The organism is Christiangramia echinicola DSM 19838, from assembly GCF_000423065.1.
Taxonomy (GTDB): Bacteria; Bacteroidota; Bacteroidia; order Flavobacteriales; family Flavobacteriaceae; genus Christiangramia; species Christiangramia echinicola.
Genome location: NZ_AUHG01000010.1, coordinates 346029 through 403699, shown reverse-complemented (window position 1 = coordinate 403699; position 57671 = coordinate 346029). Strand labels below are relative to the sequence as shown.

General features: G+C 37.8%; 53 protein-coding genes and 2 tRNA genes (2 of these 55 cut by a window edge). 29 read left to right on the top strand and 26 right to left on the bottom strand.

All coding sequences use genetic code 11. The annotated features are described in order from the left end of the window. The 3 genes in view from rnc to G530_RS0102260 are tightly spaced (at most 14 nt apart) and all read right to left on the bottom strand, a layout consistent with a single transcriptional unit that may run on beyond the window. Nucleotides 1–482, bottom strand: partial view of a ribonuclease III gene (gene rnc, locus G530_RS0102270; protein WP_026932983.1) — the 5' portion only. It extends 250 nt beyond the left edge of the window; only the first 482 of its 732 coding nucleotides appear in the window; it begins with the start codon at nucleotides 480–482; its stop codon lies beyond the left edge, outside the window. A gap of 3 nt (nucleotides 483–485) precedes the next feature. Further along, nucleotides 486–1739, bottom strand: coding sequence for a beta-ketoacyl-ACP synthase II (fabF, locus tag G530_RS0102265; RefSeq protein ID WP_026932982.1), 1254 nt, complete (start codon nucleotides 1737–1739; stop codon nucleotides 486–488). Between the two features lie 14 nt (nucleotides 1740–1753). Beyond that, a complete protein-coding gene (locus tag G530_RS0102260) occupies nucleotides 1754–1990 on the bottom strand; it encodes an acyl carrier protein (protein ID WP_013069791.1) in 237 nt (78 codons plus the stop codon). A gap of 147 nt (nucleotides 1991–2137) precedes the next feature. Between G530_RS0102260 and purN the strand changes: the two genes are divergently transcribed. The 4 genes from purN to G530_RS0102240 all read left to right on the top strand — a co-directional run bounded on the left by purN (nucleotide 2138) and on the right by G530_RS0102240 (nucleotide 6163). Further along, nucleotides 2138–2734 carry a phosphoribosylglycinamide formyltransferase gene (gene purN / locus G530_RS0102255; RefSeq protein WP_026932981.1) on the top strand — a complete coding sequence of 199 codons (597 nt, stop codon included), beginning with the start codon at nucleotides 2138–2140 and terminating at the stop codon, nucleotides 2732–2734. Continuing rightward, a complete protein-coding gene (rnhA, locus tag G530_RS0102250; RefSeq protein WP_026932980.1) occupies nucleotides 2734–3198 on the top strand; it encodes a ribonuclease HI in 465 nt (154 codons plus the stop codon). The genes purN and rnhA overlap by 1 nt, the downstream gene beginning before the upstream one ends. A gap of 74 nt (nucleotides 3199–3272) precedes the next feature. Then, the gene (locus G530_RS0102245; protein ID WP_026932979.1) at nucleotides 3273–4196 is read left to right on the top strand and encodes a PfkB family carbohydrate kinase; all 924 of its coding nucleotides are present in this window, start codon (nucleotides 3273–3275) and stop codon (nucleotides 4194–4196) included. Nucleotides 4197–4264: 68 nt separating this feature from the next. After that, on the top strand, nucleotides 4265–6163 hold the full coding sequence (locus G530_RS0102240) for an amidophosphoribosyltransferase (protein WP_026932978.1): 1899 nt from the start codon (nucleotides 4265–4267) through the stop codon (nucleotides 6161–6163). An 825-nt stretch (nucleotides 6164–6988) separates the two neighbouring features. Here the strand turns inward: G530_RS0102240 and G530_RS0102235 are convergent. Then, entirely contained in the window at nucleotides 6989–7597 is a 609-nt protein-coding gene (locus G530_RS0102235; protein WP_026932977.1) for a superoxide dismutase, read from the bottom strand. Nucleotides 7598–7773: 176 nt separating this feature from the next. Between G530_RS0102235 and G530_RS0102230 the strand changes: the two genes are divergently transcribed. The 5 genes from G530_RS0102230 to G530_RS0102210 all read left to right on the top strand — a co-directional run bounded on the left by G530_RS0102230 (nucleotide 7774) and on the right by G530_RS0102210 (nucleotide 17510). Then, a complete protein-coding gene (locus tag G530_RS0102230; protein WP_026932976.1) occupies nucleotides 7774–10881 on the top strand; it encodes a UvrD-helicase domain-containing protein in 3108 nt (1035 codons plus the stop codon). Nucleotides 10882–11002: 121 nt separating this feature from the next. Continuing rightward, nucleotides 11003–12196 carry a glycine C-acetyltransferase gene (kbl, locus tag G530_RS0102225; RefSeq protein WP_026932975.1) on the top strand — a complete coding sequence of 398 codons (1194 nt, stop codon included), beginning with the start codon at nucleotides 11003–11005 and terminating at the stop codon, nucleotides 12194–12196. 186 nt (nucleotides 12197–12382) lie between these two features. After that, entirely contained in the window at nucleotides 12383–13807 is a 1425-nt protein-coding gene (locus G530_RS0102220) for an OmpA family protein (protein ID WP_026932974.1), read from the top strand. A gap of 63 nt (nucleotides 13808–13870) precedes the next feature. Further along, a complete protein-coding gene (locus tag G530_RS0102215) occupies nucleotides 13871–16627 on the top strand; it encodes a PD-(D/E)XK nuclease family protein (protein WP_026932973.1) in 2757 nt (918 codons plus the stop codon). Then, the gene (locus G530_RS0102210) at nucleotides 16614–17510 is read left to right on the top strand and encodes an alpha/beta hydrolase family protein (RefSeq protein WP_026932972.1); all 897 of its coding nucleotides are present in this window, start codon (nucleotides 16614–16616) and stop codon (nucleotides 17508–17510) included. The genes G530_RS0102215 and G530_RS0102210 overlap by 14 nt, the downstream gene beginning before the upstream one ends. A gap of 36 nt (nucleotides 17511–17546) precedes the next feature. Here the strand turns inward: G530_RS0102210 and G530_RS0102205 are convergent. Then, nucleotides 17547–17620 (bottom strand) — tRNA-Ala (locus tag G530_RS0102205). A 61-nt stretch (nucleotides 17621–17681) separates the two neighbouring features. Here G530_RS0102205 and G530_RS0102200 point away from each other — a divergent pair. The 5 genes from G530_RS0102200 to G530_RS0102180 all read left to right on the top strand — a co-directional run bounded on the left by G530_RS0102200 (nucleotide 17682) and on the right by G530_RS0102180 (nucleotide 20728). Then, complete coding sequence (locus G530_RS0102200; protein WP_026932971.1) at nucleotides 17682–18182, top strand: GNAT family N-acetyltransferase; 501 nt, start codon at nucleotides 17682–17684, stop codon at nucleotides 18180–18182. Nucleotides 18183–18221: 39 nt separating this feature from the next. Further along, entirely contained in the window at nucleotides 18222–19550 is a 1329-nt protein-coding gene (locus tag G530_RS0102195; protein WP_026932970.1) for an MATE family efflux transporter, read from the top strand. 63 nt (nucleotides 19551–19613) lie between these two features. Then, the gene (locus G530_RS0102190) at nucleotides 19614–20381 is read left to right on the top strand and encodes an enoyl-CoA hydratase/isomerase family protein (protein ID WP_026932969.1); all 768 of its coding nucleotides are present in this window, start codon (nucleotides 19614–19616) and stop codon (nucleotides 20379–20381) included. A gap of 3 nt (nucleotides 20382–20384) precedes the next feature. Further along, a complete protein-coding gene (locus G530_RS17585) occupies nucleotides 20385–20549 on the top strand; it encodes a hypothetical protein (RefSeq protein WP_156888584.1) in 165 nt (54 codons plus the stop codon). Next, a complete protein-coding gene (locus G530_RS0102180) occupies nucleotides 20546–20728 on the top strand; it encodes a hypothetical protein (protein ID WP_026932968.1) in 183 nt (60 codons plus the stop codon). The genes G530_RS17585 and G530_RS0102180 overlap by 4 nt, the downstream gene beginning before the upstream one ends. A 111-nt stretch (nucleotides 20729–20839) precedes the next feature. Here G530_RS0102180 and G530_RS0102170 read toward each other — a convergent pair whose 3' ends face one another. Next, nucleotides 20840–21493 (bottom strand): 2OG-Fe(II) oxygenase, encoded by a 654-nt coding sequence (locus tag G530_RS0102170; RefSeq protein WP_026932967.1) that lies wholly within the window; start codon nucleotides 21491–21493, stop codon nucleotides 20840–20842. Nucleotides 21494–21593: 100 nt separating this feature from the next. Here G530_RS0102170 and G530_RS0102165 point away from each other — a divergent pair, with 100 nt between their 5' ends. Together G530_RS0102165 and G530_RS0102155 are read left to right on the top strand one after the other, a co-directional pair. Next, the gene (locus tag G530_RS0102165; protein WP_026932966.1) at nucleotides 21594–22046 is read left to right on the top strand and encodes a 6-pyruvoyl trahydropterin synthase family protein; all 453 of its coding nucleotides are present in this window, start codon (nucleotides 21594–21596) and stop codon (nucleotides 22044–22046) included. A 440-nt stretch (nucleotides 22047–22486) separates the two neighbouring features. Beyond that, entirely contained in the window at nucleotides 22487–23245 is a 759-nt protein-coding gene (locus G530_RS0102155) for a UDP-2,3-diacylglucosamine diphosphatase (RefSeq protein ID WP_026932965.1), read from the top strand. Here the strand turns inward: G530_RS0102155 and recJ are convergent. From recJ to G530_RS0102135, 4 genes are read right to left on the bottom strand one after another with little or no spacing between them, the layout of a single operon-like run. Further along, nucleotides 23242–24936 (bottom strand): single-stranded-DNA-specific exonuclease RecJ, encoded by a 1695-nt coding sequence (gene recJ / locus G530_RS0102150; protein ID WP_026932964.1) that lies wholly within the window; start codon nucleotides 24934–24936, stop codon nucleotides 23242–23244. The two genes, G530_RS0102155 and recJ, sit on opposite strands and share 4 nt — an antisense overlap. Before the next feature lie 60 nt (nucleotides 24937–24996). Further along, nucleotides 24997–25563, bottom strand: a complete 567-nt coding sequence (locus tag G530_RS0102145) for a uracil-DNA glycosylase family protein (RefSeq protein ID WP_026932963.1) — start codon at nucleotides 25561–25563, stop codon at nucleotides 24997–24999. A 4-nt stretch (nucleotides 25564–25567) separates the two neighbouring features. Next, nucleotides 25568–26239 carry a 16S rRNA (cytidine(1402)-2'-O)-methyltransferase gene (gene rsmI / locus G530_RS0102140; RefSeq protein ID WP_026932962.1) on the bottom strand — a complete coding sequence of 224 codons (672 nt, stop codon included), beginning with the start codon at nucleotides 26237–26239 and terminating at the stop codon, nucleotides 25568–25570. 13 nt (nucleotides 26240–26252) lie between these two features. Further along, nucleotides 26253–27011, bottom strand: coding sequence for a hypothetical protein (locus tag G530_RS0102135; RefSeq protein WP_026932961.1), 759 nt, complete (start codon nucleotides 27009–27011; stop codon nucleotides 26253–26255). 190 nt (nucleotides 27012–27201) lie between these two features. Between G530_RS0102135 and G530_RS0102130 the strand changes: the two genes are divergently transcribed. The 6 genes from G530_RS0102130 (at nucleotide 27202) to G530_RS0102105 (ending at nucleotide 33930) form a co-directional block, all read left to right on the top strand. Next, nucleotides 27202–27849 carry a thymidine kinase gene (locus G530_RS0102130; protein WP_026932960.1) on the top strand — a complete coding sequence of 216 codons (648 nt, stop codon included), beginning with the start codon at nucleotides 27202–27204 and terminating at the stop codon, nucleotides 27847–27849. After that, a complete protein-coding gene (gene alr / locus G530_RS0102125; protein ID WP_026932959.1) occupies nucleotides 27842–28954 on the top strand; it encodes an alanine racemase in 1113 nt (370 codons plus the stop codon). The genes G530_RS0102130 and alr overlap by 8 nt, the downstream gene beginning before the upstream one ends. Nucleotides 28955–29019: 65 nt before the next feature. After that, on the top strand, nucleotides 29020–29448 hold the full coding sequence (gene mscL, locus G530_RS0102120) for a large conductance mechanosensitive channel protein MscL (protein WP_026932958.1): 429 nt from the start codon (nucleotides 29020–29022) through the stop codon (nucleotides 29446–29448). 188 nt (nucleotides 29449–29636) lie between these two features. Then, nucleotides 29637–30626 (top strand): aspartate-semialdehyde dehydrogenase, encoded by a 990-nt coding sequence (locus G530_RS0102115; protein ID WP_026932957.1) that lies wholly within the window; start codon nucleotides 29637–29639, stop codon nucleotides 30624–30626. A 94-nt stretch (nucleotides 30627–30720) separates the two neighbouring features. Further along, complete coding sequence (locus G530_RS0102110; protein ID WP_026932956.1) at nucleotides 30721–32880, top strand: prolyl oligopeptidase family serine peptidase; 2160 nt, start codon at nucleotides 30721–30723, stop codon at nucleotides 32878–32880. A gap of 81 nt (nucleotides 32881–32961) precedes the next feature. Beyond that, nucleotides 32962–33930, top strand: a complete 969-nt coding sequence (locus G530_RS0102105; RefSeq protein WP_026932955.1) for an ABC transporter ATP-binding protein — start codon at nucleotides 32962–32964, stop codon at nucleotides 33928–33930. Here the strand turns inward: G530_RS0102105 and G530_RS0102100 are convergent. The 9 genes from G530_RS0102100 to pdxA form a co-directional block, all read right to left on the bottom strand. Beyond that, nucleotides 33923–34375 carry a transcription elongation factor gene (locus G530_RS0102100; RefSeq protein ID WP_035715697.1) on the bottom strand — a complete coding sequence of 151 codons (453 nt, stop codon included), beginning with the start codon at nucleotides 34373–34375 and terminating at the stop codon, nucleotides 33923–33925. The genes G530_RS0102105 and G530_RS0102100 overlap by 8 nt on opposite strands. Further along, nucleotides 34375–35046 carry a monofunctional biosynthetic peptidoglycan transglycosylase gene (gene mtgA, locus G530_RS0102095; RefSeq protein ID WP_026932953.1) on the bottom strand — a complete coding sequence of 224 codons (672 nt, stop codon included), beginning with the start codon at nucleotides 35044–35046 and terminating at the stop codon, nucleotides 34375–34377. The genes G530_RS0102100 and mtgA overlap by 1 nt, the downstream gene beginning before the upstream one ends. Beyond that, entirely contained in the window at nucleotides 35043–36164 is a 1122-nt protein-coding gene (locus G530_RS0102090) for an NAD(P)/FAD-dependent oxidoreductase (protein ID WP_026932952.1), read from the bottom strand. The genes mtgA and G530_RS0102090 overlap by 4 nt, the downstream gene beginning before the upstream one ends. 75 nt (nucleotides 36165–36239) lie before the next feature. Continuing rightward, nucleotides 36240–37589: an acetyl-CoA carboxylase biotin carboxylase subunit gene (gene accC, locus G530_RS0102085; RefSeq protein ID WP_026932951.1), complete on the bottom strand. Its 1350-nt coding sequence runs from the start codon at nucleotides 37587–37589 to the stop codon at nucleotides 36240–36242. A 65-nt stretch (nucleotides 37590–37654) separates the two neighbouring features. Then, complete coding sequence (gene accB / locus G530_RS0102080; RefSeq protein ID WP_026932950.1) at nucleotides 37655–38155, bottom strand: acetyl-CoA carboxylase biotin carboxyl carrier protein; 501 nt, start codon at nucleotides 38153–38155, stop codon at nucleotides 37655–37657. Between the two features lie 20 nt (nucleotides 38156–38175). Next, entirely contained in the window at nucleotides 38176–39174 is a 999-nt protein-coding gene (locus G530_RS0102075) for a beta-ketoacyl-ACP synthase III (RefSeq protein WP_026932949.1), read from the bottom strand. 181 nt (nucleotides 39175–39355) lie between these two features. Continuing rightward, nucleotides 39356–39553 (bottom strand): 50S ribosomal protein L32, encoded by a 198-nt coding sequence (gene rpmF / locus G530_RS0102070; protein ID WP_026932948.1) that lies wholly within the window; start codon nucleotides 39551–39553, stop codon nucleotides 39356–39358. Between the two features lie 13 nt (nucleotides 39554–39566). Then, complete coding sequence (locus G530_RS0102065; protein WP_026932947.1) at nucleotides 39567–40100, bottom strand: YceD family protein; 534 nt, start codon at nucleotides 40098–40100, stop codon at nucleotides 39567–39569. 94 nt (nucleotides 40101–40194) lie between these two features. Beyond that, nucleotides 40195–41241 (bottom strand): 4-hydroxythreonine-4-phosphate dehydrogenase PdxA, encoded by a 1047-nt coding sequence (gene pdxA, locus G530_RS0102060; RefSeq protein ID WP_026932946.1) that lies wholly within the window; start codon nucleotides 41239–41241, stop codon nucleotides 40195–40197. 61 nt (nucleotides 41242–41302) lie between these two features. Here pdxA and G530_RS0102055 point away from each other — a divergent pair, with 61 nt between their 5' ends. After that, entirely contained in the window at nucleotides 41303–41890 is a 588-nt protein-coding gene (locus tag G530_RS0102055) for a riboflavin synthase (RefSeq protein ID WP_026932945.1), read from the top strand. Here G530_RS0102055 and G530_RS0102050 read toward each other — a convergent pair. The 3 genes from G530_RS0102050 to mce form a co-directional block, all read right to left on the bottom strand. After that, nucleotides 41887–42183, bottom strand: a complete 297-nt coding sequence (locus tag G530_RS0102050) for a hypothetical protein (protein ID WP_026932944.1) — start codon at nucleotides 42181–42183, stop codon at nucleotides 41887–41889. The two genes, G530_RS0102055 and G530_RS0102050, sit on opposite strands and share 4 nt — an antisense overlap. Nucleotides 42184–42594: 411 nt before the next feature. Then, a tRNA-Ile gene (locus G530_RS0102045) sits at nucleotides 42595–42668 on the bottom strand. Nucleotides 42669–42735: 67 nt separating this feature from the next. After that, complete coding sequence (mce, locus tag G530_RS0102040) at nucleotides 42736–43134, bottom strand: methylmalonyl-CoA epimerase (RefSeq protein ID WP_026932943.1); 399 nt, start codon at nucleotides 43132–43134, stop codon at nucleotides 42736–42738. A gap of 101 nt (nucleotides 43135–43235) precedes the next feature. Between mce and rbfA the strand changes: the two genes are divergently transcribed. Continuing rightward, nucleotides 43236–43631, top strand: a complete 396-nt coding sequence (gene rbfA, locus G530_RS0102035; RefSeq protein WP_026932942.1) for a 30S ribosome-binding factor RbfA — start codon at nucleotides 43236–43238, stop codon at nucleotides 43629–43631. A gap of 1 nt (nucleotide 43632) precedes the next feature. Beyond that, nucleotides 43633–44835 carry an ABC transporter permease gene (locus G530_RS0102030; RefSeq protein ID WP_026932941.1) on the top strand — a complete coding sequence of 401 codons (1203 nt, stop codon included), beginning with the start codon at nucleotides 43633–43635 and terminating at the stop codon, nucleotides 44833–44835. Here G530_RS0102030 and dusB read toward each other — a convergent pair. The 4 genes from dusB to G530_RS0102010 form a co-directional block, all read right to left on the bottom strand. Continuing rightward, nucleotides 44832–45824 carry a tRNA dihydrouridine synthase DusB gene (gene dusB, locus G530_RS0102025; RefSeq protein WP_026932940.1) on the bottom strand — a complete coding sequence of 331 codons (993 nt, stop codon included), beginning with the start codon at nucleotides 45822–45824 and terminating at the stop codon, nucleotides 44832–44834. The two genes, G530_RS0102030 and dusB, sit on opposite strands and share 4 nt — an antisense overlap. 76 nt (nucleotides 45825–45900) lie before the next feature. Continuing rightward, nucleotides 45901–48321, bottom strand: a complete 2421-nt coding sequence (locus G530_RS0102020) for an outer membrane beta-barrel protein (RefSeq protein WP_026932939.1) — start codon at nucleotides 48319–48321, stop codon at nucleotides 45901–45903. Nucleotides 48322–48449: 128 nt separating this feature from the next. Continuing rightward, nucleotides 48450–51398, bottom strand: coding sequence for a serine hydrolase domain-containing protein (locus G530_RS0102015; protein WP_026932938.1), 2949 nt, complete (start codon nucleotides 51396–51398; stop codon nucleotides 48450–48452). A 13-nt stretch (nucleotides 51399–51411) separates the two neighbouring features. Then, nucleotides 51412–52560 carry an acyltransferase family protein gene (locus tag G530_RS0102010; protein ID WP_026932937.1) on the bottom strand — a complete coding sequence of 383 codons (1149 nt, stop codon included), beginning with the start codon at nucleotides 52558–52560 and terminating at the stop codon, nucleotides 51412–51414. Between the two features lie 194 nt (nucleotides 52561–52754). Between G530_RS0102010 and G530_RS0102005 the strand changes: the two genes are divergently transcribed. The 4 genes in view from G530_RS0102005 to G530_RS16460 are tightly spaced (at most 34 nt apart) and all read left to right on the top strand, a layout consistent with a single transcriptional unit that may run on beyond the window. Next, on the top strand, nucleotides 52755–54023 hold the full coding sequence (locus tag G530_RS0102005) for an ROK family transcriptional regulator (protein ID WP_026932936.1): 1269 nt from the start codon (nucleotides 52755–52757) through the stop codon (nucleotides 54021–54023). A gap of 34 nt (nucleotides 54024–54057) precedes the next feature. Beyond that, nucleotides 54058–55977, top strand: coding sequence for a glucosamine-6-phosphate deaminase (gene nagB / locus G530_RS0102000; protein WP_026932935.1), 1920 nt, complete (start codon nucleotides 54058–54060; stop codon nucleotides 55975–55977). A gap of 10 nt (nucleotides 55978–55987) precedes the next feature. Further along, on the top strand, nucleotides 55988–56923 hold the full coding sequence (locus G530_RS0101995) for an N-acetylmuramoyl-L-alanine amidase (protein ID WP_026932934.1): 936 nt from the start codon (nucleotides 55988–55990) through the stop codon (nucleotides 56921–56923). 9 nt (nucleotides 56924–56932) lie between these two features. Then, nucleotides 56933–57671 carry the 5' portion of an exo-beta-N-acetylmuramidase NamZ domain-containing protein gene (locus G530_RS16460; RefSeq protein WP_051199652.1) on the top strand. It continues 1028 nt past the right edge of the window, so 739 of the gene's 1767 nt are visible here — the first part of the coding sequence; the start codon lies at nucleotides 56933–56935; its stop codon lies off the right edge, out of view.

The window sequence follows — 57671 nt, the reverse complement described above, 5'->3', positions numbered from 1 at the left end:
ACGTATGGATCTATTACCCTCTCATAGATGAAGCGCTTGCAATATTTATAACCTCTATCAAGATAAATCGCACCTACCAGGGCTTCGAATAAATTTCCATGAATATTCACCCCAAATTGATCTTTCGGGATATTGGTTTGCACATGTTTGATGAGACCAAGGTCTTTACCAAGCTCATTCAAGTGCTTTCTACTTACCACTTTAGACCTCATCTTAGTTAAATAGCCTTCATTCCCTCCAGGAACAGCTTTAAATAGATGCGAAGCAACTACAGCACTCAGCATAGCATCCCCCAGAAACTCCATACGCTCAAAGTTTATGGCATTCCCCTCTTCATCCTTTCGGTTCAAAGATCTGTGGGTAAAAGCTTTTTTATAGTGAGTAATGGATTTTGGTTTAAATCCGAGTATTTGGGTAAGTATATTAAAAAAATTCCCGCCTTGTGAAGAACGGGAATTTAATATGTTACGAATAACGCTCATTAGTTATTCGTCAAGTTTTTTAAACACCACGCAAGCATTGTGTCCTCCAAAACCGAATGTATTGCTCATCACCACATTAACATCTCTCTTTTGAGCTTTGTTCAATGTTAGATTAAGTTCCGGATCGATGTTTTCATCAATATTCTCATGATTAATCGTTGGTGGCACTAAACCATGCTTCATAGATAAGATAGCAGCAATTGCTTCTATCGCTCCGGCAGCACCAAGTAAGTGACCTGTCATCGATTTTGTCGAGTTAATATTAATATTCTTCGCATGTTCACCAAAAACCTTAGAAATAGCCTTTAACTCTGCAACATCTCCTAGAGGTGTTGAGGTCCCATGAGTATTGATAGCATCAACATCCTCTGGTTTTAGACCTGCATTCCTAAGACAGTTTTTCATAACCGCTACGACCCCGTCCCCTTCAGGATGAGGAGCTGTCATGTGATAAGCATCTGAAGATAACCCACCGCCTAATACTTCGGCATAGATCTTAGCTCCTCTGGCTTTAGCATGCTCATACTCTTCAAGTATAAGCGCTCCACCACCTTCACCAAGCACAAATCCATCTCTGGTTGAGTCAAATGGTCTCGAAGCAGTTTGAGGACTTTCATTTCTGGTTGAAAGGGCATGCATTGCGTTAAAACCACCCATTCCAGCGATAGTCACTGCTGCTTCAGATCCTCCAGAAACAATTACATCACTGTGGCCTAAACGAATATTGTTTAAAGCATCTATCATAGCGTTAGCCGATGATGCACAAGCCGATACAGTGGTATAATTGGCTCCCATAAATCCGTGTTTGATAGAAATATTACCCGGGGCAATATCAGCGATCATTTTCGGAATAAAGAAAGGATTGAATCTTGGAGATCCATCTCCTTCTGCATAATTGATCATTTCGTTCTGGAATGTTTCCAGACCTCCTATCCCTGCACCCCAGATAACACCTACACGGTATTTATCTACAGTATCCAGGTCTATACCTGAATCCTGAATTGCTTCGTCTGCAGATACCATTGCATACTGCGCGAACCTATCAAGTTTTCTGGCTTCCTTACGATCAAAATGCTCGAGAGGATCAAAGTTTTTGAGTTCACAAGCGAATTTAGTTTTGAACTTTTCGGTATCAAAATAAGTGATAGGCGCGCTACCACTTCTACCGTTCTTTAGTCCATCCCAATATTCCTCTAAATTGTTACCAATTGGGGTTAAGGCACCAAGGCCTGTAACTACTACTCGCTTTAACTCCATATGGTGTGTTCGTTTTATTTCTTAGCGTCTTCGATATATGAAATTGCCTGACCTACAGTAGCAATATTCTCAGCTTGATCGTCTGGGATCTGAATGTCAAATTCCTTTTCGAATTCCATGATTAATTCTACTGTGTCTAGTGAATCAGCACCCAAGTCGTTGGTGAAGCTGGCTTCGTTTACAACTTCATTCTCGTCAACTCCCAATTTGTCAACGATAATAGCTTTTACTCTTGATGCAATGTCTGACATAATTTTTTATTTTAATTTTGATTAGGTGGCAAAAATAAAAAACTTTATTTTAAAACCGATTTTTACTCTAAAAATGTGGTGGTAATTTACATAAAATTCGTTTAAAGCCTTTAATTTTACATCCTAATAAATGTTAACAACCTTATTTTGAGTGAGAAAGAGAATGCGAAAAAGAGTAAGATTATAATTTTTGCTTCAGGTTCTGGCACTAATGCCGAAAATATCATAAAATTCTTCCAAAATTCCAAGAATGTAGAGATCTCTGCAGTACTTTCTAACAAAAGGTCGGCGGGTGCTCTTAAAAGAGCGCATGATCTTAACGTAAAAGCCCTATTATTTGATAGAGAAGCCTTTTACAATAGCCGTGATGTTCTTAATATTTTAAAGGATATAGAGCCAGATCTTATTGTGCTAGCTGGATTCCTTTGGCTTTTCCCTTCAAACATCATCAGAGAATTTCCTGATAGAATCATTAATATACACCCTGCTTTATTACCTAAATATGGCGGTAAAGGAATGTATGGCTCTAAAGTCCATGAAACGGTTATTGCTGAAAAGGAAAAGGAAAGTGGCATCACAATTCATTATGTAAATGAAAAATATGATGAAGGACAAACCATTTTTCAGGCTACTACGCCTATTGAGGAAAACGAAACTCCAGATAGCCTCGCCGGTAAAATTCATGAATTAGAATACAAACACTTCCCGGAAGTGATTCAGAAATTATTAGAAAAAAATAATTAGTGCATACACCAAAAGTTCATATTTACACCGATGGTGCGGCAAGAGGAAACCCAGGTCCAGGTGGCTATGGTATTGTGATGGAATGGGTAGGCAAACCATACAAAAAGGAATTCTCTTGTGGCTTTAAGTTTACCACCAACAATAGAATGGAATTACTTGCCGTGATAATAGCTTTAAAACAATTAAAAAGTCCCGGTACACCTGTAAAAGTCTTCACAGACTCTAAATATGTTTCTGATGCCGTCAACAAGAAATGGATATTTGGGTGGGAGAAAAAAAACTTCGTGAACAGGAAGAACAGTGACCTCTGGAAAGAATTTCTTAAGGAGATTAGAAAACATCAGGTTCAATTTCAATGGATAAAAGGCCATAACGACCACCCACAGAATGAGCGATGTGATGCTTTAGCAGTTATGGCGTCTAAAGGAAAAGATCTTCCGGAAGATGTAGGATATAAAGCTTAACATTTAGGAGGCACATTCAGGTTTATACCTTGAAAAACAAACTGTATATTTGCAGCGTCATTTTAAAACCTATTATGAGCAAATTACTTATTGTTGGAACCGTTGCGTTCGATGCTATTGAAACTCCCTTTGGAAAAACTGACAAAATTCTAGGTGGTGCTGCTACCTATATCGGGCTTTCTGCTTCAAATTTTGATGTTGAAAGTGCTGTAGTTTCTGTTGTTGGTGAAGATTTCCCTGAAGAATACCTAGATCTATTAACCAAGAGTAATATAAATATTGAAGGCCTGGAAGTGGTGAAAGGTGGAAAAACATTCTTCTGGAGTGGAAAATACCATAACGACCTTAATTCCAGAGATACATTAGACACTCAACTGAATGTACTTGCAGATTTTAAACCTGTGGTTCCAGAATCTCATAAAGATTCTGAATTTATAATGCTTGGTAATTTACACCCTTTGGTGCAGTTAAGCGTTTTAGACCAGGTGCAAGATCCAAAACTAGTTGTATTAGACACCATGAACTTCTGGATGGATAATACCCTGGAAGATCTAATGAAAGTAATTGCCAGAGTAGATGTGATCACAATTAATGACGAAGAGGCAAGACAACTATCTGGAGAGTATTCACTTGTAAAGGCAGCAAGAAAGATCGAGGAGATGGGACCAAAATATGTGGTTATTAAAAAAGGAGAACATGGAGCTTTATTATTCCATAAAGACCAGGTATTCTTTGCACCGGCACTTCCTTTAGAAGAAGTATTTGACCCAACTGGAGCAGGAGATACATTTGCTGGAGGATTTATCGGATATCTTGCCAGAACGGGAGATGTTTCTTTCGAGAATATGAAGAGTGCCATTATTTATGGTTCTAACCTGGCTTCCTTTTGCGTTGAAAAATTTGGAACTGAAAGGATGCAGACGCTTACAGGTGACCAGGTGAACAAGAGACTTGATGAGTTCAAGAAACTTACACAATTCGAAACACAACTAGATTAATATAACGCCCTGTAATTTCAGGGCTTTTTTTGTGACAAACACAACAAATTCCTAAAGGAAAAAAAGATATGAGTGATGCTTTAAAACACGAATGCGGAATTGCACATATAAGATTATTAAAACCTCTTGATTATTATAAAGAAAAATATGGCACTGCATTTTACGGGGTAAATAAAATGTACCTCATGATGGAAAAACAGCATAATCGTGGCCAGGATGGCGCTGGTTTTGCGAGCATCAAACTCAATACGATTCCGGGAGAAAGATACATCAGCCGGGTTAGATCTAATGCAGCACAGCCAATTCAGGATATTTTTGAACAGATCAACCAAAGGATCAATGATGAGATACAAGCTAACCCCGAATATGCAGATGATACAGATCTTCAAAAAAGATATATCCCATATTTAGGAGAGGTTTTTCTAGGACACGTGAGATATGGAACTTTTGGGAAGAATAGTATTGAAAGCGTACATCCCTTTCTAAGGCAGAATAACTGGATGCACCGTAATCTTATTGTTGCCGGTAACTTTAATATGACCAATGTAAACAAGCTTTTCAACAATCTTGTTGAACTTGGGCAGCATCCAAAAGAAAGAGCCGATACAGTTACGGTAATGGAAAAAATTGGCCATTTCCTGGATTCAGAAGTTAGAAAATTATATAAAAAGCTAAAAAAAGAAGGATATTCTAAAGTTGAGGCCTCACCTGTAATTGCAGAACAACTTAATGTAGCTAAGATTTTAAGAAAATCCTCTAAAAACTGGGATGGTGGTTATGCCATGGCCGGTTTAATTGGTCATGGAGATTCTTTTGTACTTCGTGATCCAGCAGGAATTAGACCTGCATATTATTATAAGGATGACGAGGTAGTTGTTGTAGCATCAGAAAGACCGGTTATTCAAACCGTTTTTAATGTAGATTTTAATGACGTTCATGAACTTCCTCCAGGTAATGCAATTATCACCAAGAAGAATGGCGATGTTTCGATTACCGAAATCATTGAACCACTGGAAAGAAAAGCATGTTCTTTTGAGCGCATTTATTTTTCAAGAGGAAGTGATGCAGAGATCTATGAAGAGCGAAAAATGTTAGGTAGGTTATTAATGCCGGAAGTTTTGAAGTCAATAAATCACGATACTTTAAAAACCGTCTTTTCTTTTATACCCAATACCGCTGAAACTTCATTCTATGGAATGGTAGAAGCGGCTCAGGATGAACTGAACAAGCAAAAGAACGAAGCTATCCTCGAGGAAAAGGAAACTCTTACCGATGCCAGGCTTCAGGAAATATTATCACATAGATTAAGAACCGAGAAGATAGCGATAAAAGATGTGAAACTTAGAACATTCATTACTGAGGATAGCAGTCGTGATGACCTTGTGGCCCATGTATATGATGTTACCTATGGCGTTGTAAAAGCAGATGACAATCTGGTTATTATTGATGACAGTATTGTACGAGGTACCACGCTTAAAAAAAGTATCATAAAAATGATGGACAGGCTGAAACCAAAAAAGATCGTGGTGGTTTCTTCTGCCCCTCAAATTAGGTATCCAGATTGCTACGGTATAGATATGGCACGCCTGGAAGATCTTGTAGCATTCAGAGCTGCACTGGAATTATTAAAAGATCAGGGTAAATACGAAATTGTAGAAGAGGTATATAATAAATGTAAAGAACAGGTAGACCTTGATGATCGTGAAGTTCAAAACTTCGTAAAAGAGATCTACGATCCTTTTACCGATGTACAGATCTCAGACAAGATTTCAGAATTACTTTGTGATGAAGATGTTAATGCAGAGGTAAAGGTAATTTATCAAACGGTAGAAAACCTGCATAAAGCATGTCCGAAAAATCTTGGGGACTGGTATTTTACTGGTGACTATCCAACAGCTGGAGGAAACAGGGTTGTAAATCGTGCTTTTATGAATTTCTTCGAAGGAAAAGCTGGCAGAGCATATTGAAATTTACCATTTAACTATTAAAAATGCACTTAATCTATTATTCTTTGTGCATTATACTATTCTATCTATTTTAGTATAGCCATAACATAAGTAGGTTAAGTTCATGGTAGATTTGGGGCAAAAAAAGGTGGAACTCTTTCCGCCTTTTTTTATGTCCTTATGTTTTCAAAATATGTTGACTTGCAAGTTAATACACTGTTTAACAACACATTAACTGATTTTCTTGCTCTTCGTCTAAATTTTATAGAGCCTTCAATTAATCTTTTTATATTTATTAGACCATAGCATAAGTAGGTTAAGTTCATGGTAGATTTGGGGCAAAAAAAGGTGGAAGTCATTCCGCCTTTTTTTATGGAGTTAACTCAACAGAATGTTTCAAATTAGCCTCAAAAAACTGTTTTTCAGCTTTTTAACTAATATTCAGGTAGTTCGTCTAAAAATAAAATCGGTATGGTTAATTCGTCTTATATTCACTATACCATAGCATAAGTAGGTTAAGTTCATGGTAGATTTGGGGCAAAAAAAGGTGGAATTCATTCCGCCTTTTTTTATGGAGTTAACTCAACAGAATGCTTCAAATTAGCCTCAAAAAACTGTTTTTCAGCTTTTTAACTAATATTCAGGTAGTTCGTCTAAAAATAAAATCGGTATGGTTAATTCGTCTTATATTCACTATACCATAGCATAAGTAGGTTAAGTTCATGGTAGATTTGGGGCAAAAAAAGGTGGAATTCATTCCGCCTTTTTTTATGGAGTTAATTTAGATATCCCATAAAAAAAGACCGCATATAGCGGTCTTCTTAATAATTTAAGCGAAACGTTTTATTACTTCGCTTTTGCATATCTGCTAGAAACTTCTTTCCAGTCTATTACATTAAAAAATGCATCAATATATTCCGGACGCTTATTTTGATAATTCAAATAATAAGCATGCTCCCAAACGTCAATTCCTAAAATTGGAGTTCCTCCACAACCTACTTCTGGCATAATTGGATTATCCTGGTTTGGAGTAGAACAAACTTCTACTTTACCGCCACCATGGACACATAGCCATGCCCATCCAGATCCAAACTGACCTGCTGCCGCTTTTGAGAACTCATCTTTGAAGGCATCAAAAGAACCATAAGCACTATCAATAGCTTCTGCTAATTCACCTTCTGGTTTTCCGCCACCTTCTGGAGACATTATCTCCCAGAAAAGACTATGGTTGTAAAAACCTCCACCATTATTACGAACAGCTTTATTAGACATGTCCAGGTTTTTTAGAATATTCTCGATATTCTTTCCTTCCATATCTGTTCCTTCAATGGCGTCGTTTAATTTTTTGGTGTAACCAGCGTGATGCTTACCATGGTGAATTTCCATAGTTTTTGCGTCAATATGTGGTTCCAGTGCATCAAATGCATATTTTAATTTCGGTAATTCAAAAGACATAATTATCTGATTTTTTAGTGATTAGTACTTAAACTGATTCAAATTTAGCTATTAAGGTATTTAATGGAAATTTTTTCGTGTTATAAAATACTTAAAAGCAATGCTGATCTGAAACTCATTTTTATTTTAACTTTAAAGTTTCTTAATAATCGCTAATCCTAATAATACCGCCTTTTTTGGAAAACTCCTTTAATATTTATAACGCCTCTGCAGGCTCAGGTAAAACCTTCACTCTTGTAAAAGAATACCTTACCCTCCTATTTACCTCAAATAAAAAGGATCGTTATAAAAATATCCTTGCTATCACTTTTACTAATAAAGCCGTTGGAGAAATGAAGAAAAGGATCATAGATAGTCTTTCTGAATTTTCAAATCTTGATCCTGGCACAAAAAATAATGCTTTATTAAATATAATTTCTGAAGAAACCGGACTCTCTTCCACCGAAATTAAAAATCGCTCTTCAGAAATATTAAAAAGTATCATCCACAATTACGCTGCGTTCGAAATTTCGACCATCGATGGTTTTACGCATAGAGTCTTAAGGACGTTTGCCAGAGATCTGGGAATCCCTATGAATTTCGAAGTGGAATTAGGCGCAGAGGAAGTTCTTATGGAGGCTGTTGAAAGTTTAATAAGCAGGGCCGGGACAGATAAAAAGCTTACAAAAGTATTGATAGATTACACCTTATCTAAAACCGATGATGATAAAAGCTGGGATATAAGTCGTGATCTATTTAATATTTCAAGGCTCCTAATAAATGAGAACCACCAAAAGGCTATACAGGCTCTTAGAACCAAAGACCTTGAAGATTTTGAAAAATTTAGCAGGAAACTGCGTTCAGATATAAAGGTTTCAGAAGAAACCCTGAAAGCTTCTTCAGATTACTTCTTTGAACTAATCCAGAACAACGGAATTGAAGAAAAATGGTTTAGCCGTGGCTCTGTTCCAGGATATTTCAAAAAGATAAAGAAGGGAGATCAGAATATTAATTATAATACCAACTGGGCTGAAAATATTGGAGATGCACCATTATATAATAAATCTTTAGATGCTGCATATAAAAGTATCATGGATGGGCTTCAGCTTGAAATTGCAGAACTTTTCCTAACCACAAAACGAGCTTACTTTAACATCGAATTCTTTAATGAGGTAAAGAAAAATCTGGTTCAGCTTTCCTTATTAAATGAGATAAATAGAGAAGTTGAAGCGATAAAAAAGGATAGAAACCTCGTTTTGATTTCCGAATTCAACCCAAAAATAAGTGAACAGGTAAAAGATCAACCAGTACCTTTTATTTATGAGAGACTGGGAGAAAGGTATCAGCATTATTTTATTGATGAATTCCAGGACACTTCTACTATGCAATGGGAAAATTTGATCCCCTTGGTAGGTAACAGGCTGGATTCTGCAGAAGCTGGCGGACTTACTATTGTTGGTGACGCCAAACAAAGTATTTACAGGTGGCGTGGCGGAAGAGCCGAGCAATTGATCGACCTTAGCAATCTGAAAATACGACCTTTCCAGACGGAACAAAAGGTAGTGAATCTTCCAGATAATTTTAGAAGTGGTTCTGAGGTTGTGAATTTCAATAATAGTTTTTTTAAATATGCTGCTGCCTCACTCAATTACCCGGAATATTCCGATTTATTCAATAACTCTGCTCAAAACCCCAAAAAAGGAGATTTTGGATACGTGAATATAGAATTTGTTGAAGCTGATAAGCGCGAGGAAGAATTTGAGATCTATCCTCAAAAGATCCTGGATATAATTAAAAATCTTGATCTGAAAGGTTTCAATAGAAAAGATATATGCATCCTTACCAGAAGACGCAGTGAAGGAGTAGCAGTTGCAGAGTTCTTAAGTGAGCATTCGGTTTCAGTCGTTTCTTCAGAAACTCTCCTGTTATCTCAGTCACCCGAAGTAAGATTTATTGTAGATCTGCTCTATTTCTCTGTAAATCCACAGGATGACCAGTTAAAGCTTAGACTCTTCGATTACCTGGCAACCAGGTTTTTGCCAGAAGATCACGCTCACAGAGTTTTAGTAGAGAATTTAGAGAAAAACGGTAAAGCATTTTTTGATTGGATTCAGGAATATGAACTGGAGTTCGACATGAATGAGATTAAAAGGATGTCCCTATATGAATCTGTAGAATACATAATCAGGTCTTTTAACCTGGTGAAGGACTCTAATGCTTACATTCAGTTCTTCTTGGATTTTGTTTTTGAGACGGCTCAAAAAACCTCTAATGGGCTGAATGATTTTATTGAAAAATGGGAGCAGAAAAAAGATAAATTAAGTATTGTAGTTCCAGAAGCAGATAATGCGGTGCAGATAATGACCATTCATAAATCTAAAGGACTGGAATTCCCGGTGGTGATCTATCCTTTTGCAAATTCAGATCTGCAGGATACCCGTAACGATAATTTATGGCTGGATATTAATGATGAAAATATCCCTATAGCTTATGTAAGTGCTTCCCAAAAAATGTTGAACTGGAATGAAAATGCCGCAGATAAATTCAGAGACCTATTATTTAAAAATGAATTAGACACTTTAAATGTTCTATATGTGGCCTGTACCAGGGCAGCTCAACAGCTTTACATTCTTTCTAATTATAATGAGAAACCTAAAAAGTCAACGAATGTATCAGACTTACTAATAGATTATATTAAAGCAGCTGGGAAATGGGATGATACACTCAGCTTTGAGTTTGGTGATCCGGCTAAAGCTATTGAATCTAAAACTTCAGATAAATCAAGCATTGAACCTAAAAGGTATTATTCTTCTGCTACTCAGAATCAGGCGGTAAATATTGTAACGAGATCTGGATCCTTATGGGATTCACAGCAGCAGGAAGCGATAGAAAAGGGAGAAATAGTACATGAGATTCTAGCCAGGATCGATCATTCGGAAGAGGCAGATAGAGCTATGGACTGGGCGGTAAATAACGGCTTGATAACGGAAAGTTCAAAAGAAGAGATTTCAGCATTGATCAATTCAATAATAAACCATCCTGAATTAAACCAATTCTATTCCTCTAAAGTTAAAAATCTCAATGAAAAAGAACTTATAACTGAATCTGGTAAAAGACTTAGACCGGATAGATTAAATTTTGAGGAAAATAAAGTAAGTATTATAGATTATAAAACTGGGGGATTTGTAGACACCCATAAAATGCAGGTTTCAGAATATGCTAATGCGCTGCAGGATATGGGATATGTTATTGACAAATGTTTATTGATCTACACGAATAACCCAATTATCATTAAGAATGTATAAAAGAAGTTTAAATTTGTTGTTCAGATAAAATTGAAGTTTATAAGCTAAGCTTCGTTTTTAAATAATATAATTCGAAGAATTTAAAGACATATAGTATAAACAGTAGAAAAATAATTCAACTATGTACGGATCGATTAAAGAGCATTTAGAAAAGGAAATTGAAGGAATAAAGGAAGCAGGACTCTACAAAAGAGAAAGGATCATTACAAGTCCGCAGGATGCAGTGATCAAAATTGCCTCAGGCGAAGAAGTAATTAATTTTTGTGCAAACAATTATCTGGGACTTTCTTCCCATCCAGAAGTTATCCAGGCTGCTAAAGACACAATGGATTCACATGGATTTGGAATGTCTAGTGTTCGGTTTATTTGTGGTACACAGGATATTCATAAAGAGCTAGAACAAAAGATCTCTGACTTTTACGGAACTGAAGACACCATATTATATGCTGCCTGTTTTGATGCGAACGGTGGAATTTTTGAGCCGTTATTAACCAAAGAAGATGCGATCATTTCAGATTCACTTAATCATGCTTCTATCATTGATGGGGTTAGACTTTGTAAGGCTGCAAGATATCGCTACCAGAATGGCGATATGGCTGAGCTTGAAAGCAAACTAAAAGAATCAAATGATAACGGTGCACGCTATAAGCTTATCGTAACAGATGGTGTATTTTCAATGGATGGATTAGTTGCTCCATTAGATGAAATATGTGACCTGGCAGATAAGTATGATGCCATGGTGATGATAGATGAATGTCACGCTACAGGTTTTATTGGGGAAAAGGGAATAGGAACTCTAGAAGAAAAAGGCGTAATGGATAGAGTTGATATTATTACCGGTACTCTAGGTAAAGCATTAGGTGGTGCCATGGGTGGATATACAACTGCTAAAAAGGAGGTAATCGAGATTTTAAGACAAAGATCCAGACCATATTTATTCTCAAATTCTCTTGCCCCGGCTATCGTTGGAGCTTCTATCAAGGTTTTTGAAATGCTAAAGACAGATGACAGCCTTAGAAAGAAATTAAAGGAAAATACTGCATATTTCAAAAAGGGAATTAAGGATGCAGGTTTTGAAATAATAGATGGTGAAGCAGCCATTGTTCCTGTAATGCTACACGATGCTAAACTTTCACAGGATATGGCCGATAAATTACTGGAAGAGGGAATTTATGTTATAGGATTCTTTTACCCGGTAGTGCCAAAAGGAAAAGCAAGAATCCGCGTGCAACTCTCTGCGGCTCACGATAAAGAGCATTTAGATAAAGCAATTAATGCGTTTAAAAAGGTGGGAAAAGAACTAAAAGTAATTTAATACATAAATCAGCCTTTAAAAGCCGTTAATTTATTGTCAAAATAATTGATAATCAGATATTAAAATATCTAGAAAACGCTTGGAAACGCTCTGCAATTAAGAAAACTTTATTATTTTTACCTTTGTTAATATACATTAAGAATATACTTTTGTTCACAATTAACACTTAAAACTAAACAATTAAATATGAAACATCTTAGCAAAATTGTACTGGCCTCATTACTGATATTTGGCTTTACTTCGGTTAAGGCACAGGATGCTGACAACCCATGGGCAATTGGTATTGGTACCAATGCAGTTGATTTCTACCCTGTAGGTGAGGATGCTCCTCTAGGTGGTATGTTCGACGAATATTTCAATACTGGCGATCACTGGAATGTACTTCCTGCAGTATCAAAACTTTCTGTATCTCGTTATATCGGAGCAGGATTTGTTGGTGAACTAAGTGGTTCTATCAACCAGATTGAAAACTACGGAGACAGAAGCGTAGGTGACCTTGCATATTATGCTGTAGACCTTAGTGCAGACTATAGTCTAAGAGCTTTACTTAACGATGGATGGTTGGATCCAGTTGTTGGTATTGGTGGTGGTTACACATGGATAGGTGATCAGGATGGTCAGGATATCAACAATGCCGATGCTGCTACCTTAAATGGTAAGGTTGGATTGAACTTCTGGTTCTCAGACAATATCGCTCTTTCATTAGAGTCTAAGTACAAGCATGCTTTCGAACCTGAAAGCGCTAAGCATTTCCAACATGCTGCTGGAATTAAATTTATCTTCGGAGGTAAAGATACTGACGGGGATGGAGTTTATGATAAAAACGACGAGTGTCCAGAGACTCCAGGTCTAGAAGAATTTAACGGTTGTCCTGATACTGACGGTGACGGAATCGAAGATCGTCAGGATGCATGTCCAGAAGAAGCTGGTCTTGCTGAATTTGACGGATGTCCTGATACTGATGGTGACGGTGTTGCTGATCCTGATGATGACTGTCCTGAAGTTGCTGGTTTAGCTGAAATGAATGGTTGTCCAGATGCTGATGGTGACGGTGTAAGAGATGATGAAGATAACTGTCCAGAAGAAGCTGGTCCTGCTGAAAACGATGGATGCCCATGGGCTGATACTGACGGTGACGGAATCCTTGATAAGGATGATGACTGTCCAGAAGAAGCTGGTCCTGCTGCATCTAACGGATGTCCAGAACCTACTGCTGAGGTAATTTCTGAATTGAACGAATACTCTAAAACTGTATTATTCGATCTTAACAAAGCGACTATCAGAACAGAATCTGAAGAAGCTCTTCAGTCTATCGTTGACATCATGAATGAGTACTCTACTACTATCTTCCACGTTGAAGGACATACAGATAGTTCTGGTAGCGATGCTTACAACATGAAGCTTTCTAAAGAGCGTGCTGCTTCTGTAGCTACCTGGTTAGAAGAAAACGGTGTACCTTCTAAAAGATTAACTTCTGAAGGTTACGGTGAAACTCAACCAATTGCAACTAACAGTACTGCAAAAGGAAGACAGGATAACAGACGTGTTGAAATTTCTCTTGATAAAGACAGAGAGATGAAAGACAATTCTGAAGAAGAGGATAACAAGTAATATTTCCTTATAAATCATAAAAAAAACGCTCTGCATTGCAGGGCGTTTTTTTATTTTAGGCGTATGGAATCATTTATACGCGAAGTATTACAGAAACTAAAAACTTCTGATACTCCCCTTTCTGAAATCACCTTTATCCTTCCCAGTAAAAGAGCCGGTTCTTACTTAATAAAGGAACTTGCTGCAATTTCAGATAATACATTTTTCACCCCAACCATTTACAGCGTTGAAGAATTCACTGAGGTGATATCTGGCTTAGAACCAATAGACAACACCATCAGTCTTTTTGAATTTTACGATGTCTATAAGAACTTAACCCCACCGGAAGATACAGAAGACTTCGAAACCTTTATTACCTGGGCTCAAAGCCTCATTCAGGATTTCAATGAAATAGACAGGTATTTAATAGATCACAAACCGTTTTTCGATTATTTATCCGGGATCCAGGATCTCAAACATTGGTACCTACAGGATGAAAAAACAGATCTCATAAAGAGGTATCTTAAATTCTGGAAAAACCTCCCTGGGTATTATGAAGAACTTTCAAAAGTTTTAATAGCTAAAGGTCAGGGATATCAGGGCCTGGTTTATAGAAAAGCTTCAGAAAACATACACTCCTATATAGCACAAAATGATAGTAAACATGTTTTTATAGGTTTTAATGCCCTTAATTCATCTGAGCAACACATTATACAGGAGCTTCTCAAAGTGCAACATGCAGAGGTATACTGGGACATGGATGAGGTATTTTATAAAGATCCTTCTCATGCAGCCTCGCTTTTTTTACGCGACTATCTAAAAGATTGGGAATACTATCAGGATAATAGATATGAACAATTTTCCCATTATTACGCTAAGGAAAAGAATATAGAATTTATTGGAGTGCCTAAGAATATTGGACAGGCGAAATACGTGGGAGAAATTTTAACCGATCTTGGAAAAGATCAACTTGAAAATACAGCTATAGTTCTGGGAGAAGAAGAGCTGTTATTACCCGTACTTAATTCATTACCTCCAGAGATAGAAGAATTAAATATAACAATGGGATTTCCCATTAAGAATGCCCCTATTAGTTCCCTATTTGAAAGTCTCTTTCAAATACATATTAATAATACGGGCGACTATTATTACAAGGATGTGACCTCCATTCTTAATCATCCAACTTTAAATCCTTTACTTGATCCATATTCTGAAGCTCTCGTTACCAGGATAAATACTGAAAATCTTGTGTATCTTAAATATGAAACGATCCTTTCAGAATTTCCGGAAGCACAGAGAGCAATCATAAAAGCCTGCCTGGAACCAAAAAAGAATAATGTTTCCACTTTAATTAAGGATTTTCATCAACTTATCCAGTTATTGAAGAACCACTTAAAGAAAGAGGAGGATAAAATAGAATTAGAATTTTTATATCACTTTCATGTACTTTTCAACAAACTGGAAACTCTGAATGAAAAATATCCGCATTTAAAAACCATCAAATCTCTGTACAATTTCTACAAGGAGATCTTAACCACCGAAACATTAGATTTCCAGGGTAAACCTTTTAAGGGGCTTCAGTTAATGGGAATGCTGGAATCCAGAGCACTGGATTTTGAAACAGTAATTATAACCTCATTAAATGAAGGAGTTTTACCGGCTGGAAAGTCAGATAATTCCTTTATCCCTTACGATCTAAAACAGGAATATAAATTACCCACCTACCGGGAAAAGGATGCGGTATATACCTATCACTTTTACAGGTTGTTGCAAAGAGCTAAGAATGTCTATTTGCTTTATAATACAGAAGCTGAAGGACTTAACTCAGGCGAAAAAAGCAGATTCTTAACTCAGTTACAGATCGAAAAGCAGGCTGCACATCATCAAAAGAAAATTCTAATCAGCCCAAAAGTTCCCCAGGTAAAGAATGAACTTAAAGTGGTAAAGAAAACTCCGGAAATGCTGGAAAGAATAAAATCTCTGGCCTCTTCTGGATTTTCCCCTTCAGCCCTTACTACCTACATTAGAAATCCTCTGGATTTTTATCATCAGTATGTACTGGGAGTTAGGGATCAGGATGAAGTGGAAGAAACTGTTGCCTTTAATACTCTGGGTACTGTAGTGCATAACGCCCTGGAAAATCTTTATAAGAATTATGAAGGACAGCTAATAACAAAAGAAATCATCGAAAATTTCATAAAACAGGCAGATAAACAGATCGCTAAAGAGTTCTCTGAAACATACAGCAAGCTTCCCCTGGAGAAGGGTAAGAACCTGTTAATATTCGAAGTTGCTAAAAGGTATCTTCATAATTTCCTGAGATTCGAAATCAACAGATTAAAAACCGGTGAAGAAATCGAGATCGTACAGATAGAAAAAGATCTGAAAGTTGCGCTTCCTATAGAAAATTTGCCTTTTTCAGTTTATCTTCGCGGCAAGGTAGATCGATTTGAAAAATCAAACGGAATTCCTCGAATTATAGATTATAAGACCGGAAAAGTAGAGTCTAGAAATCTAACTGTAGAAGACTGGACTGAAATAACAAAAGATTATGATAATTACTCCAAAAGTTTTCAGGTTTTAACTTATGCGAGCTTGATTGCACTAGAGAAAGACCTTAAATTTCCCGCCGAAGCAGGAATAGTTTCTTTTAAAAATCTAAAATCAGGATTTTTGAAATTTGAGAAAAAAGAATCTGGTACAAGAAATAAGGATTCTATGATCACTGAAGAAACTTTAGACCTGTTTCAAATAGAATTAAAAAAATTAATAGTGGAGATCTGTAACCCGGAGATCCCATTTATAGAGAAAGAAATTAAGAAAAGTTATGGAAGTTTCTAAAGAATTGAATATTGTCTTAGAAGGGAAGCACGATAAGCCTATAGTGGCAGATCTTATCTTCAAAGATGATGGAAAACCTAAGCCAATTGTAATTTTTTGCCATGGCTATAAAGGGTTTAAAGACTGGGGTGCATGGGATAAGATGGGCGAAAGAATTGCTGAGCAAGGTTTCTTTTTCTTAAAATTCAACTTTAGTCACAATGGCACAGACCCCGAAAACCTTACAGAATTCCTGAATATCGAGGCTTTTGGTGATAATAATTATGTGAAAGAACTTGATGATCTACAATCTGTACTTGACTGGATCTTACTGCCAGATTTCAAATTCGCCACCCAGATTAAACCAGATGACATCAATCTAATTGGCCATTCCAGAGGTGGAGGAATAGTTACTATAAAGGCAGCTGAAGATAAAAGAATTACCAAACTAATTACCTTAGCTTCAGTTTCCGATTATGGTTCGCGTTTTCCGGAAGGCAAGAAACTCGAAACCTGGGAGAAAAAAGGTGTACAGTATATAGTTAATACAAGAACAGGAAGACAGTTACCTCATCATTACCAATTCTATAAAAACTTTAGGGAAAACAAGGAAAGGCTGAATATTAAAAGAGCGGCTAAGAAACTCCAAATTCCACATTTAATTGCTCACGGAAGTAGCGATACCAGTGTTTCTATTGGGGAAGCAGGAAATTTATTCGAATGGAGTCCTGCACCTAAATTGCTTCTTGTAGAAAATGCAGATCATGTGTTTGGAATAAGTCATCCCTGGAATGGAGAGGAACTTCCCAAAGAGTTCAACCATGTAATTACTAAAAGTATAGATTTCCTTAAAGCCGATTCCAAAGAATTATGGGACGAATATGGAGATTCTAATGACGATTAGAAATAAAAAAACCACTGAAATTCAGTGGTTTTTTTGTGGAGAATATCGGAGTCGAACCGATGACCTTTTGGCTGCCAGCCAAACGCTCTAGCCAGCTGAGCTAATCCCCCGACTGGGAGCAAATGTAGTAATTTTTCCGAAATATCGAAATGTTTATTTTTCTACTTTAAAATGATAAGAAAGGCTGAATTTAAAGACCTTCAGGAAATAAAATTGCTTACCGAAGCTAGCGCCCGGGCAATGATCCAGAAAGGAATATATCAATGGAATGAACATTATCCTTCTTTGCAAAAGCTGGAAAGGGATATTCAACTGCAAGAATTATATGTATTAGCAAAAGAGGATAAGATCCTGGGGATTATTGTCATCACTCCTACAAAAGATGAAGAATATATCCCTATAGATTGGCTAAGCAAAACAGAGAACAACCTTTATATACATAGGCTTGCCACTCATCCCGAGTATTGGGGGAAAGGATACGCCCAGAAATTGATGGATTTCGCCGAAGAGGTAGCCCGAGAAAATAATTATGAATCGGTAAGGCTGGACACCTTTAGTCAGAATTCCCGAAACCAGCAGTTTTATGAAAAAAGAGGTTATCGAAGACTTGGTGACATCTATTTCCCGAAACAAAGTGAACATCCATTTTATTGCTACGAATTGCTTTTTTAAACCTGCGCATTCTATATTTGTCCTTCAGCAAAGTCACCCTTGGATAATTCAGTAAGTTTTAGAAATATAAATAAGATCGCTATCCCTGCAATTATTGCGGGAATAGCAGAACCTCTTATATCCCTTACAGACATTGCAGTAATTGGAAATGTAGATAATAATTCTATTGAAGCCTTAGCTGCCGCCGGAATCGTAGGTTCATTTTTATCTGCGATCATCTGGATCGTAGCTCAGACAAAAACAGCTATTTCGGCGATAGTTTCCCAGCATCTGGGAGCTAACAGATTACATGCGGTCAAAACCCTGATCCCACAGGCCATATTTTTCAACTTCCTTTTTAGCCTGGTGATATATGCTACCACCGCATATTTCGCAAAAGCCATCTTTAGTGCTTATAATGCTGAAGGTCTCATTTTACAGTATTCTGAGGATTATTACCAGATTAGAGCCTTAGGTTATCCACTTACTTTGGTCACCTTTGCAATATTTGGGGTTTTTCGTGGGTTACAGAATACACTCTGGGCCATGAAATGTAGTTTAACTGGAGCTGCTGTGAATATTGTGCTGGATTACCTACTGGTTTATGGTGTAGATGAGTTAATCCCACCTATGCATTTAAAAGGCGCCGCATACGCCAGCCTTGCTGCTCAGGGAACTATGTTGATCATGGCAATGTGGTTCTTTTTTAAGAAAACTCCATTTCATTTAAAATTGAGCCTTAATATTAATCCCAGAATGAGAGGCCTTCTTATCATGGCAGCCAATCTATTTATACGAACCGCTGCCTTAAATTTCGCTATCTATCTCGCCAATGCTTACGCTACTGGTTATGGGAAAAATTATATTGCCGCGCAAAGTATCCTTATGAATATCTGGCTATTCTTTAGCTTTTTTATAGATGGCTATGCCAATGCTGGTAACGCTATTGGCGGAAAACTACTGGGTGCAATGGATTATAAAAATCTTTGGGAACTGAGTAAGAAGATCAGTAAATATGCTGTATTCATTGCCTTGATCCTTATGGGAATTTGTACCATTTTCTATACCCAGATAGGGCTACTATTTAATAAAGAAGCGAGTGTATTAGCCCTGTTTTCATCAGTATTCTGGATAGTTCTTTTAATGCAACCGGTAAATGCTATTGCATTTATGTTCGACGGAATATTCAAAGGACTTGGAGAAGCAAAGTATTTAAGAAATGTGCTCCTGGCAGCAACTTTTCTTGGCTTCACTCCTGCCCTGCTAATTTCAGACTATTTCGGGCTTGAACTTTACGGTATATGGATCGCCTTTTTTGTTTGGATGCTAATTAGAAGTAGCACCCTGGTCATTTATTTCCGAAGAAAATATCTCCAGAAGGAAGTTTAGATTCTGTTAAGTAAAGTTTCGGTTTTAAGCATTATCATTAACTTTGATAAAAACCTGAAATTTATGACTACCAGCCGCGAAAACGGAAGTTTATATACCAATATTGAAAATAAGATCGCAACTGTTGAATTTGGTCACCCGGCCAGTAATTCTTTCCCATCGGTACTTTTAGATCGCCTGGAAGCTGAGATCAATAAATTTTCAGAAAATAAGGAAGTAAATGTTATACTATTAAAATCTGAAGGTGAAAAAGCCTTTTGTGCCGGAGCTTCTTTCAATGAACTTATTGAAATAGATGATCTTGAGTCTGGGAAGAAATTCTTCTCGGGTTTTGCCAATGTGATCAATGCCATGCGAAGTTGTAATAAACTTATCGTAGGCCGAGTTCAGGGTAAAACCGTTGGCGGAGGCGTAGGTCTGGTCTCTGCCTGTGATTATGCAATGGCTACAGATGCCGCCGCGATAAAACTTTCTGAACTTAGTATTGGGATTGGTCCTTTTGTGATCGCCCCTGCGGTAGAGAGAAAAATGGGAGTCGGCGCACTTGCAGAACTTAGTCTGGCAGCTCATGAATGGAAAAATGCATATTGGGCCAAGGAAAAAGGTTTGTATGCTAAGGTTTTTGATTCTATAGAAGACCTGGATAAGGAAATAGAGCTTTTTACAGAAAAACTTGCTTCATATAATCCGGATGCATTAACCCAGATGAAAAAAACTCTATGGAAAAATACCGATCACTGGGCTCATTCTTTATATGAAAATGCGTCAGTATCTGGAGAATTAGTACTTTCAGACTTCACTAAGAATGCTTTGGCGAAATTCAAAAAGTAAAATATGTACTTAAAAAGCCTGATTATCGATTCCACCGGAGGTGAAATTCAAAAACTAGGTTATGATATTGGAGCTTTTATCGGGGATAATATCTTTCTTATTGCTGGCCTTTTGGTTGGGATCATTTTTGCTATTTTAATGCGGAAAAATTTAAAAGTAAAACCATGATGCAGGAACATCTACCAAAGGATAAAGACCCTAACGAAGCACAGGAATGGGGTTGGACAATTCAGGATTTCCTAACGGAAAACTTTTGGTATCTATTGGCGATATTAGCGCTTTTAGGACTATTCTATTTCGCCAGATATCGCTGGAATGTTAGAAATTCACGAAAACACAAGAATTAATGGATCAGGATACCTGGGAGTTTTTTAGTTTTTTAAGCGGAATGGGATTCTGGCTAATTTTAGCCCTGATCCTTATTGGAGTCTTTGTTTACAAGAAATTCAGAAAGTAAATTACCTGGTTTTTAACCAGCCCGTAATACTTAACCTGGGGACTTTTACCGGTTTCACCTCATGTTCCAGTTCCTGACTTTCAAAAATCACAACTCTTCCCGGCAATGGGTAAATATTGACCTGTTCTTCCAAACCATTAACATTGGTATAAATTACCAGTTCTCCACCATTCTCAGGCTTCCAGTCTTCATTATTCAAATAACAGACCATAGATAATTTCCTTCGGCCATCGTTTTGAAAGGTATCCAGATGTCTCTTATAGAAAGTACCTTCAGGATATAGAGCATAATGAAATTCTTTATGCAAAATTCCCATAAAACAGGTACGGTTTAAATAATCTACCAGGGAATTTATTTTTTGAAAATATACATTCTCTGCCGGCCCCGCATCAGCTTCATTGATCCAGAGAATAAAATCCCCACGTACAGATTTGGCGATCACCTCATTGGTACGATTACCAATTGCAGCTTTTTTAAAATTATCTTCCTCATATTTCTCCAGCAGAGTAGATCGCAAAAGATCAACCTCTTCGTGATTAAAAAAATCGTCGATCACACTGTATTTCTTTTCTAAAAGATCAGATATAATTCGCTCGTAAAGAGGATTTTCAATGAATTCTAACTGTTCAAACAGCTCCGGGGCGTTCGCGATCATTTGCTATAAAAATTTCGCAAATGTAAATTATAATTCAATTCGGCAATGTTAAAAATTCAACCTCAAAAATTCATTTATCTTTGCAGCAAAATCTGCTGAAATGAGCAATATTAGAATCACCAAACAATTTTCATTTGAAACCGGTCACGCCCTTTATGGTTACGACGGGAAATGCCGGAATGTACATGGTCACAGCTATAAATTGAGCGTAACCGTGATTGGCCAGCCTATTACAGATAATGATAATGTGAAGTTTGGGATGGTAATAGACTTTGGAGACCTTAAAAAGATCGTGAAATCTGAGATCGTAGATGTATTTGATCACGCCACGGTCTTCAACAAGAACACTCCGCATATAGAACTGGCTAAGGAGCTCAAGGATCGCGGTCATCATGTGATTCTCGTAGAGTATCAGCCTACCAGTGAGAATATGGTCATAGATTTCGCTGAAAAGATCAAGAAACACCTGCCTTCTCATATCAATTTGCATTCGTTAAAACTTCAGGAGACAGAGACTTCGTTTGCCGAGTGGTATGCGAGTGATAATGCTTAGGGCGCAACCCTCACGGGTCGGGCTATACGCTCATAGTCCCACTAGCTTGTCAGCTATCGGGAGCTAACCGCTGCTATCCCTTGCGCAAAATTCAGTGCACAGTTTTCTGATTCAGTAAGCAATTTTAAACCTTCAATTAAAATCATATAGCACTGAGCCTGTCGAAGTGCTGTTTCTAAATATTGAATTGAAGTAAAACTGTCATTTCGACGAATCTTAGCGAAGGAGAAATCTCTGGAATGATTCAAATTACAAGGAGATCTCTCCGTCTGGTCGAGATGACATATTAATAGAGTTATATTCCTTGAATTACCTCGACGTTCACAAGAACCATGAAACAAGTTCAGAATGACAAAATTTCGAAAAGAAAAATATCTAAAGAAAATTGTCATTTCGGTCAACGCGAGAAATCTCATATCTTTACCCCGAACAAATCATTTATGGACATCCCAAAAGGTAAAAAGATCTACTTTTCCAGCGATAATCATCTCGGCGCTCCTACCATGGAAGAAAGCCGCAAAAGAGAAGCTGTATTCGTAAAATGGCTGAATGAGATTAAAGAAGATGCTGCTGCGATATTTCTATTAGGTGATCTATTTGATTTCTGGTTCGAGTATAAACATGTGGTACCAAAAGGCTTTGTAAGAACTTTAGGGAAACTAGCTGAAATTAAGGATAGCGGAATCCCGGTTTATTTCTTTGTTGGGAATCATGACCTGTGGATGAACGATTATTTTGAAACAGAACTTAATATTCCTGTTTTTCATCAACCAGAAGAATTCCAGTTCAATAATAAAACCTTTTTTATTGGTCACGGGGATGGTCTTGGGCCCGGTGACGAAGGCTATAAGCGAATGAAAAAGGTTTTTACCAATCCGCTTTCAAAATGGCTTTATAGATGGCTACACCCAGATTTAGGAGTGCCTTTAGCACAGTATTTTTCAGTAAAAAATAAAATGATCTCGGGAGATGAAGATCAGAAGTTTCTGGGAGAAGATAAGGAATGGCTAATTCAGTATTGCAAAAGAAAACTGGAAACCAAACATTATGATTATTTCCTTTTTGGGCATCGTCATTTGCCTTTAGAAATAGAGCTCAACGACAAGTCTACCTATATAAATACCGGGGATTGGATTAGTCATTACACCTATGCAGAATTTGATGGTGAAAAATTGAGCCTGAAAAAGCTCGAATCTTAAACGCTTTCCCTGATATCCTTTAATTTCAGCTGAATTTTAGTGTTACCGTTCCACGTATTTTCATCAAGACTGTAAACGGCATCGAACTTTTTTCCCTGCTTTATAAGATCAAGTTTATCACCTAAATTAAACCCAATCACATCAAAGGTCATATTAGAACCGTCCTGCTTTACCTGGCACTTTAAATGGGTCTTGTCTTCACCAACACATTTGCCAAATCCAGTATCGGTTAAACCACGGCTCATAAATACCGGAGACATATTCCCCGGGCCAAAAGGCGCGAATTGCTTTAGAATGCGGTAGAATTTAGGGGTTATATCTTTTAAATAGATCTCTTCATCTATGCTGATCTCGGGAGTAAGCAGGTTACGATCTATAGTTTCAGAAACCACTTCTTCAAATTTCCTTTTGAAATTCAGATATTCAGATTCCAGTAAGGTTAAACCAGCCGCATATTTATGACCTCCAAATTGCTCGATATGTTCTTTACAACCTTCCAGGGCTTCATAGACATCAAACCCTTTTACAGAACGTGCTGAAGCAGCAAGTCTCTCTCCACTTTTAGTGAAAACAAGGGTTGGACGATACCAGGTTTCGGTGAGTCTTGAAGCAACAATCCCAATCACTCCTTTATGCCAGTTCTCATCATATACCACGGTGGTTAGTCGCTGCTCCTCTTTTTGTTCTATGATCTGTAGCTTTGCTTCCTCGGTTATAGATTTATCGGCAGTCCTTCTATCTGAATTATAAGCCTCAATTTCTTCAGCATACTTTTTAGAGATCTCTTCATCCTCTTCGGTTAAAAGATTTACCGCATGCAAACCATGTTTCATTCTTCCGGCCGCATTTATTCGCGGAGCAACGATAAAAACAACATCTGTTATACTAACATGCTGGCGGTCTCCAAGCAAACTCTTAATTCCTCTTCGTGGCGCCACATTTATCACATGCAATCCATGATAGGCAAGTATCCTGTTCTCACCGGTTATTGGCACTATATCTGCTCCAATGGCCGTTGCTACAAGGTCTAGATATGGCAGCAGGGTTTCTTCGGGTTCATTATTCTTTTGGGTGATCGCCTGTATCAACTTGAAACCTACTCCGCAACCACATAGTTCGTCATATGGGTACGTACAATCTTCTCTTTTAGGGTCTAATACCGCAACAGCATCAGGGATTTCGCTACCAGGACGGTGATGATCACAAATAATAAAATCCACCCCTTTTTCTTTAGCATAAGCTACTTTCTCTATAGCCTTAATACCACAATCCAGTGCTATGATCAGACTGATATCATTGTCTACCGCGTAGTCTATTCCTTTATAAGAAACCCCATAACCTTCTTCATACCTGTCTGGGATATAAGTAGTGACATTAGGATATCTGAAATTTAAAAATGAAGACATCAGGGCTACACTTGTAGTACCATCTACATCATAGTCTCCATAGACCATGATATTTTCCTCATTTTCCATAGCCAGCTCAATTCGCTCTACGGCCTTCCCCATATCTTTCATAAGGAAAGGATCGTGGAGTAATTTAAGATCTGGACGAAAGAATTTTTTAGCATCCTCAAAAGAAGTGATGCCTCTTTGAACAAGTAATTTTGCCACCGGAACTCCAATGCCTAATTTGTCTGCCAGTGAATCTACAGTAATAGGGTCAGGTTTGGGTTTTAAGGTCCAGCGCATAAAATTTTAAATTGATTGGTTGCCGAAATTAGCAAAAACAAGTTACAGCAATTTAATTCTTCAACTTAAAATTTCTGCAATTTTATCCTGTAGTTTCGGGACGGTTTTTTCTTCGAACCAGGGGTTCTTCATTCGCCAGAATCTATTTACTGGTGAAGGATGTGGTACTGGCCAGAATTCAGGGAGATATTCAGAATAATTATGAACCTTTTCAGTTAAATTAGTTTGTTTCCCCAGGTAATAGTTAGCGGCATACGAACCAATGATGATCTTTAATTTCACACTTCCCATTTCTTCCCAAACCTTATCATGCCATAGTGGTGCACATTCCTTTCTTGGAGGAAGATCACCGGTTTTCGCCTTTCCAGGATAGCAAAATCCCATGGGCAGAATGGCGAAATTATCTTCATTATAGAAAGTTGCATCGTCTACTCCCAGCCATTCTCTTAGTTTCTTGCCACTCTGATCGTTCCAGGCAATGCCAGATTCGTGAACTACTCTTCCCGGCGCCTGACTAATTAGTACAATTTTGGAATTTACATTGGCCTCTATAATTGGTCTCGCACCAAGAGGCAAGTGATCTGCACAAACTTTGCAATCTCTTATTTCACATAAAAGATCTTTCAAAATATCAGGATTTTCCTTCTACAATTACCACGATCTCCCCTTTTGGCGGACGATCTGTATAATGTTGTAGAACTTCAGTTGCAGTCCCGCGAATAGTTTCTTCATGCATTTTAGTGATCTCTCTGGAAACTGAAACCCTACGATCTTCTCCAAAATATTCAACGAAGTGACCTAGAGTTTTTATTAGTTTATGCGGAGATTCATAGAATATCATCGTTCTCGTTTCTTCAGCAAGAATTTTCAGCCTTGTTTGGCGACCTTTCTTAACCGGTAGAAATCCTTCAAAAACAAATTTATCATTTGGTAACCCACTATTTACAAGGGCCGGAACGAATGCCGTAGCCCCAGGCAAGCAGTCTACTTCTATCCCTGCCTCTACACAAGCCCGGGTCAGTAAAAATCCGGGATCTGAAATTGCCGGAGTACCGGCATCGCTTATTAAGGCAATAGTTTCACCTGCCTGAATCCTGGAAACAATTTGATCTACCGTTTTATGTTCATTGTGCATATGATGGCTATGCATCTGGGTATCAATTTCAAAATGCTTCAGTAATTTCCCGCTATTACGGGTATCCTCGGCCAGGATAAGATCGGCCTCCTTTAGAACCCTGATAGCCCTAAAAGTGATATCTTCCAGGTTTCCAATTGGAGTTGGAACCAGAAATAATTTTCCCATGAATTAAAATCTGCTAATTGTCGAATTTGTTTTCGATATGTGCCATAAAGCGCTCCTCGTATTCCTCTTTTCCTTCCCAGTGTTTGTAATCTGGTTTTACTACCAGTTCAATGAATTTTCGAGCTTCTTCAAGACTTGTAAAAGTATTAAGCTGAGAAAGCACTCTATTATAATCTGCTGTATTACCGTCGAAAAGGTGCTTGATATAAGCCAGGCGCTCATTTAACCCAATATTGATCCCTTTCTTTAAACGATCATTAAGAGATCTGGGCTTGTTCTTCTCTACGTGATTTACAGGTTCAAAATCAGGAAGATTATCATAATCTACCCCAATATTTCTAAAATCTTTTTTCTCCTGGCCTGGTTCTGATTTTTTCGGAGTTTCTGGAGCAGCATTAATACTATTCATTATATAGTCTACCTTCTCGGTTTCCGGAGGCATTTGTGCCACTATATCCTTGATCTTTTCAGTATTTGGCTCGGTGATAGCATCAGAATCTTCATTAAACTCTGTTCCGTCTGGATAGAATTCATCATATAAATTATTCTGTTTTGATGGTTCAGGTTTGGGAGCAGACTCAGCCTTTTGCTTAACCTGTGGCTCCTTGACCTGTGGTTCTTCTTCCAGATGTTTTTCAGTAAAAGCGAGTATGGTCAACTTTTCATAAAGATCTTTCGCCATTTTCTTAAGCTGACTGGCATCCATATTCCCCTTCTCTTTGAGGATCTTTTCGGCAATACGAGTCAAATCTGCTTCGATTTTCTTTTTCATCTGTTATTAATTTTTTATCCTATAGAGACTGAAGTTATAACCACTTATGTTTTCTAATATTGTGAAAAAATAAGCAGTATACATTTCATAACTTTAAGGATTACCCCTTTACCCGGGTTGTATTTTTAATAAATTTGTTCCACCTTTATGCGAATGAGGTAATTCCCCATTTCGATCTGAAAAATACAAAATGTTTCTCGAAAATACAGTAAATCACGAAGAGCAATTTGGCTGGATAGAAGTTATTTGCGGCTCTATGTTTTCCGGTAAAACCGAAGAGCTTATCCGTAGACTGAAACGTGCAAAATTTGCCAAACAGAACGTAGAGATCTTCAAACCGGCTATAGATACAAGATACGACGAAGAGATGGTCGTGTCTCACGATTCTAATGAAATTCGCTCTACCCCCGTTCCTTCAGCATCTAATATTAGAATTCTTGCAGATGGCTGCGACGTGGTAGGAATAGACGAAGCTCAATTCTTTGATGATGAGATCGTGACAGTTTGTAATGATCTTGCCAATCGTGGTGTTCGTGTGATCGTAGCAGGACTGGATATGGATTTTAAAGGAAATCCCTTTGGCCCGATGCCTAATTTAATGGCAACAGCAGAATATGTTACGAAAGTACATGCTGTTTGTACAAGAACCGGCAACCTGGCTCAATTTAGTTATAGAAAGGCTATCAACGATGACCTGGTATTCCTTGGTGAAAATGAAGAATACGAACCTTTGAGCCGTGCCGCTTATTACAAGGCCATGCTAAGAGAAAGAGTTAAAAAACTCGATGTAAGGGAACCTGAAGAATTAAAATCTAAACCGAAAGAAGAAAATGCCTGAAGCCAAAGAAACCGTCCTGGAAATAAATCTTGGGAATCTGGCGCATAACTATCGTTTTTTACGATCTAAAATAGATAAGGATGTAAAATTTCTTTCAGTGGTTAAGGCTCACGCTTATGGAAGTGATTCTGTAGTGATCGCCAGAAAACTGGAAGAATTAGGAACCGATTACTTTGCGGTTGCCTATGTTGAAGAAGGCATTAGATTACGCGAAAATGGTATCACAAAACCTATTCTTGTACTTCATCCTCAATTCACTCATTTTGAAGAGATCATTGAACACTGCCTGGAACCTAATCTATACAGTGAAAAGATTCTTTGTTCATTTATCGCTACCGCTGAAAAACTAAAGCAAAAGAATTATCCTGTTCATATTAAACTTAATACAGGCCTTAATCGACTTGGTTTTGATCAGCCTGAAATTAAAACAGTAAAAGAGCTCATAAAAAATACTCCAACTGTAAAAGTCGCTTCTATATTCTCTCATCTTGCCGCAAGTGAAGACTGGCAGGAAAGAGATTTTACGGTTGGGCAAATAGACCTTTTCAGGAAAATGACCTGGGAACTAATAGAAGACCTTGAGTATGAACCTTTGCTCCATATTTGTAATACCTCAGGGGTTTTAAACTACCCAAAAGCCGCATTCAGTATGGTTAGAACCGGGATCGGGCTTTATGGATATGGAAATGACAGGAATATTGATCCTGAATTGAAACCCGTAGGTACCTTAAAAACGATCATCTCACAGATTAGAAAACTCAATAAAGGAGCTACTGTTGGCTACAACAGGGTTTTTAAAGTGGAAAAACCTACAAAGGTCGCCACGCTTCCCCTGGGCCACGCCGATGGGATCAACCGAATATACGGAAAGCAAAAAGCCGGAGTCTTTGTAAATGGCAAATACGCTCCAATTGTGGGGAATGTATGTATGGACATTATTATGATCGATGTAACCGATATTGATTGTGAAGAAGGTGATGAAGTAGTTGTTTTTGGCGGACCTCAACAACATCCGGTAGATTTTGCAAAGGCAGGAGGCACGATCTCATATGAGCTCATAACCGGTGTACAGCGTAGAGTTACAAGGAAAGTGATCCCAGAATAAAACGATTAAGCACTATTTGTTTTTTTTATATAAATTAGAGCTCAACTAACTTCTAATACTATAATATGGGCTTTTTAAAAGATTTTAAGACTTTTCTATTCCAAAAGGATATTGTAATGCTGGCCACGGCGGTGGTAATTGGTGCTGCATTCAACAAGATCGTAACTTCTGTAGTGAATGACGTAATTATGCCGCTTATTGGTGTTTTTACTGGTGGCATAGATTTTACCCAAAAATTCATTTCCCTTGATGGAAGAGCATATGAATCTCTGGATGCGGCCAAAGAAGCCGAAGCTGCTGTTATTACATACGGTAATCTTATTCAGGCAATTATCTATTTTATAATCATTGGCTTTTTTATATTTCTGGTTTTAAGATCTTATGAGAAAACTAAGAAAAAGGAGAACGTAGAAGAAGCTCCAGCTCCAAAAGGACCTACACAAGAAGAAATTCTTTTAGAGATAAGAGACGAATTGAGAAAACAAAATCCATAACAACGTACGCTTACCGCTACACTACTTATTTTAATAATCAAACCCCGATGCAAGTCGGGGTCTTTTTTTAACAAAAAGTACAAATGCGTATAAAATTAAATAATACCTTTATTTTTTAAGGTTGTACTCTTTAAGGTTTAGACACAACTAATACCTTTGCAATCAAATTTTTAAAATCACTGTATAATATGAGAATAGCAGTAGTTGGAGCCACAGGAATGGTAGGAAGTGTAATGTTGAAAGTACTGGAAGAAAGGAATTTTCCATTAAGTGAATTGATTCCGGTAGCATCAGAAAAGTCTGTGGGAAAAAAGATCAAATTTGGAGAAAAAGAATATGCTGTTGTGAATCTTGAAACTGCTGTTTCCATGAAACCGGAGATCGCATTATTTTCAGCGGGAGGAGATACTTCGTTAGAGTGGGCACCGAAATTTGCAGCAGCCGGAACTACGGTTATAGATAATTCTTCAGCATGGAGAATGAATCCCAAACATAAACTGGTGATCCCCGAGATCAATGCCAATCTTCTAACTTCTGAAGACAGGATCATCGCCAATCCTAATTGTTCTACTATTCAGCTTTTAATGGCCTTAAAGCCGCTTCACGATGCTTTCAGTATTAAAAGAGTGGTAGTCTCAACATACCAGTCTATCACTGGAACAGGAGTTAAGGCGGTAAGACAGCTGGAAAATGAATATTCCGGCGATAAAGGAGAAATGGCTTATCCATATCCTATCCATAAGAATGCCTTACCACATTGTGATGTATTTCAGGAGAATGGTTATACTAAAGAGGAGATGAAGCTTACCAATGAGACTAAAAAGATCCTTGGGGATGATTCAGTAAATGTAACAGCAACAGCAATTAGAATTCCTGTTGTGGGAGGACATTCAGAATCTGTAAATATCGAGTTCAATAAAGAATTTGAAGAAGGCGATGTGAGAAAGCTGTTAAGTGATTTCCCTGGAATTACTGTTCAGGATAATCCAGCTGTAAACACCTATCCAATGCCTATTTATGCTGAAGGGAAAGATGATGTGTTCGTTGGTAGAATTAGAAGAGATCATTCTCAGCCAAATACTTTGAATATGTGGATCGTGGCAGATAACCTTAGAAAAGGCGCCGCAACAAACGCTATACAAATTGCCGAATATCTTATTGAAAATAAGCTTGCATAGAATTTTCAAATAAGACCATAGATTTAAATGCCTGAAGGGATGTAACTTTCAGGCATTTTTTATACTTATTTTATACTAAATCGAAACTATTTTTATGAAAAAAATACTTACTATCGTTCTTGCAGCAGGTTTATTCACAGCCTGCAACGATGACACTAAAAAAACTGAAGATACCGCCTTGAATTATCCTGAAACAAAAAAAGTAGATACCGTAACAGACTATTTTGGTACAAAGGTTAAAGACCCTTACCGTTGGCTTGAAGATGACCGTAGTGAGGAAACCGAGAATTGGGTTGCCGCAGAAAATAAAGTAACCTTCAACTACCTGGAAAACATTCCTTACCGGAGTAAATTAAAGGAAAGACTCACCCAGCTTTGGGATTATGAGAAACTAAGCGCACCGTTTACAGAAGGAGATTATATCTATTTCTTTAAAAATGACGGTTTACAGAATCAAAGTGTGATGTACCGTAAAAAAGGGGAAGATGGAGAGGCTGAAATTTTCCTTGATCCTAATAAATTTAGCGAAGATGGCACCACTTCACTTGGCGGATTAAGTTTCTCCAAAGACGGGAAAAAATTCGCTTATGCAATCTCTGAAGGAGGAAGTGACTGGAGAAAGATCATTGTCATGAATGCTGAAACCAATGAGATGATAGGTGACACTATTAAAGACGTCAAGTTCAGCGGAATGTCCTGGAAAGGAAATGACGGTTTTTATTATTCCAGCTATGATAAGCCTGACGGAAGTGAACTTTCTGCAAAAACAGATCAGCATAAATTATACTACCATAAATTAGGAACAGCACAATCTGAAGATAAAGTGATCTTTGGAGATAGTGAGGACCAGAAGCATAGATATGTTGGTGGAGGAGTTTCAGAAGACGATCGTTTTTTAACTATTTCCGCCAGAAATTCAACTTCGGGTGGAAAATTATTCCTGATGGATCTTTCAAAGAAAAATCCTGAGCTCGTAACTATCCTGGACCATGAGGACTCAGACACTTATATGATTAAAAATGAGGGGGGCAAATTATTTATTGTCACCAACCTGGATGCACCAAATAAGAAAGTCGTTAGTGTAGACGCCTCAAACCCAACTCCTGAAAACTGGAAAGATTTTATTCCTGAAACTGAGAATGTATTAAGCCCTTCTACCGGTGGTGGTTATTTTTTTGCAGAATATATGGTAGACGCAATCTCTAAAGTGAAGCAATATGATTCTAATGGAAAATTAGTTCGTGATGTAGAACTCCCGGGAATTGGTTCTGCAGGTGGATTTGGAGCTAAAGAAGAGGAAGAAGTACTCTACTATTCTTTCACAAACTATGTTACGCCGGGAACTATTTATAAATACAATATTGAAGAAGGAACTTCTGAAGTTTACAACAAACCTAAGATCGACTTTAACCCTGAAGATTACGAAAGTGAGCAGGTGTTCTTTAATTCAAAGGACGGGACAAAAGTTCCAATGATCATTACCTATAAAAAAGGTACTGAGATGAATGGTAAGAACCCTACGATCCTTTATGGATACGGCGGATTCAATATTAGCCTAACTCCTGGATTTAGCACGGCAATGAGCGTATGGTTAGAACAGGGAGGTGTTTATGCGGTACCAAACCTTCGTGGAGGTGGTGAATATGGTAAAAAATGGCATAATGCAGGTATAAAGCTTAAAAAGCAAAATGTATTTGATGATTTTATCGCTGCTGCAGAATACCTTATAGAAAATAAGTATACTTCCAGCGAACGTCTTGCAGTTAGAGGTGGTTCTAACGGTGGCCTTTTAGTAGGAGCTGCAATGACGCAGCGTCCAGAGCTTATGAAAGTTGCTTTACCAGCTGTTGGTGTGATGGATATGTTAAGATATCATACGTTCACTGCAGGAGCAGGTTGGGCTTATGATTACGGTACAGCTGAAGATAACAAGGAAATGTTCAATTATCTATATGGATATTCTCCGGTTCACAATGTAAAAGAAGGTGTTGAGTATCCTGCAACTATGGTAACCACAGGAGATCATGATGATCGTGTAGTACCGGCACATTCCTTTAAATTCGCTGCAGAATTACAGGAAAAACAAGCTGGAAAGAATCCGGTTTTGATAAGGATTGAAACTAAAGCTGGTCACGGAGCAGGGAAACCAACCGGTATGATCATAGAAGAATATGCAGATATTTTCGGTTTCACCCTTTATAATATGGGCTACGAAAAACTTCCTAATGATCTTGGTAAAAAACTGAAAGGTTAAGGGAAATTCAATATTAAGTTTAAAGCGCGGATTATGTTCCGCGCTTTTTTTGTTTTAATTTGGGCTATCGATTCAATTACTATGCTTGAACTTAAGAAAGTCACCTTCTCCTATCAAAAAGAACCTGTTCTTAGAAACATCAGTTTTAAGATCGAAAAAGGTCAGAATGTTTCTGTTATTGGTGAAAGCGGCTGCGGAAAAAGTACGCTTCTTAAACTTATTTACGGACTTCTGCATACAGAGGGAAAGATCACCTGGAATGGCGAGGAAATGTTAGGTCCAAATTTCAATCTTGTTCCCGGAGAACCTTTTATAAAATACCTGGCTCAGGATTTTGACCTGATGCTTCCTTTATCTGCCGCCGATAATGTAGGTAAGCATCTTAGTAATTTTTATCCCATTAAAAAGAAAAGACGAATTAAGGAATTGCTGGAAGTAGTAGAAATGGAAGATCTCGCAGATAAGAAAACAAAACTTTTAAGTGGCGGACAGCAGCAGAGAATTGCACTGGCCAGGGCATTAGCTAAAGAGCCGGAACTAATTCTTCTGGATGAGCCTTTTAGCCATATAGATCATTTCAGAAAGAATAATCTGCGCAGAAAGTTGTTTGCCTATCTAAGGGAAAAGAACATCACCTGTATCGTGGCTACACATGATAGCACAGACGCCTTGTCTTTCGCCGACCGTACCTTTGTTCTTAAAAATGGAAATATCTATGCAGATGGCACACCTCAGGAATTATATCAGAATCCGCCAAATAAGTACATAGCCTCACTTTTTGGAGATGTGAACCATATTATGCTGAAGAATTTAAAGGAAAATGAAACAAGCCGAAAACGAATTGTTTTATATCCTCATGATATAAATGTCGTAAACAGTTCTTTCCTAAAAGCCGAAGTGAAAAACTCCTATTTTAAAGGAGAGAACTTCCTTATTCAGGCGAAGTTAAATGGCGAGGATATCCTGGTAGAAAATAAATCTGATGTCACGGCAGGTGAAATAATAAACCTGAGTGTTTCAGAAAAACTTATACAGGAAAGGCTTAGATAATATCTTCAATGATGCATTCTCTTCCATTGAATGTGATATTATCACCTACTTTTTTACCTAATAATATCTGAGCAATCGGAGCTTTTATACCTACGGCATAATATTTCTCATCATTACTTTTAATTTCCCCTGCTGGTATAGAAATAAAATATTTGGCAGCATCTGTAATTACCATACTTCCCAGAATTATATTCCCGTTGGGTTTATGCTCTTCGATCCTGTTTAAAATTTGTCCCAGACGATCGTATTCATTTAGCTGAACGCTCAACTTATTCCATTCGATATTGATCATTTCCCTACCGGTTTCAAATTTATCACCGGCACTGCTTTTGGATTCATTTTCCATGTCTTCTTTAAGACTATCCATAGCTTTACGAACAACTAGTATTTTTGTTTGCAGGTAATCTCTGCAGGCTCTAATTAATTCAGATCTAATCGCAGCCATTATTCGAGGATGAATTTACCATAGTTCTGCATTTGTCTCACGATCCAGTTCTTTCTTTGCTGAATAAAATTTGAAGCAGGATTTGCTCTATACTCCCTTGGGTTTGGTAGAACTGCAGCGATCGCTGCTGCTTCATAAGGTGCAAGCTGAGAAGCATCTTTTTTGAACCAGTGTTGAGAAGCCGCCTGGGCACCGTAGACCCCTTTACCCATTTCAATACTATTTAGGTATACTTCGAGAATCCTTTCCTTGCTCCAGATCGTCTCTATTAAAAATGTAAAATAAGCTTCCATACCTTTTCTAAACCAGGTTCTGCTGGGCCATAAAAACACATTTTTTGCAGTTTGCTGTGAAATAGTGGAGGCTCCGCGTATCTTTCTGCCAGACCTGTTGTCTTCCATCGCTTTTTGAATTGCTTCAAAATCGAATCCACTATGGTTTTCAAAGTTCTGGTCTTCACTGGAAATTACAGCCAGTTGTAAGTGGCGGGAGATATTCTCAATCGGTTCCCAGTCATGTTCAAGCGGTTCCTCAGGGTTTTCGAAATATCGTATCGCCATCAACGGGGTAAATGGAACCGGAACCCATTTATAAACGACTACTATCAAGACGCTGAAAAGTATAAGACCAAGCAGGACTTTAAATATAAATTTGAAGAATCTTTTTATCATGATTTTAATGCTAGGTCTGCGATTTCCTTTCCAACCAGGCTACCAATGGCGATGCCCATACCACCAAGGCGAACACCACAATAAACGTTATTTGAAAGCTCTTTTATAATTGGTTTCTTTTGTTCTCCAACTCCCATAATTCCACTCCAGGATTGCTGGATTTCGTATTCAGTGTTTGGTAAGATACAGGTTTTAAGAAGTTCCTTGAGTTTATTCTGAATGACATCGGTGAGTCCGGCCTCATCAGTTTCCTCGGTTTTGAAATCCAGATTTCTCCCTCCACCAAATAATACTCTATCTCCAATATTACGGAAATAATAGTATCCTTTATCTAAATGAAAAGTACCTTTAAAAGGAATATTCTTAATTGGTTTTGTAACCAGAACCTGCGCCCGTGCAGGTTTTACTTCTTGTATTCCCAACCTTGATGCAAAACCATTTGTAGCGATGATCAATTTATCTGATTTTAATTTGAATTGATCGGTTACTACCTCAACTCCTTTACTTGTTTCATTAAAGGAAGTAACTTTTACGCCATTAAGTATACGAATTCCATTTTCTGAAGCTCTTTTTACTAAAGCGGTCATCATCCTTCCTGTATCTATCTGGCCTTCAAAATTATTAACGATGAGTTTCGGCTGAATTTGTTTAAAACCGAATTCATTATCAGCGACTTCAAAAACATTTTGAGAAAATATAGGTTTGAGGAGCCCATTAACTTCTGGAATTCTTTCGAGGCATTCCTCGTACAGATCTTTATCAGCTTCGGTAAAAAGTTCATACCCTTTATTCTGCTGATAATCTATAGTATCATCTCCTAAATTCTTCCGAAGTAATTCAAGCCCTTCTCGGCGCTTTGCAATCAACTTAACTACTTCTTCCTTTGAATGGGTCTTCAGATCTTCCAATATCTCTGAAATACTCCCAAAACAGGCAAATCCTGCGTTCTTGGTACTGGCACCTTCAGGCAATAATCCTTTTTCCAGGATAATGACTTTAGCCTCAGGTTGTGCTTCCTTAATTCTTAATGCACAATTAAGCCCGGTAATGCCACTGCCAATAATGCAATAATCGATATTAGAAAACCAGGAGTCGGTTTCCCAAAAGGAGAAATTCATAGGTTGGTATTTTCTTCGGCTGAAATTACAAAATATTGCGCATAAAAAACCCCGGAAGAACCGGGGTTAATTTTATTACTCTTCTCGAGGTTTCATTTTGAAATCCTCCATGAATTTCGTGGTATAATTACCTTCAATATAATCTGGATGATCCATCAATTGCCTGTGGAAAGGAATTGTAGTCTGGATTCCCTCGATTACAAATTCGTCTAAAGCTCGCTTCATTTTATTGATCGCCTCTTCTCTGGTTTGAGCCGTAGTGATCAATTTCGCGATCATAGAATCATAATTCGGCGGAATGATATAGCCGCTATAAACGTGTGTATCTATACGCACTCCGTGGCCTCCCGGTGCATGAAGATTCGTGATCTTCCCTGGCGATGGCCTGAAGTTGTGGTAAGGATCTTCCGCATTAATTCTACATTCTATTGAGTGTAATTGCGGGAAATAGTTCTTTCCTGAAATTGGCACTCCTGCAGCCACAAGGATCTGCTCCCGAATAAGGTCATAATCTATTACCTGCTCGGTAATTGGATGCTCTACCTGTATACGAGTGTTCATTTCCATGAAGTAGAAATTCCTGTGTTTATCTACAAGAAATTCAACCGTACCGGCTCCTTCATACTTAATATATTCCGCAGCTTTTACCGCGGCATCCCCCATCTTCTTACGAAGTGTATCTGTCATGAATGGAGATGGTGTCTCTTCAGTTAATTTCTGGTGACGACGTTGTACAGAACAATCCCTTTCTGAAAGGTGACAGGCTTTACCACTACTGTCTCCCACGATCTGTATCTCAATATGGCGAGGCTCTTCAATAAGCTTTTCCATATACATCCCGTCATTACCAAAAGAAGCATCAGCCTCTTTTCTTGCAGATTCCCATGCTGGTTCAAGTTCTTCTTCTTTCCAGACAGCACGCATACCTTTACCACCACCACCGGCAGTAGCTTTAAGCATTACCGGGAAACCAATTTCCTTAGCCAGGCTTAAGCATTCCTTGAAATCCTTTATAATTCCTTCAGATCCTGGAACACAAGGAACTCCAGCAGCTCTCATCGTAGCTTTTGCAGTAGCCTTATCTCCCATCTTTGAGATCATTTCTGGCGAAGCACCAATAAATTTGATATCGTGCTCTTCACAGATCTTGGAGAATTTAGCATTTTCAGATAAAAATCCATATCCCGGGTGTATTGCATCAGCATTAGTAATTTCAGCTGCAGCAATGATATTTGATATTTTCAGATAAGAAAGGTTACTCGGTGCCGGTCCTATACATACGGCTTCATCGGCAAATCTCACGTGGAGACTTTCAGCATCTGCTGTAGAATAAACCGCAACCGTTTTGATACCCATTTCTTTACAGGTACGGATAACACGCAATGCGATCTCCCCTCTGTTTGCAATCAATATTTTCTTAAACATACCTAGTTGCTTTTAAAGTTCTGAAGCCCCGTAAAGGGCTTGCAGTTGTTAAAATGGGCAGTAAATTATGATGGGTCAACCAAAAATAAAGGCTGATCAAATTCTACAGGAGAAGCATCATCTACCAGTACTTTTACTATTTTTCCGGAAACTTCACTTTCGATCTCGTTGAAAAGTTTCATTGCTTCAATAACACAAAGTACATCTCCTTCTTTTACGCTATCCCCGGTTTCCACGAAAGACGGCTTGTCTGGAGAAGGTTTTCTATAGAAAGTACCGATAATTGGTGATTTTACGGTGATATATTTTGAATCATCCTCACCAGAATCTTTAGATTCTTTTTGTGGAGCAGCACTTTCCTGTGGAGCAGGAGCTTGTTGCTGCTGTGATTGTTGAGCCGGCATTTGCTGTGGCATCTGCTGCGGCATCTGTTGTACTATGGTAGTTTCTTTCTCGTCTGAACCTGTTCTGATAGTGATTTTTACATCACCTGTTTCCAGTTTCACCTCGCTCGCGCCAGATTTGGCCACAAATTTAATCAGGTTCTGAATTTCCTTTAAATCCATAATAATTGGTGTTGGTTTTTTTATGAGTTATAAGCCCATTTCAGGTAAGCAGCTCCCCATGTGAAGCCACCTCCAAATGAGGCAAATATTAAATTATCTCCTTTTTTAAAATTCTTCTCGTAATCGCTAAGCAATAAAGGTAAAGTTGCAGAAGTGGTATTACCATATCGCTGAATGTTCATTAAGACCTTATTCTCGTCATTAAGCCCCATTCTGTTTGCTGTCGCATCAATGATACGCTTGTTTGCCTGGTGTGCTACGAGCCAGTTTACGTCTTCATTGGTAAGATCATTCCTTTTCATAATCTTTTCACTAACTCCGGCCATATTAGAAACCGCGAATTTAAATACCGTTTTTCCATCCTGTCTTACAAAATGGAGTTTTTTAGCAACGGTCTCCTCGGTTGGCGGAGTTAAGGATCCACCGGCTTCGATCTTTAAAGAGGCTCGTCCTATAGAATCACTTCTCAAAATCTCATCCTGCAGTCCCAAACCTTCGGTATTAGGTTCCATAAGAACTGCACCTGCTCCATCTCCAAAAATTATACAGGTAGTACGATCTGTATAATCTATAATAGAAGACATTTTATCTGCACCTATTACGATTACTTTCTTATATCTACCAGATTCAATATAGGCTGAAGCTGTAGACATCCCGTATAAAAACCCGGAACATGCTGCCTGCAGATCATAAGAAAATGCATTGGTAGCACCAATTTGAGTTGCTACATGCACCCCCGTTGAAGCAACGGGCATATCTGGAGTGGCCGTAGCCATAATAATAAGGTCTATTTCTTCGGGATCCAGGTTAGTTTTTCGAAGTATTTCTTTTGCTGCCTGGATTGCTAAATATGAAGTTCCTTTCTTAGGATCTTTGAGAATGCGTCTTTCTTTAATGCCTGTTCTGCTGGTAATCCACTCATCGTTTGTATCCACCATCTCTTCCAACATCTTGTTGGTTAGAACATCCTCAGGCACGTAAGCACCTACAGCCGTAATCGCTGCTGTGATTTTACTCATAAATTTGGATTTAATTCACCCTTCACCGGCCTGCTAGTTTTCCAATTTCTTAAATAGAAAATTACTAAATTTAATTATAACCGGCGTGCAAATTAAGGTCTTTTTAGGACTTAATCAACTAAAAACAAAAAACTCCCACCATGTGAGAGTTTCTGTATTTTTTTGAAGCTCTAAGTATAGACTAAGCCTCTACTTCTTCAGTATTATCTATTAATACCTGACCACGGTAATAAAGTTTACCTTCGTGCCAGTGAGCTCTGTGATAAAGGTGTGCTTCACCTGTTACAGAATCTACAGCCACTTTTGGAGCTGAAGCTTTATAATGTGTTCTTCTTTTATCTCTTCTGGTTTTCGAGATTTTTCTCTTTGGATGTGCCATGGCTTCCTATTAATTATTCGTTTAGTAAATTTTTTAATTTGTCCCAGCGAGGATCTATATCATCCTCATTTTTCTTTTTCTGATTTTTCAAACTAAGTTCTTCCAGTTTGTCAAGTACCTCAGATTCCAATGTACCGTCTTCAACTCCCGGATGTATCCTCTTTTGAGGTACCGAAAGTACGACTAGCTCATATATATATTGCTGAATATTTACTTCATAGTCACCATGCGGTATAATTAGCAAATCTTCATCTTCATTATTGAATTCATCCCCAAATTTAATCACTAAAAACAGTTCACTGTCTATAGCCTGATCATAAGGTTCGTTAGTAAGATCGCAATTAACATTTACTGTTCCGGTTGCTCTGAAGCTAAGCTCCATCATGGTGCTTTTCTTTTCGAACAACAAATCGATCTTAACATCGGCTTTATTGAATTCCTCGTACTCAAAATGTTCAAAGAACCTGTTATCTAACTCATACTCAAACTGGTGCTTTCCTAGCTTTAATCCCTTAAAAGGAATTGTAAACTCTGCTAAATTCCTCATTTCTCCACAGTTTTGAGTGCCCACGTTTCCGTTAAGGCGGGTGCAAAGATATAAAAATTAATCAATTATGCTCTTTTTATAAACAAATTTTTGTTTATATCTTCCTCCCTTGTTTTTGTAGTTGATTTTCAGTCAAACCCTTATACTCTTCACGGGCTTTAAAGATCTCAAGACCTTTAAAAACTGCCTCTTTGATAGAATTTATATTCGCTTCATTTTTGCCGGCAATTTCAAAAGCTGTACCGTGATCGGGTGAAGTTCTAACCTTATTTAACCCGGCGGTAAAGTTCACTCCCATCCCAAACGATAATGTTTTAAACGGAATAAGTCCCTGGTCATGATAAGAGGCGATAACCGCATCAAAATTCTTATAATTTTTAGAACCGAAGAAACTATCTGCAGAATAAGGACCAAAAACTAAAGCTCCTTTATCCCGTATCTTTTGAATTGTAGGTTTTAAAACCTCCTCGTCCTCTTTCCCTATAACCCCGTTATCTCCGCTATGCGGATTGATTCCAAGGACCGCGATCTTTGGTTTTCTTACCCTGAAGTCACTTTTTAAAGTTTCCTGAATGATTTTGATCTTCTTTTCGATCAGTTCCGGAGTAATTACAGAAGCTATATCCTTAAGAGCAACATGATCTGTTAATAATCCCACCTTAAGATTATCGGTTATCATGAACATGAGACTTTCTCCACCCAGTTCTTTCGCTAAATAATCTGTATGTCCCGGGAAATTAAACTTATCTGACTGTATGGTCGCTTTGTTAATAGGAGCAGTTACCAGAACATCGATCTCATCATTTTTAAGTGATAAAGTTGCTGCTTCCAGAGACCTAAAAGCATATTCCCCTATTTTCACATCCTCTTCCCCAAAATTAATATTTACATTTTCTTTCCAGACGTTCACCACATTCACCTTGCCATCAATAGCATTTGACGGATGATCTATACTTTGTAGATGTAAAGATAATTTGTATTGCTTTTTTAAAAAATTAAGAATTTTAGAATTCGCAAAGATTATCGGGGTGCAAAAATCCAGCATCCTGGAATCATCAAAGGTTTTAAGTACAATTTCACTACCAATTCCATTAAGATCTCCAATACTAATTCCTAATTTGATCATTTCGGCTTGTTTCATAAAGTTTCCCGATATAATATTTTAATTTTACACACAAATGTAACCATTATTATAGAAAAGAATGTTCACAGGGATAGTAGAAGAAATAGGAAAAATAAGTAAACTCAATAAATCGGGCAACAACCTGAATATCACGGTAAAAGCTGAAATGACCCCTGAACTGAAAATAGATCAAAGTGTTTCTCATAATGGAACCTGTCTTACTGTGGTTGAGATCCACGCTAATGAATATGTAGTTACTGCTGTAAAGGAAACGCTGGATAAAACCAACCTCGGTTTGCTTAAAACTGGTGATCTGATAAACCTGGAGAGAGGAATGAAACTTGGTGAGCGTCTTGACGGACATATAGTTCAGGGACACGTGGACCAAACTGCGATTTGCAGGAATATTATGGAGGCAGATGGCAGTTGGAAATTTACTTTTGAATATGATCCAAATATTGGCAATATTACCATAGAAAAGGGATCTATCACCGTGAATGGGGTGAGTTTAACCGTTGTAAACTCGAAAAAAAATGAATTTAGTGTAGCTATAATTCCCTATACGTATGAGCACACAACATTTAAAAACCTTAAAATTGGTGCTACAGTAAACCTGGAATTTGATGTGATAGGAAAATATGTGAAGAGGATCACTGAGATCTCTTAGGCGATTTCAAATTTTCTCACTTTATAACAACCGTACATTACTCCAACTGCCATTAAAAGGTAAACATAATCATCTATAGGTAAGCATAATCCTGGTGGCGGTGGCACCCCCTGACCATTTCCATTGCCTCCACCATTTCCGTTACCATTTCCGTTTCCGTTTCCAGGATCACACGGTGGCCCCCTTCGATCACTTTGTTGTTTGTTGGGTTCAGGTGGCGATTGGGCATAGGTAGTTACTGTAACCCCCAGGTATAGAGTAAGAATCAGGAATATACATCTAACTTGCACCATTGATGATTGGTTGATATTTTTAGCTTAATGCTTTTAAATTCAATTACAATTAAATAAATCACCTTCCAAAGTAAGAATTTTCCATAATAATATAACTTTATAATTAGTATAAAGGTATGTATCATAATACTTACTTTCCTAAAATATACGTATTATAAAGCTTTGGGGTTTTAAAATAAATCTAATTACTGCTATTCTAGTATAGCCTCATATTTTCTAATGATCAGTAAATCACTATTGTCAAATTTAGATAATATGTTAATTCAATTCAAAGATTAATTATATTTTTTTACTTGTAAATGTTTCATAGTAACAGAATTACGAATAACATCTGTATATATTCAACATTCGTAAGTTGAATATGAATAAAATAGTAAATAAAAAAGCCCTGCAAGATTGCAGGGCTTTCTGTGGTCCCACTTGGGCTCGAACCAAGGACCACCTGATTATGAGTCAGGTGCTCTAACCAACTGAGCTATGGGACCTGATACGTATTTGTATCGCGAGCGCAAATTTAGATAATTGCAAGTTACGCACCAAACAAAAATATTCCTATTTTTCCTGACATAGCTCTACCAGTACTCCATTTGCATCTTTTGGATGCATAAATGCCACGATCTTATTATCTGCTCCGGGTTTAGGTACCTCATTCAGCAATCTAAACCCCTCTTTTTTAAGCCTTTCTATTTCGACTTTGATATCATCTACATAAAAGGCCATATGATGAATACCTTCTCCCCTTTTTTCAATAAATTTTGAAATTGGGCTATCGGGTCTAGTTGCTGCCAGCAATTCAATCTTACTTTCTCCAATTTTAAAGAAAGAAGTAGATACTCCTTCACTCTCTACCGTTTCAGTTTTATATGGCTCCTCTCCTAATACTGCTTTGTAGGTATTATTGGCTGCTTCCAGGTCTTTTACTGCTATTCCTATATGCTCTATTCGCTTCATTGATCTTCAATTTAATAAAACAAATATCATTAATTTATGTTATATGATTCAAATTCATTTATATGAAGATAAATCACATTTAAAAATTTTACTTTTGTAGCATGGAAGAAACAAACAGACAAAAAAAGATTGGTGGATTATTGCAGAAGGATCTGGCTGATGTTTTACAGAATTCATTAAGAGAAAGTGGCAGGACGGGGATCCTTGTTTCCGTTTCTAAGGTAAGGGTTACTACAGACCTTTCTATAGCCAAAGCATACGTGAGCATTTTCCCGAATAAACATCAGGATGAAGTGATCGAGGAGATCAATGAAAGTAAATCCCAGATCAAGCATGAGATCGCTCAGCGAACGAGGCATCAGCTTCGTAAAATGCCCGATCTTAGTTTTTATATTGATGATTCTCTTGAATATATAGACGGCATTGAAAAGTCTATTAAAGGGAAAGAAGATCCTGTGGCAAATCCAGATCTATTAGATAAGAGGAAAAAATCATAATTTGAAGTTTCCACTCTATATCGCCAAGAGGTATTTATTTACCAAAAGCAAAAGCAATGCTATTAATATTATTACCATTATTGCTGCGATTGGAGTGTTTGCCGGTGCATTTTCACTATTTATAGTTCTAAGCGGATTCTCTGGTCTTAGAGATTTCAGTCTTTCCTTTTCAAATGAATTTGATCCCGATCTAAAGGCGATCCCTAGTCAGGGAAAAGTTTTAAATATTTCAGAAGAACAATTAGCTGAAATTCAGCAGATACCCGAGATCCTGGAATTTAGTAAGATCGTTGAAGAGCGCGTTATCCTTAGTTATAAATCTAAAACCAATCCTGCCTATATTAAAGGTGTGGATGAAAGCTATGGCAGGGTTAACCAGATAGACAGCGCCATTGTTTTCGGAACCTGGCTAACTAAGAGTGAGCCGCAGGTAGTGATAGGTAACGGACTTTCCAGACTGCTGGATATAGGCACCTTTAATTATCAGAATTTACTCAAGATCATGGTCCCTAAGCCCGGGAAAGGTGCTATTACCATGACCAATCTTCAGGACGCATTCACTAGCAGGCAAACCATTGTTAGCGGAATCTATAGCGTAAACGAAGAACTGGACGATAAATATGTCTTTACAAATATCAATCTCGCCAAAGATCTGCTGAATCTAAAAGAAGATGAATTTTCTGCAGTAGAATTCAAGTTAGCTCCAGAGGCCTCTTTAGATGATGTGACCGACCAGATAAATAGCATATTTGAAGGGAAAGCGATCGTAAAAACCAGGGCAGAACTAAACGACGCATTAAATAAAATGCTTAATTCTGAAAATCTCTTTGTTTACCTGATCTTCACCCTTGTTCTAACTATCGCCCTATTTAACGTGGTTGGGTCTATTATCGTAATGATCCTGGATAAACGGGAGAATATTAAAACGCTTCATAGCCTCGGCGCAACGCCAAACCAGATAAAGAATATTTTCTTTTTGCAGGGAATGCTAATGACCGGTCTTGGAGGAATTATTGGGCTATTAGTAGCAATTGTGCTAATTGCGCTGCAAATGAACTATGACCTGGTCATGATCACTCCTAACCTACCTTATCCCGTACAAATGAAAGTGCAAAATATCTTTATTGTTTTGGTCACGATATTCACCCTGGGATTGATCGCGTCTTATATTGCTGCGGGAAGAAGTAAAAAGGCACTTAATTAAGCAAATTCATAACCTGCGAATTCCTTTTCAACCTCATCAAAAGCTTTAAAAACATCTATAGAATCGTCGCTGGTGACCATTTTCATTCTATATTCCTTGAAATGAGGAATACCTTTAAAGTAATTGGTATAATGTCTACGGGTTTCAAATACGCCTAAGCGCTCCCCTTTCCAATCTATTGCCATTTGAAGATGCCTTCTGGCCGCGTCTACACGTTCTTCTAAAGTTGGAGGAGCCATATGTTCACCTGTTTTAAAGTAATGCTTCACCTCTCTAAAGAACCAGGGGTAACCTATGCTGGCACGGCCAATCATAGCCCCATCGAGGCCGTAGCTATCACGCATCTCCATCGCCTTTTCAGGAGAATCAACATCTCCATTTCCAAAAACAGGAATATGCATCCTGGGATTATTCTTTACTTCAGCAATTGGTGCCCAGTCTGCTTCTCCTTTATACATTTGGGCTCTGGTCCTACCGTGTATAGATATAGCCTGGCAACCTACATCCTGAAGCTTTTCAGCAACTTCGAGGATCTTAATAGAATCGTGATCCCAACCAAGTCTGGTCTTAACAGTAACCGGTAATTTAGTATGCTCTACCATAGCTTTGGTTAGAGAAACCATCAGGTCTACATCTTTTAAAATTCCTGCACCGGCTCCTTTAGAAACCACCTTTTTTACAGGGCAACCAAAGTTGATATCAATAATATCTGGACCTGATTTTTCTACGATCTCTACAGATTGCAGCATGGATTCCAGGTTGGCTCCAAAGATCTGAATTCCAACCGGACGCTCCTTTTCGTAAATATCAAGTTTCATGGTGCTTTTCGCTGCGTCGCGAATAAGCCCTTCAGAAGAGATAAATTCAGTATATACCACATCTGCGCCCTGTTCCTTACAAAGTGCACGAAACGGCGGGTCACTCACGTCTTCCATCGGTGCCAAAAGCAACGGGAAGTCTCCTACATCTATATTTCCAATTTTTGCCAAAGCTTCTCTTTTTCAGGTCGCAAAATTACTAAATAATTCCAATGCCTGAAAATAAGTTAACTAAGCTCCCTTTATATTATTTCTTAGATTCTAAACGTGCGCTCTCTTCAGCAGTAATGGCGCGTTTATTATCGGCTAATTTGAAATTACCAAATTTATAGGTCACTCCAAACCTTAGCATTCTGGATTCGGGCATAGCGAAATAAGAGTAATTCTGATTCAAGTATTGCGATCTCATCGGTAAATTCATCGTGTTAAATATATCTTCAACGTTAAGCGTCGCGATCAGTCTGGAATCGAAGAAAGTTTTTCTCAGGCCGAAATTAAGACCAAACTGAGGTTCCTCGAATTCATAAGATCCCACGATATAATCTGGAACATAAGTAGATGTTACCTCTCCAGAGAAGGTTCCATCTTTAGAAAAGGTAAAGTAGTTTGCAGCATATATATATGCCCCAAAAGATTTATTCGTCACAATTTGACCTCCACTCTCCAAAGCTGGAAAATCATTTTTTAAATGGAAAAAGGAGGTATATGCGGTAATAGACCACCAATCATTGAGATAATCATAATAACTGATGTCGAAGCTAAATTGCTCTGAAAAATCCATATTCAAACTGGAAGTACGCAAATTGCGGTTCTCATTATCCTGAAATGGCAGGCTGGCGATTGAATTATCCACTTTGTCCCAATACAGATCAAAGAAAAGTTTGTTCCTGTAACCATAACTTAACTTGATCATATTAGAAATGGCAGGAACCAGATCTGGATTACCATCCTGAAAATTATTTTCGTTAAGAAAATACCTGTAGGTATTTAAATTTTCAAAACGTGGCCTGGTAATTCTTCGACTGTATTCTAAACCGAAGGAATGATTTTCAGATGAATTATGATTCAGGTAGAAAGTTGGAAATAATTCCATATAATCCTGAGAATTTACCAATCCCTCACTTTCAGAAATTCCCTTAACGTCTGTATACTCTCCACGAAGGCCCAGTTTCAAAGACCATTTTTCCCAGTCTTTAGTCATGCTGGCATAGGCCGCATAAATATCTTCGTCGTAATTAAGATTATCAGAAAGGTTTCCGTCGAAATTTGATATGCCGTTATTCCTATTAAAAAAGTCCTGCCCGCTTTCAGTTTTTAAACCTGAATATTTTACCCCGGTTTCAAAATTTGAAGATCCTATTGGGGTTGTTATATCCAACTGACCTGTATAAATTTCACTGAACTGCTCTGCCTGGGTTGCGAAAGAATTGTTCCTGAGAAAACTTCCATTCTGCAGAAAATATTCAGTAACAATATCCTGTTCCTGATTATTATTGTAATTAATATAATTAGCCACAGCCGCTAAAGTCCCATTCTCGCCAAGACTTGTATTGTACGTTGCCGCTAAAAGAATATTCTCTGTTTCACTATTTAACTTACTATCTGTAGTAAATAATGAGTCAAGGGTGTTTGTACGATCGTAGATATTCGTTATTCCATTAATGTCATTATTAGTCTTTGGAGATAACTGAATATTGGCACTTAAACTTAGTGTACTTATTTCACTTAGGGTAAAATCCAGAATTGTATTTATGCTATGTGATACCGCATTAGTATTTCTTTCGAAATCTGTTAACCATCTTGAATCTTTATCACCGTTTGGAGTGTAATATTCAACGAAACTTTCATCCTTCTTATAAAGATCACGATCACTATAATTATAGCTGGCAAAAATGTTTAACCAATCGGTCTTATAGTAATGACTGGTACCAACATTATATTTAGGAACTACAGCTATAGTATTGGATGCATTAAGGCTTCCCTTATAACCAATGGAAATATTCTTTGAGGTTATAATGTTCAGGATCGCACCTCCCTCTGCATCATATTTAGCTGGTGGATTTGTAATTACCTCCACAGACTTTATATTTTCTGCTGAAAAGCCTTCCAGTAATTGTTGTAATTCTTTAGAATTTAAATATACTTTCCTGTCGTTAATATATACCGTAGCAGCTCTGTTCTTAACCAGCAACTGGCCCTGGCTAACGATCACCCCGGGAGTCCTTTTCATGATCTCAAATGAGTTCCCGGTAGATAAGGTGGTATTTTCAACTTCGAAAATCAGCCTGTCTACTTTTCTGCTAATCTTCGGTCTCCTGGCATTTACAACTACCTCATCTAGTGCATCTGAACTTTCATCTAAATTAATAGGCTTGATTTGTGTATCCCCTTTTACTTTTAATTTCTGAAGATTTTCTGCATAACCCACAAAAGAAACCTTTAGCATATAAGTGCTATCCTTTACACTCTCAATTATAAATTTACCGTCGTCTTCTGAAATAGTTCCTTTATAAACACTGGTGGAGTCTTTCGCGCTAAGCAGGATTACATTGGCGAAGGCTACTGGCTCATTATTCTGGTTTAAGATCTGTCCCTTTAGCTCACTTTGAGAATAGACGGCGCAGGAAAAAATCAGAAATAAAAGGGGGGTGAACTTATTTTTCAGCATATAGTAGGTTAGCGTAATATTCAATAAAATATTGACAAATATAAAATTTATTGAATACTTGAGAGGTTTTTTAATAAGTCTCTCAACAAATCCCTACATAATATGAAAATTCATGTTATTTAAATTTTTTACTCCTCTATGGAATCATACAACGCCTGCTGAATCTGGGTCCTGGTATTTAGCTTGTAGAGCCTTGTATTTTCCCGGGTTGGCACCACTCTGTTAGACAGAAATATATAGAGCAGATCTTCCTTTGGATCCATCCAGACCATTGTTCCGGTGAATCCTGTATGTCCGAAACTTTCTGCACTTGCGTCTTTTGCAGTATTACTCTTTTCTCCTCTATATTCAAGGTAAGGCTTATCAAAAGCCAGTGCTCTATGATTATTATTTTCGGGAAATTGGGTTTTTGTGAAATCCTTTAAAGTAGACTCATCGATAAAACGCATACCGCCGTAATCTCCCATATTCAAATACATTTGCATTAATTTCGCCAGGTCATTGGCATTAGCAAACAAACCGGCGTTGGCAGAAACCCCACCCATCATTATCGCGCCCTCATCATGCACATTCCCATGGATCTGTTCGTGCCTGAAATTAAAATCATTTTCAGTTGGGACGATCCTGTTCAATTCAAATTTTTCTGAAGGATTATAGGTAACGGTTGTAGCTCCTAATCTATCATAAAAGTTCTCGTTGATATATTTAATGAAATCTTCATTGGTAAGCCGCTCAACAATATCTGGCAGTAGATAGAATAATAGTCCGGAATATTTATATTTTGCCTCAGCCTCCAAAGGAGACTTTTTGATCGCTTTAAAGATCTTTTTTTTATAATTTCTATGTAACCACAGTTCATCGCTCACGCGTACCGGATACCTGGCTGAAGAATCTTTTTTAAAAGTATTCCATCTAAAACTTCCATTATCTCTTAACGTATTTTTCCAGTAGGGTATCCAGGGCTTAAAACGTGCCTGGTGAGCAAGAATCTGTCTGAAAGCTATTCCCTCTTTATTAGAATTCCTGAAATATGGCAAATAATCATCGATCCCGGCCTCCAGGTCAAATTTACCTTCATCAGATAATTTCATGATCGCCGGTAAAGCTGTTGAAATCTTACTTACAGAAGCAAGATCATAAAGATCTGTCTTTTCTACCTTGATTGTATCACTGTATTTATGAAAACCATAGGCTTTATGAAGAACCACTTTCTGATCTTTTGCTACCAGTACCACTCCACCCGGAGTTGCTTTGGCATTCATTGCCTGATGCATGAGAGAATCTACAGCATTCCCAAGTTTTTTAGAATTCATTCCTGCATCTTCTGGAACGGTATATTTAAAACGAATTCCTCCTTTTAAATCCAAACCATTGCCGGCTTTAAATTTCTCGCCAACCGTAACAGGAAGTTTCCCCGACGCCCCTACGCCTCCAAATATCAATTGTGCCGCAAGCTCCTGAGCCAGCTCAGAATCCTGATAAGCCTCGATCAGTACATCTGCCTCTTCAATATTTTCAAGGCTATTAATTACGTAAGGATTTTTAAAAAGACTGAAAACCGTATTTTTTTGCACAGCAAGTTCTGAAATGAAAGACTGAACCCCATTAGCAAGCTCGATTTTATTTCTAGGTCTTATGCTGAAATCATGCAAGCCAACTACCACCATATTATAGGCTTCCAGGATTTCTTTAAGCTCATTAATTTCTGAATCATCAGCTTCACGGCTCAACTGAAAGTTATCAACCTTGTTATATAGATTTAAGGTTTTCTGAAATTCTGTTTCCTTAGTTGCACCAATAGAAACAGAAGCAATCTTTAAGGTATCCAGTTTTTGAAGAGGTAGTAAAGAATTCTCATTTTTCAGCAAGGTAAGAGATGCTTCAACCAGTCTTCTATTCAACCATTTTGCTTCAGGACTGTTCACCTGTTCTTCTATATTTTCAACAGGTATTGATTTATATTTATTAAGACCAACCCATTGTTTTACAGCCAAAATTTTTCGGCAACGTTCGTCAATTTCAGCCTGGGAAATCAATCCGCTATTAATCGCATTTCTAATTTCGGTGATAGCTTTAGGTATATCTTCAGAAAATTCAAGTAGATCATTTCCGGCAAGTACTGCATCTTTATCTACCACTCCCGGCTCATTTCCTTCGGCAACACCTTTCATATTCATAGCATCGGTAACTATCAAGCCTTTAAATCCAAGACGTTCCTTTAATATTCCGGTTATAATAGGTTTAGATAAGGTAGATGGTGCACCTGTAGAATCAAGAGCAGGAATATCCAAATGTGCGACCATCACCCCTCCAATTCCGGCGTTGATCAATTCCTTAAAAGGATACATTTCAAGATCATCCAGCCTTTCGAATGGATGGTTGATCTGTGGTAAAGCATAATGAGAATCGGTATCGGTATCTCCATGTCCGGGGAAATGTTTTGCTGTTGCCAGGAGATTCTGACTTTGCATTCCCTTCATATAGGCAATTCCTTTTCTGCTAACATTTTCCTTATCCTCTCCAAAAGAGCGATAATTTATCACTGGGTTCTGTGGATTATTATTCACATCTACCACAGGACCAAAATTTATATGTAGCCCGGAACGTTTAATTTGTCTCGCGATCTCAACACCCATATCATAAATGAGTTCATCATCCTGAATTGCTCCTAAAGCCATCTGGTAAGGGAAACTTATCGAGTTTTCCAATCTCATCCCAAGTCCCCATTCCGCGTCTATAGCCCCAATCAAAGGAACTTCGGAGGCCAACTGATAGTCATTCATCAGTTCTAACTGGGATTTTGGATCACCCTGCATAAAAATAAGCCCACCAATCTTATATTCTTTAATCTGTTTCAGTACTTCCTGTGTATGCTCTTCTCCCTTGTTAGAAAAAGCCGGGATCATAAATAGTTGCGCAATTCGCTCATCCGGAGAAAGTTCTGCCATGATAGAGTCCACCCATTTACTGTTTTCATATTGCAGAAAATCGGGTTTTTTGATATCTGAATCCTGCGCCTGAAGGCTTCCGAATAACAAACTGATACTAATTATAAATAAAGTCTTGCTTAATTTCATCTGTATTGAGTTCTTAAACTTTTATATAAATTTTATTTCTGTCCAGGACATACCCAATTAACCACATGAGTAACATATAACTAATAGCGAATACAAGTGAAGCATTATAATCACTTAACCAGGTGAGGTAGAAATTATTATAAATCCACGCCTTCATCGATTGGTTTTCTATTAAAATTACCGCCATAAGCATGACCAGCACACCAGACATAATAAATATGAATAACGGATTTTTACCGAATGCCTGAAAGAAATATGTCCATTTTTTAATTCCAAATACCTCTATGGTTAAAATCAATCCTCCCAGAATAAGAAGATCCCAGCCTGTACTGTATAAGACAAAAGTACTTGTCCAGATCGCTTTATTAATTGGAAAATATGGAGACCAAATCAGGGCTACTCCAAGGAGAATCATAGCCGCAACAGCTAATTTCAGGACCGTATTCATATTATTTCCTGAATTCTGGATAAATTTTCCTGCTACATAACCCGCTATTACATTTATTATTGCCGGAATTGTGCTTAACAAACCTTCAGGGTCAAATGCTCTACCAAAGCCTCTCCATAAGTTTTCTGCCGGGAAAACTAATAAATCAAATTTTAAAGCGACATTATGCTCCAGACTGTATGGGTCTGGATGAGTTCCAAAATACCACATCACTAACCAATAAGTAGCTAGTAGAAATGAACTAAAAACCAGAATCCACTTTAGTTTTAAAAAATGAAGAAGGAGAGAACCAAATAAATAACATAAGGCAATGCGCTGTAGTACTCCCATGATACGAAGCTTACTAAAATCCTTTAGAACCAGCTCACCCGCCTCCCGGGTTACAAATGGAAAAGCATTAAGAAGCAGACCTATTAGAAAAATAAGTAAACTTCTTTTGACAACCTTTTTTAGAAAAGCAGCTTCAGATTGCTTCTCATATTTACGAAGACTGAAACTTGCTGCATTTCCCACTACAAATAAAAAGGTAGGAAAAACAAGATCGGTAATGGTAAATCCATGCCAGGCTGCATGTTTAAACGGAGCATAGATGGTAGACCAACTACCGGGAGTATTTACCAGTATCATAAGAGCAATGGTCATTCCACGTAAAACATCCAGTGCGAGATATCGCTGTTTACCCGGTGTTGCTGTATTTTGAGCTGTACCTTTCATTAATTATCAATAAAATCTGTATACAATTCGAATCAGTTATAAAAGTATAAATTTTTATTAATTATCAGATCTTATGTAAAATTTTTATTTAATACTTCTTGAAATTGGATTTTTTTTATAATTTTAATTTCTGGTTTAGGAAAATTAAATAATTGAAGTATTTTGAGCTATTATTAAAATTTTCAATTTGTTATATGACTAAAAATTTACAGGATTTCCTCATAACTAAAGATACTCTGGTTGATATTAGTAATATTGAACGAAAAAAATTTCTTCAGAAAATTAAAATCATCAAGTATCTTTTTCTAAATGGAAGCACTTCCAATGCGGAGATATGCTCAAAATTCAATATTAGCTTACCTACCTCCATGGCCCTGATCAATCAATTGATGGAAAGTGGAATAGTTGTAAAATCTGGACAGGGAAAATCTGAAGGTGGCCGAAAACCTGACCTCTATGGTCTTAAAGAACATTCATTTTTTGTCTTAAGTATACATATCAAACGATTTAAGATCAAAATTGCCATTACAGATAACAATCATTCTATTATTACCGAGGAATCAATTGCAACAGAAATTTCTCCAAAATCCAATATTGTAGATCTCCTGCATGAAAAAGCACAGGAAGTGATTGCTAATTCTGGAATAGATGCCGATAAGCTTCTAGGAATAGGAATTAGTATGCCCGGTCTGGTTTCAACGACTGAAGGTAAGAACTACACCTATTACCTGACAGAACAGGAACCGGAATCGCTACAAAATAAGTTTGAAAAGAAATTCAAAAAACCTGTGGTTATTCTGAATGATACCAAAAGTGCCTGCCTGGCCGAATATAGGTTTGGTATTGCCAAAGACAAAGAAAATGTACTGGTGATCTCCATGGACTGGGGTGTAGGCCTCGGAATTATCATGGGAGGTAAAATGCATACCGGCCACTCTGGATTTGCTGGAGAATTTGGTCACATTCCTATGACGGAAGACGGATTACTATGTCATTGCGGGAAAAGAGGATGTCTGGAGATGGAAGCATCAGGTCTGGCACTGGTAAGAAAAGCGAAAGAAGGTTTAAAACAAGGACAAACTTCAGTTTTAAATGACCTTAAAGGAGATAATTTCAAAAAAATGGATCCTGCGATCATCATCCAGGCAGCAAACAAAGGAGACCAGTTTGCGATCAACTTATTATCTGAGATTGGAATAAGCCTGGGAAAAGGTATTGCGATCCTAATCCAGATATTCAACCCGGAATTAATAATCCTGGAAGGCGAAATAGCTAAAGCAAAACAATTTATAACCACTCCAATTCAGCAATCTACCAATACTTACTGTATGATGCAGCTAAAGGAAAGAACAAGTATAGAACTTTCCAATCTTGGCTCAAACTCAAGTTTATATGGTGGGACGATTGCTGTAATGGATGATATTTTTAAAAATCAGATGTCCATGCTGAAATCTGAATCTTAGCTGGACCAAATAAAACAAATTATAATACAGAATTATGGCGAGATTAAATCTATTAGAAGAAACCCGATTTGAAAAACTGGCAGTTAGTGTTTATAAAGATGAACATATCGCTTCAATAAAGGTCGCTCGCAGAATTGCAGATATTATAATTAGGAAAAAGGAGAAAGGAGAAAATGCGATTCTAGGGCTGGCAACTGGAGCCACTCCTGTGGAAGTTTACACAGAACTTGCCAGAATGCATAAAGAAGAAGGTTTAAGCTTTCAAAATGTGATTACTTTCAACCTGGACGAATATTACCCCATGCATCCAGAAGCCAAACAGAGCTATGTTCGCTTTATGGATGAACAGCTTTTTAATCATATAGATATTAAAAGGGAAAATATTCATATTCCCGATGGTACCTTAAAAAAAGAAGATATCGCCAATTACTGTCTGGATTATGAAAGAAAGATCACCGAAGTTGGCGGTCTGGATCTTCAGGTTCTGGGTATTGGTAGAACTGGGCATATAGGTTTTAACGAACCTGGATCTGCTCCAAACTCCGGAACAAGACTGGTAACTTTAGATGATCTTACCCGTCGTGATGCATCAAGGGATTTTGGAGGAAAGGAAAATGTTCCTACCAAGGCGATCACCATGGGAATCGGGACCATTTTCAAGGCTAAGGAGATCATACTTATGGCCTGGAGTAAGAAAAAAGCACCTATAATAAGGAAAGCTGTGGAAGGAGAGATCTCTTCAAGCGTTCCAGCTACTTTTTTACAACTATCAGATAATGTAGAATTCATCCTGGACGAAGACGCGGCATCTGAGCTCACTAGATTTGATACACCCTGGCTGGTGAAAGACTGTAACTGGACACCTCAACTGATTAAAAAAGCAGTGATCTGGTTATCCGGGACCATTAATAAACCTATTCTTAAATTAACCGAAGAAGATTATAATTCTAACGGAATGGCCCAGCTAGCTACAGAACAGGGACCAGCTTACGACATTAACATCCATGTTTTTAACCAACTGCAGCATAGCATTACGGGTTGGCCAGGAGGGAAACCTAATGCTGACGATTCTCAAAGGCCAGAAAGAAAAGAGCCTTCTCATAAACGCTCTTTAATCTTTAGCCCTCATCCCGATGATGACGTAATTTCTATGGGAGGAACATTTATCAGGCTTGTAGACCAGGTTCATGATGTACATGTAGCGTACCAGACTTCTGGAAATACAGCGGTATGGGATACCGATGTGCTGAGGTACATTGAGTTTGCCATAGATTTCAAGAAAAGTATAGGAGAAGACATTTCGAAATTAACCTCGATTTACGAGAAAATGCGAAACTTCCTGAAAACAAAACAGCCAAACGATATAGATCTGGAAGAAATTCAGGAAGTAAAAGGCTTTATACGAAAAACAGAAGCCATTGCCGGAGCACGTTATGCCGGCCTTAAAGATGAGCAGATACATTTTATGGCTTTGCCATTCTATGAAACCGGAAAACGAAAAAAGAATCCTGTTACCGAAGAAGATATAGTTCTAACCATGGAACTACTTCAGAAAATAAAACCTCAACAGGTTTTTGCAGCAGGTGATTTCGCCGATCCCCATGGAACCCATATCATTTGCTTTAGAATTGTAGAGGAGGCTCTAAAGCGTCTTAAAAAGACTGAAGACTGGGTAAAGGATTGCTGGTTCTGGTTATACCGTGGCGCATGGCAGGAATTTCAGGTACACGAAATTGAAATGGCGGTTCCTCTTTCTCCCCAGGAAGTTCAAAGGAAAAGGCATGCTATTTTCCAGCACCAATCCCAAAAAGACAGGCCGGTTTTCCCAGGTGATGACGAAAGGGAGTTCTGGGTCAGAGCTGAAGAGAGAAACCGGGAAACCGCCGTGAATTATCACAAATTAGGCCTTGCTAACTACGAGGCGATGGAAGCCTTTGTTCGCTGGAAATTCTAAAAAATTCTAAATGAAATTACGGGTACTTTTAAGTTATTTGATCATAGGAATTCTTATCTGTTCCTGTGGTTCAAATCCATATTCTAAAACGAATAAAATTTATAAAAAAAGAGCCAAGGATCTTTCCCAGGATCTTACAGAGTTCACTCCAGATAAAGGTAAACAAACAGACAGTCTCAATTATGGAAAGTATCCGGTTGGAACAACCAATTTCAACTTAAGAAAACCTAATTATGTAGTTATACATCATACGGCACAGGACTCTGTTCAGCAAACTCTTAAGACCTTTACTTTACCAAGAACTCAGGTAAGTGCACATTACGTAATATCAAGAGATGGCGAAATCTATCAGATGTTGAATGATTATTTTCGAGGATGGCACGGAGGCGCTGGCATGTGGGGAAATAATTCAGATCTTAATTCATCCTCGATAGGAATTGAGCTGGACAATAATGGCTATGAAGAATTTTCTGAACCTCAAATCCAGAGTTTACTGGCTGTATTAGATCAGCTGAAAGAAAAATTTAATATTCCTGCTAAAAATTTTATAGGCCATTCAGATATTGCTCCAAGTAGAAAGGTAGATCCTAATGCAAATTTTCCCTGGAAACGACTGGCAGAAGAAGGCTATGGGCTTTGGTACGATGAGGAAAAAGTGGCTAATCTACAACTGGCCTCTGAATTTTTTAAAGCTTTCCCTTCGGGTTTTGAAATGCAACCCGATCAAAACACGCTTCCATTTTTAAACAGGTATATATTTCCCCAGGTGATTCCCGCAGATTTTGATTACGCAATGGCACTAAAGATCATTGGTTATGATATCTCAGATCTGCCGGCTGCCATTAAAGCCTTTAAGCTTCATTTTATTCAGGAGAACTATAAAAAGCCATATTTGAATGATAAGGAATTAAAAATCCTTTATCATCTCTACCAAAAGTATTTATAAAAGAGAATCATGCGACTTCATTTTTTTATTTTTCTATCCGTTTTCTGTGGTTCATTTATTCAGAAATCCAATGCTCAGAATAAACTCCAGTCAGAATTAAAAATTATAAGCCGCGCCGAGTGGAATGCCGCACCTCCGGTTCTAGAAATGATTCCTCATACCCCCCGCTTTATTACCATACATCATACTGGAATGCCCCAAAAGCCAGAGCTGAGCATAGAAAAGAAGCTCAGGGGACTTCAGGATTTCTCTCAAAAAGACTCAAAACTGGCCAGTGGAAAACTAAAAAAGGCATGGGCAGATGTTCCTTATCATTTCTATATTTCAACTTCAGGAGATATCGCCGAGGCTAGAAATGTGAATTACCAGGGTGATTCTAATACAGATTATAACCTGGATGGCCACCTGTTGATCGTAGTTGAAGGAAACTTTAATAAAGAAAAAGTTCTGCCAGAACAGTGGAAAAGTCTGAAACAGCTTGTGCCATATGTCTCAGAAAAATATAACATCCCGCTATCCAGCGTTTCAGGGCATAAAGATCAGGCTAAAACTACCTGTCCCGGGGACGATCTCTACCGGCTATTACCTCTACTAAAAACAGATAAACGGGTTAGGATCGGGGCAGAAAGATTATTCGAAGAAGAATATTTTAAGCTTATTCAAGGCCAAAGAATTGGCCTTATAACCAATCATACGGGACTTCTTCCCAATATCGAGCACCTTGTAGATCTGCTTCATGAAAATCCTG

What these genes read in the sequence shown, in the direction of transcription:
- recJ (WP_026932964.1), bottom strand. Translation starts at nt 24,936, where the DNA reads ATGCGCTGGACCTTAAAACCCAAACCTGACCCTATTACTGTAGATTCA.
- fabF (WP_026932982.1), bottom strand. Translation starts at nt 1,739, where the DNA reads ATGGAGTTAAAGCGAGTAGTAGTTACAGGCCTTGGTGCCTTAACCCCA.
- pdxA (WP_026932946.1), bottom strand. Translation starts at nt 41,241, where the DNA reads ATGAAACAAGCCGAAATGATCAAATTAGGAATTAGTATTGGAGATCTT.
- rpmF (WP_026932948.1), bottom strand. Translation starts at nt 39,553, where the DNA reads ATGGCACATCCAAAGAGAAAAATCTCGAAAACCAGAAGAGATAAAAGA.
- G530_RS0102240 (WP_026932978.1), top strand. Translation starts at nt 4,265, where the DNA reads ATGAGTGATGCTTTAAAACACGAATGCGGAATTGCACATATAAGATTA.
- G530_RS0102180 (WP_026932968.1), top strand. Translation starts at nt 20,546, where the DNA reads ATGATGCAGGAACATCTACCAAAGGATAAAGACCCTAACGAAGCACAG.
- G530_RS0102130 (WP_026932960.1), top strand. Translation starts at nt 27,202, where the DNA reads ATGTTTCTCGAAAATACAGTAAATCACGAAGAGCAATTTGGCTGGATA.
- mscL (WP_026932958.1), top strand. Translation starts at nt 29,020, where the DNA reads ATGGGCTTTTTAAAAGATTTTAAGACTTTTCTATTCCAAAAGGATATT.
- G530_RS0102105 (WP_026932955.1), top strand. Translation starts at nt 32,962, where the DNA reads ATGCTTGAACTTAAGAAAGTCACCTTCTCCTATCAAAAAGAACCTGTT.
- G530_RS0102110 (WP_026932956.1), top strand. Translation starts at nt 30,721, where the DNA reads ATGAAAAAAATACTTACTATCGTTCTTGCAGCAGGTTTATTCACAGCC.
- G530_RS0102115 (WP_026932957.1), top strand. Translation starts at nt 29,637, where the DNA reads ATGAGAATAGCAGTAGTTGGAGCCACAGGAATGGTAGGAAGTGTAATG.
- G530_RS0102190 (WP_026932969.1), top strand. Translation starts at nt 19,614, where the DNA reads ATGACTACCAGCCGCGAAAACGGAAGTTTATATACCAATATTGAAAAT.
- G530_RS0102220 (WP_026932974.1), top strand. Translation starts at nt 12,383, where the DNA reads ATGAAACATCTTAGCAAAATTGTACTGGCCTCATTACTGATATTTGGC.
- G530_RS0102020 (WP_026932939.1), bottom strand. Translation starts at nt 48,321, where the DNA reads ATGCTGAAAAATAAGTTCACCCCCCTTTTATTTCTGATTTTTTCCTGC.
- G530_RS17585 (WP_156888584.1), top strand. Translation starts at nt 20,385, where the DNA reads ATGTACTTAAAAAGCCTGATTATCGATTCCACCGGAGGTGAAATTCAA.
- G530_RS0102010 (WP_026932937.1), bottom strand. Translation starts at nt 52,560, where the DNA reads ATGAAAGGTACAGCTCAAAATACAGCAACACCGGGTAAACAGCGATAT.
- G530_RS0102170 (WP_026932967.1), bottom strand. Translation starts at nt 21,493, where the DNA reads ATGATCGCGAACGCCCCGGAGCTGTTTGAACAGTTAGAATTCATTGAA.
- G530_RS0102100 (WP_035715697.1), bottom strand. Translation starts at nt 34,375, where the DNA reads ATGGCTGCGATTAGATCTGAATTAATTAGAGCCTGCAGAGATTACCTG.
- G530_RS0102200 (WP_026932971.1), top strand. Translation starts at nt 17,682, where the DNA reads ATGATAAGAAAGGCTGAATTTAAAGACCTTCAGGAAATAAAATTGCTT.
- G530_RS0102245 (WP_026932979.1), top strand. Translation starts at nt 3,273, where the DNA reads ATGAGCAAATTACTTATTGTTGGAACCGTTGCGTTCGATGCTATTGAA.
- G530_RS0102155 (WP_026932965.1), top strand. Translation starts at nt 22,487, where the DNA reads ATGGACATCCCAAAAGGTAAAAAGATCTACTTTTCCAGCGATAATCAT.
- G530_RS0102135 (WP_026932961.1), bottom strand. Translation starts at nt 27,011, where the DNA reads ATGAAAAAGAAAATCGAAGCAGATTTGACTCGTATTGCCGAAAAGATC.
- rbfA (WP_026932942.1), top strand. Translation starts at nt 43,236, where the DNA reads ATGGAAGAAACAAACAGACAAAAAAAGATTGGTGGATTATTGCAGAAG.
- G530_RS0102065 (WP_026932947.1), bottom strand. Translation starts at nt 40,100, where the DNA reads ATGAGGAATTTAGCAGAGTTTACAATTCCTTTTAAGGGATTAAAGCTA.
- G530_RS0102165 (WP_026932966.1), top strand. Translation starts at nt 21,594, where the DNA reads ATGAGCAATATTAGAATCACCAAACAATTTTCATTTGAAACCGGTCAC.
- G530_RS0102260 (WP_013069791.1), bottom strand. Translation starts at nt 1,990, where the DNA reads ATGTCAGACATTGCATCAAGAGTAAAAGCTATTATCGTTGACAAATTG.
- nagB (WP_026932935.1), top strand. Translation starts at nt 54,058, where the DNA reads ATGGCGAGATTAAATCTATTAGAAGAAACCCGATTTGAAAAACTGGCA.
- G530_RS0102075 (WP_026932949.1), bottom strand. Translation starts at nt 39,174, where the DNA reads ATGAGTAAAATCACAGCAGCGATTACGGCTGTAGGTGCTTACGTGCCT.
- G530_RS0102090 (WP_026932952.1), bottom strand. Translation starts at nt 36,164, where the DNA reads ATGAATTTCTCCTTTTGGGAAACCGACTCCTGGTTTTCTAATATCGAT.
- kbl (WP_026932975.1), top strand. Translation starts at nt 11,003, where the DNA reads ATGTACGGATCGATTAAAGAGCATTTAGAAAAGGAAATTGAAGGAATA.
- G530_RS0102215 (WP_026932973.1), top strand. Translation starts at nt 13,871, where the DNA reads ATGGAATCATTTATACGCGAAGTATTACAGAAACTAAAAACTTCTGAT.
- accB (WP_026932950.1), bottom strand. Translation starts at nt 38,155, where the DNA reads ATGGATTTAAAGGAAATTCAGAACCTGATTAAATTTGTGGCCAAATCT.
- mce (WP_026932943.1), bottom strand. Translation starts at nt 43,134, where the DNA reads ATGAAGCGAATAGAGCATATAGGAATAGCAGTAAAAGACCTGGAAGCA.
- G530_RS0102210 (WP_026932972.1), top strand. Translation starts at nt 16,614, where the DNA reads ATGGAAGTTTCTAAAGAATTGAATATTGTCTTAGAAGGGAAGCACGAT.
- G530_RS0102050 (WP_026932944.1), bottom strand. Translation starts at nt 42,183, where the DNA reads ATGGTGCAAGTTAGATGTATATTCCTGATTCTTACTCTATACCTGGGG.
- G530_RS0102235 (WP_026932977.1), bottom strand. Translation starts at nt 7,597, where the DNA reads ATGTCTTTTGAATTACCGAAATTAAAATATGCATTTGATGCACTGGAA.
- G530_RS0102055 (WP_026932945.1), top strand. Translation starts at nt 41,303, where the DNA reads ATGTTCACAGGGATAGTAGAAGAAATAGGAAAAATAAGTAAACTCAAT.
- alr (WP_026932959.1), top strand. Translation starts at nt 27,842, where the DNA reads ATGCCTGAAGCCAAAGAAACCGTCCTGGAAATAAATCTTGGGAATCTG.
- accC (WP_026932951.1), bottom strand. Translation starts at nt 37,589, where the DNA reads ATGTTTAAGAAAATATTGATTGCAAACAGAGGGGAGATCGCATTGCGT.
- mtgA (WP_026932953.1), bottom strand. Translation starts at nt 35,046, where the DNA reads ATGATAAAAAGATTCTTCAAATTTATATTTAAAGTCCTGCTTGGTCTT.
- G530_RS0102015 (WP_026932938.1), bottom strand. Translation starts at nt 51,398, where the DNA reads ATGAAATTAAGCAAGACTTTATTTATAATTAGTATCAGTTTGTTATTC.
- G530_RS0101995 (WP_026932934.1), top strand. Translation starts at nt 55,988, where the DNA reads ATGAAATTACGGGTACTTTTAAGTTATTTGATCATAGGAATTCTTATC.
- G530_RS0102005 (WP_026932936.1), top strand. Translation starts at nt 52,755, where the DNA reads ATGACTAAAAATTTACAGGATTTCCTCATAACTAAAGATACTCTGGTT.
- rsmI (WP_026932962.1), bottom strand. Translation starts at nt 26,239, where the DNA reads ATGGGAAAATTATTTCTGGTTCCAACTCCAATTGGAAACCTGGAAGAT.